Origin of the sequence: Bacillus sp. JJ1521 (assembly GCF_036965165.1) — a bacterium.
Taxonomy (GTDB): Bacteria; Bacillota; Bacilli; order Bacillales; family Bacillaceae_L; genus Ferdinandcohnia.
This window is the reverse complement of sequence record NZ_JBALOX010000039.1, coordinates 3,300-49,910: the sequence shown is the minus strand read 5'-3', so window position 1 is coordinate 49,910 and position 46,611 is coordinate 3,300. Positions and strand designations below refer to the sequence as shown.

The 46,611-nt window shown below is 37.5% G+C and carries 40 protein-coding genes, 2 pseudogenes and 2 riboswitches; of the genes and pseudogenes, 10 read left to right on the top strand and 32 right to left on the bottom strand.

The window, feature by feature from the left end:
• The first annotated feature begins 45 nt into the window (after positions 1–45).
• Positions 46–381, top strand: a complete 336-nt coding sequence (locus tag V7147_RS07220; protein WP_335367174.1) for a L,D-transpeptidase — start codon at positions 46–48, stop codon at positions 379–381.
• A 2-nt stretch (positions 382–383) separates the two neighbouring features.
• On the opposite strand, the gene V7147_RS07215 is transcribed toward V7147_RS07220, so the two are convergent.
• From V7147_RS07215 to V7147_RS07205, 3 genes are all read right to left on the bottom strand, one after another.
• The gene (locus tag V7147_RS07215; protein WP_335367173.1) at positions 384–1,169 is read right to left on the bottom strand and encodes an AraC family transcriptional regulator; all 786 of its coding nucleotides are present in this window, start codon (positions 1,167–1,169) and stop codon (positions 384–386) included.
• A 67-nt stretch (positions 1,170–1,236) separates the two neighbouring features.
• The gene (locus V7147_RS07210; protein ID WP_335367172.1) at positions 1,237–2,205 is read right to left on the bottom strand and encodes an NAD(P)-dependent alcohol dehydrogenase; all 969 of its coding nucleotides are present in this window, start codon (positions 2,203–2,205) and stop codon (positions 1,237–1,239) included.
• 77 nt (positions 2,206–2,282) lie between these two features.
• Positions 2,283–2,876, bottom strand: coding sequence for a Crp/Fnr family transcriptional regulator (locus tag V7147_RS07205; RefSeq protein WP_335367171.1), 594 nt, complete (start codon positions 2,874–2,876; stop codon positions 2,283–2,285).
• 131 nt (positions 2,877–3,007) lie between these two features.
• Here V7147_RS07205 and V7147_RS07200 point away from each other — a divergent pair.
• Positions 3,008–3,289 (top strand): annotated as a pseudogene (locus tag V7147_RS07200) (manganese catalase family protein); the annotation flags it as partial.
• Positions 3,290–3,398: 109 nt separating this feature from the next.
• Here V7147_RS07200 and V7147_RS07195 read toward each other — a convergent pair.
• The 7 genes from V7147_RS07195 to V7147_RS07165 form a co-directional block, all read right to left on the bottom strand.
• Positions 3,399–3,911 carry a DUF3231 family protein gene (locus V7147_RS07195; protein ID WP_335367176.1) on the bottom strand — a complete coding sequence of 171 codons (513 nt, stop codon included), beginning with the start codon at positions 3,909–3,911 and terminating at the stop codon, positions 3,399–3,401.
• A gap of 325 nt (positions 3,912–4,236) precedes the next feature.
• Positions 4,237–5,508 (bottom strand): cation:dicarboxylate symporter family transporter, encoded by a 1,272-nt coding sequence (locus V7147_RS07190; RefSeq protein ID WP_335367170.1) that lies wholly within the window; start codon positions 5,506–5,508, stop codon positions 4,237–4,239.
• Between the two features lie 116 nt (positions 5,509–5,624).
• A riboswitch (cyclic di-AMP (ydaO/yuaA leader) is annotated at positions 5,625–5,780 on the bottom strand.
• A 136-nt stretch (positions 5,781–5,916) separates the two neighbouring features.
• Entirely contained in the window at positions 5,917–6,666 is a 750-nt protein-coding gene (locus tag V7147_RS07185; protein WP_335367169.1) for a GNAT family N-acetyltransferase, read from the bottom strand.
• A gap of 725 nt (positions 6,667–7,391) precedes the next feature.
• The gene (locus tag V7147_RS07180; RefSeq protein ID WP_335367168.1) at positions 7,392–7,769 is read right to left on the bottom strand and encodes a nucleotide excision repair endonuclease; all 378 of its coding nucleotides are present in this window, start codon (positions 7,767–7,769) and stop codon (positions 7,392–7,394) included.
• Positions 7,770–7,837: 68 nt separating this feature from the next.
• Positions 7,838–8,461: a branched-chain amino acid aminotransferase gene (locus V7147_RS07175; RefSeq protein WP_335367167.1), complete on the bottom strand. Its 624-nt coding sequence runs from the start codon at positions 8,459–8,461 to the stop codon at positions 7,838–7,840.
• A 92-nt stretch (positions 8,462–8,553) separates the two neighbouring features.
• Entirely contained in the window at positions 8,554–9,855 is a 1,302-nt protein-coding gene (locus V7147_RS07170) for a DEAD/DEAH box helicase (RefSeq protein ID WP_335367166.1), read from the bottom strand.
• A 217-nt stretch (positions 9,856–10,072) separates the two neighbouring features.
• Complete coding sequence (locus V7147_RS07165; RefSeq protein ID WP_335367165.1) at positions 10,073–10,672, bottom strand: TetR-like C-terminal domain-containing protein; 600 nt, start codon at positions 10,670–10,672, stop codon at positions 10,073–10,075.
• Positions 10,673–11,042: 370 nt separating this feature from the next.
• Here V7147_RS07165 and V7147_RS07160 point away from each other — a divergent pair, with 370 nt between their 5' ends.
• The 3 genes from V7147_RS07160 (at position 11,043) to V7147_RS07150 (ending at position 15,148) form a co-directional block, all read left to right on the top strand.
• Positions 11,043–12,704: an FAD-dependent oxidoreductase gene (locus V7147_RS07160; RefSeq protein WP_335367164.1), complete on the top strand. Its 1,662-nt coding sequence runs from the start codon at positions 11,043–11,045 to the stop codon at positions 12,702–12,704.
• 302 nt (positions 12,705–13,006) lie between these two features.
• Positions 13,007–14,680 carry an FAD-binding protein gene (locus V7147_RS07155; RefSeq protein WP_335367163.1) on the top strand — a complete coding sequence of 558 codons (1,674 nt, stop codon included), beginning with the start codon at positions 13,007–13,009 and terminating at the stop codon, positions 14,678–14,680.
• Positions 14,681–14,692: 12 nt separating this feature from the next.
• Positions 14,693–15,148, top strand: coding sequence for a CoxG family protein (locus V7147_RS07150; RefSeq protein WP_335367162.1), 456 nt, complete (start codon positions 14,693–14,695; stop codon positions 15,146–15,148).
• 129 nt (positions 15,149–15,277) lie between these two features.
• Here V7147_RS07150 and deoD read toward each other — a convergent pair whose 3' ends face one another.
• The 4 genes and pseudogenes from deoD to V7147_RS07130 form a co-directional block, all read right to left on the bottom strand.
• Positions 15,278–15,988: a purine-nucleoside phosphorylase gene (deoD, locus tag V7147_RS07145; protein ID WP_335367161.1), complete on the bottom strand. Its 711-nt coding sequence runs from the start codon at positions 15,986–15,988 to the stop codon at positions 15,278–15,280.
• A 30-nt stretch (positions 15,989–16,018) separates the two neighbouring features.
• The gene (locus V7147_RS07140) at positions 16,019–17,407 is read right to left on the bottom strand and encodes a purine-cytosine permease family protein (RefSeq protein ID WP_335367160.1); all 1,389 of its coding nucleotides are present in this window, start codon (positions 17,405–17,407) and stop codon (positions 16,019–16,021) included.
• A 104-nt stretch (positions 17,408–17,511) separates the two neighbouring features.
• A complete protein-coding gene (locus V7147_RS07135; RefSeq protein WP_335367159.1) occupies positions 17,512–18,225 on the bottom strand; it encodes a GntR family transcriptional regulator in 714 nt (237 codons plus the stop codon).
• Positions 18,226–18,259: 34 nt separating this feature from the next.
• Positions 18,260–18,553: pseudogene (locus tag V7147_RS07130) on the bottom strand (phosphopentomutase); the annotation flags it as partial.
• Between the two features lie 1,471 nt (positions 18,554–20,024).
• Between V7147_RS07130 and V7147_RS07125 the strand changes: the two are divergent.
• Positions 20,025–20,249, top strand: a complete 225-nt coding sequence (locus V7147_RS07125; protein ID WP_335367158.1) for a hypothetical protein — start codon at positions 20,025–20,027, stop codon at positions 20,247–20,249.
• Between the two features lie 140 nt (positions 20,250–20,389).
• Here V7147_RS07125 and V7147_RS07120 read toward each other — a convergent pair whose 3' ends face one another.
• Both V7147_RS07120 and fdhA read right to left on the bottom strand, forming a co-directional pair.
• Positions 20,390–21,154 carry an MIP/aquaporin family protein gene (locus tag V7147_RS07120; protein WP_335367157.1) on the bottom strand — a complete coding sequence of 255 codons (765 nt, stop codon included), beginning with the start codon at positions 21,152–21,154 and terminating at the stop codon, positions 20,390–20,392.
• 12 nt (positions 21,155–21,166) lie between these two features.
• Positions 21,167–22,381, bottom strand: a complete 1,215-nt coding sequence (gene fdhA / locus V7147_RS07115) for a formaldehyde dehydrogenase, glutathione-independent (protein ID WP_335367156.1) — start codon at positions 22,379–22,381, stop codon at positions 21,167–21,169.
• A gap of 274 nt (positions 22,382–22,655) precedes the next feature.
• On the opposite strand from fdhA, the gene V7147_RS07110 reads away from it, so the two are divergent.
• Positions 22,656–24,425: a sigma-54-dependent Fis family transcriptional regulator gene (locus tag V7147_RS07110; RefSeq protein ID WP_335367155.1), complete on the top strand. Its 1,770-nt coding sequence runs from the start codon at positions 22,656–22,658 to the stop codon at positions 24,423–24,425.
• A 106-nt stretch (positions 24,426–24,531) separates the two neighbouring features.
• Here the strand turns inward: V7147_RS07110 and V7147_RS07105 are convergent, their stop codons facing one another.
• Positions 24,532–25,581, bottom strand: a complete 1,050-nt coding sequence (locus V7147_RS07105; protein ID WP_335367154.1) for a 2,3-butanediol dehydrogenase — start codon at positions 25,579–25,581, stop codon at positions 24,532–24,534.
• Positions 25,582–26,321: 740 nt separating this feature from the next.
• Positions 26,322–27,449, bottom strand: a complete 1,128-nt coding sequence (locus tag V7147_RS07100) for a PD-(D/E)XK nuclease family protein (protein WP_335367153.1) — start codon at positions 27,447–27,449, stop codon at positions 26,322–26,324.
• Positions 27,450–27,800: 351 nt separating this feature from the next.
• Between V7147_RS07100 and V7147_RS07095 the strand changes: the two genes are divergently transcribed.
• Positions 27,801–29,555 (top strand): PhoX family protein, encoded by a 1,755-nt coding sequence (locus V7147_RS07095; protein WP_335367152.1) that lies wholly within the window; start codon positions 27,801–27,803, stop codon positions 29,553–29,555.
• 165 nt (positions 29,556–29,720) lie between these two features.
• Here V7147_RS07095 and V7147_RS07090 read toward each other — a convergent pair whose 3' ends face one another.
• The 9 genes from V7147_RS07090 to V7147_RS07050 form a co-directional block, all read right to left on the bottom strand.
• Positions 29,721–31,439: a sulfate adenylyltransferase gene (locus V7147_RS07090; RefSeq protein WP_335367175.1), complete on the bottom strand. Its 1,719-nt coding sequence runs from the start codon at positions 31,437–31,439 to the stop codon at positions 29,721–29,723.
• A 67-nt stretch (positions 31,440–31,506) separates the two neighbouring features.
• Positions 31,507–33,042: a solute symporter family protein gene (locus tag V7147_RS07085; protein ID WP_335367151.1), complete on the bottom strand. Its 1,536-nt coding sequence runs from the start codon at positions 33,040–33,042 to the stop codon at positions 31,507–31,509.
• A 13-nt stretch (positions 33,043–33,055) separates the two neighbouring features.
• Positions 33,056–33,385, bottom strand: coding sequence for a DUF485 domain-containing protein (locus tag V7147_RS07080; RefSeq protein WP_335367150.1), 330 nt, complete (start codon positions 33,383–33,385; stop codon positions 33,056–33,058).
• A gap of 150 nt (positions 33,386–33,535) precedes the next feature.
• Positions 33,536–34,285 carry a LytR/AlgR family response regulator transcription factor gene (locus V7147_RS07075; RefSeq protein WP_335367149.1) on the bottom strand — a complete coding sequence of 250 codons (750 nt, stop codon included), beginning with the start codon at positions 34,283–34,285 and terminating at the stop codon, positions 33,536–33,538.
• A 17-nt stretch (positions 34,286–34,302) separates the two neighbouring features.
• Complete coding sequence (locus tag V7147_RS07070) at positions 34,303–36,051, bottom strand: LytS/YhcK type 5TM receptor domain-containing protein (protein ID WP_335367148.1); 1,749 nt, start codon at positions 36,049–36,051, stop codon at positions 34,303–34,305.
• On the bottom strand, positions 36,039–37,592 hold the full coding sequence (locus tag V7147_RS07065) for a solute symporter family protein (protein ID WP_335367147.1): 1,554 nt from the start codon (positions 37,590–37,592) through the stop codon (positions 36,039–36,041). The genes V7147_RS07070 and V7147_RS07065 overlap by 13 nt, the downstream gene beginning before the upstream one ends.
• On the bottom strand, positions 37,589–37,864 hold the full coding sequence (locus V7147_RS07060) for a DUF485 domain-containing protein (RefSeq protein WP_335367146.1): 276 nt from the start codon (positions 37,862–37,864) through the stop codon (positions 37,589–37,591). The genes V7147_RS07065 and V7147_RS07060 overlap by 4 nt, the downstream gene beginning before the upstream one ends.
• Positions 37,865–38,040: 176 nt before the next feature.
• Positions 38,041–38,343 (bottom strand): AzlD domain-containing protein, encoded by a 303-nt coding sequence (locus tag V7147_RS07055; protein ID WP_335367145.1) that lies wholly within the window; start codon positions 38,341–38,343, stop codon positions 38,041–38,043.
• Complete coding sequence (locus tag V7147_RS07050) at positions 38,336–39,049, bottom strand: AzlC family ABC transporter permease (RefSeq protein WP_335367144.1); 714 nt, start codon at positions 39,047–39,049, stop codon at positions 38,336–38,338. Before V7147_RS07050 ends, V7147_RS07055 begins: the two co-directional genes overlap by 8 nt.
• 317 nt (positions 39,050–39,366) lie before the next feature.
• Here V7147_RS07050 and V7147_RS07045 point away from each other — a divergent pair, with 317 nt between their 5' ends.
• A complete protein-coding gene (locus V7147_RS07045; RefSeq protein WP_335367143.1) occupies positions 39,367–39,951 on the top strand; it encodes a DUF421 domain-containing protein in 585 nt (194 codons plus the stop codon).
• A 149-nt stretch (positions 39,952–40,100) separates the two neighbouring features.
• Here the strand turns inward: V7147_RS07045 and V7147_RS07040 are convergent, their stop codons facing one another.
• The 4 genes from V7147_RS07040 to V7147_RS07025 all read right to left on the bottom strand — a co-directional run bounded on the left by V7147_RS07040 (position 40,101) and on the right by V7147_RS07025 (position 44,055).
• A complete protein-coding gene (locus tag V7147_RS07040) occupies positions 40,101–40,766 on the bottom strand; it encodes a methionine ABC transporter permease (RefSeq protein WP_335367142.1) in 666 nt (221 codons plus the stop codon).
• A complete protein-coding gene (locus V7147_RS07035; RefSeq protein ID WP_335367141.1) occupies positions 40,766–41,812 on the bottom strand; it encodes a methionine ABC transporter ATP-binding protein in 1,047 nt (348 codons plus the stop codon). The genes V7147_RS07040 and V7147_RS07035 overlap by 1 nt, the downstream gene beginning before the upstream one ends.
• Before the next feature lie 13 nt (positions 41,813–41,825).
• On the bottom strand, positions 41,826–42,647 hold the full coding sequence (locus V7147_RS07030) for a MetQ/NlpA family ABC transporter substrate-binding protein (protein WP_335367140.1): 822 nt from the start codon (positions 42,645–42,647) through the stop codon (positions 41,826–41,828).
• A 73-nt stretch (positions 42,648–42,720) separates the two neighbouring features.
• Positions 42,721–44,055 carry an LLM class flavin-dependent oxidoreductase gene (locus V7147_RS07025; RefSeq protein ID WP_335367139.1) on the bottom strand — a complete coding sequence of 445 codons (1,335 nt, stop codon included), beginning with the start codon at positions 44,053–44,055 and terminating at the stop codon, positions 42,721–42,723.
• 320 nt (positions 44,056–44,375) lie between these two features.
• A riboswitch (SAM riboswitch) is annotated at positions 44,376–44,475 on the bottom strand.
• Between the two features lie 390 nt (positions 44,476–44,865).
• Here V7147_RS07025 and V7147_RS07020 point away from each other — a divergent pair.
• Positions 44,866–45,939, top strand: a complete 1,074-nt coding sequence (locus V7147_RS07020; protein WP_335367138.1) for a C40 family peptidase — start codon at positions 44,866–44,868, stop codon at positions 45,937–45,939.
• 121 nt (positions 45,940–46,060) lie between these two features.
• Here the strand turns inward: V7147_RS07020 and V7147_RS07015 are convergent.
• On the bottom strand, positions 46,061–46,611 hold a 551-nt coding region (locus V7147_RS07015), incomplete at its 5' end, for a fibronectin type III-like domain-contianing protein (protein WP_335367137.1).

Below are 46,611 nucleotides of genomic sequence, written 5' to 3'. Positions count from 1 at the left end.
TCTGGGTTACTTCATACAATATTTAAAAAATGGAGTTGAATCGGCATGGCGAAATGGATTGTCATATCTACCTCACAACATCAATTGAAACTTTTTGATGGAAAGAGGCTGGTGAAGGTTTATCCAATTGCAGTTGGAAAAATGTTAACACCAACACCTAATGCAGCATACACGATTATCAATAAACAACGTAATCCCGGGGGACCCTTTGGAGTGCTGTGGATGGGATTGTCAAAACCTCATTACGGTATACACGGAACAAATAACCCAGCTTCAATCGGTAAGAGTGTCTCACATGGATGTATTAGAATGTTTAATCATGACGTTCTAGAATTATCATCTAAAGTTCCAATTGGTACTTGGGTTTTTATTCATAAATGACTCTAGCGGATTTCGGACGGACTTTTGCCCGTATACTTTTTGAACTGTCTACTAAAAAAATGGAGATTACGATAGCCTAATGCATCAGCCACTTCGGTAACTGTCATTCCCGTATAATGCAATAAATGCTCAGCTCTTTTGATACGGGTCTCCACAATGTAGGATTTGATCGATTGTCCGATAACTTCCTTAAATTTTAGTGAAAAGTAACGGGGTGAAAAGTTTGCACGCGCAGCTAAGCTTTCAACCGTATGCTCTTTACCGGGGTGTTGTTGCACGTAATTTGCCACTTCCCTAATGGCGGACAAAAGAGAATGGTGTGCTTGGTCTACTTGTTCATTGACCTGATGCTCCTCCCGTAAAAGCAGGATCATTAATTGTTTAAGGATAAGCTTTGCTTCCGTTTCCGCCCCATACGTTTTGATTAAAAACAAACGAACATATCGTGTTAAAAGAGACTCGAATGCAATTGCATCCTGCATCATCCGATAAGAAGACGGTAATAAAGACGGTAAATTCTCTAAATCAAAATGGATGTATGTTAACTTGAGTGGATTCTGAGGATTATGAGTGGCCGTTATCCAATCGCCAGGTAGAAATAAAAAACAGCTGCCTTTTTCTATCGAATAAACCTTACCGTTTAAAACTAATTTCCCTTCCCCACTCCAAACGTATAGCAAATCATAGTTGGGAATAGGTTCCTTTCGTTTCCATTGCCAGTTGGGTTCACAGGTTATGGTCGCAAACGTTGGTTTTAAGATAAATTGCTCAGGGTTTAAATCAAGCATATTGCTTCCTCCTGCACGAAATTTCGATGTATTACTAGGATACAATCAAAGATTCTTTTCTTCAATATTAGATGGTTATAATCACTTTCCCCTGTGAATGCCCTTCTTCGAAATAGTGAAATGCCTTTGTAACCTCACTTAAGGAATAGCTTCTATCGATAACTGGCTTTACTTTTCCTTTTTCAATTAGCTCTTTCATGAATACTAAATCGTTTGGGTTTGCCCTCTGTAAAAAGGTGATAAATTTCTTTTTTCCAATCATCGAAAACCAAGATCCTAGCGTCATTGTTTGATACATTTGACTTTCTGCGCCACCCACATGAATAAATACCCCATTTTCTTTTAGCTTTCTTTTATAGGTAGAGATGGATTGACTTCCATTCACTCCGAGAATCACATCATAGGTTTGATTATGTTTCGTAAAGTCTTCTTTTTTATAATCAATCACACGGTCAGTGCCAAGGGATTTTGCTATATCAACGTTTCTGGTACTCACCACAGCCGTCACTTCGGCACCAAATGCTTTTGCAATTTGAACGGCAAAGGTTCCCACACCACCCGAAGCTCCATGAATCAGTACTTCCTGTCCAGTCCTTACCTTCCCTTTGTCCCTAATCGCTTGTAAAGCCGTTATCGCTGCCATAGGTACGGCAGCCGCTTCAGTAAATGAAAGATTACTAGGTTTTAAAACCAATGCATTTTCATCAACGGCTACATATTCCGCAAAAGCACCCCAGCCACTAACGGATAGGTCACCATAAACCTCATCCCCCACCTGAAACTGGGTGACATCTTCACCTATCGCCTCCACAATTCCAGCCATGTCTCCACCAGGAATCGAGTATTTCGGTTTCCTAAGTCCAAAAACTATTCTTGCTGGCAGTGGTTTCCCTGTTAATAAAACAAGATTTCCAAAATTAATCGATGACGCATGAACTCTAACTAGTACTTGATTTTGCTTAGGTATAGGTGTATCGACCTCAATAAGTTTAAGTGTATCTGGTGATCCGTAGCTTTCAGAGATAATTGCTTTCATCTCGTTCCTCCTTTTAAACCTTTATTATAATTATAATTGGGAAAATGTAGACGGAGCATTGACTTAAGTTAAGAGGATCATAAATTAGGAAAGTTTTTTTGAATTCGCTTTTTAATTCTACTTAATGACTCTGGTGTCATACCTAGATAGCTTGCCAATTGATGTTGGGGTACACGTTTGAGAAGATCTGGTCGAGTTTGGATGATTGTTTTATAGCGTTCTTCTGGAGTTGAGCGAATAAATTTCGCGAATTCATTTTGAACATGGGCAAGGTAGCCTTCCATCATTCGGCGGGTCATGGTTTCAAGCTCCGTATATTGCTTATACATTTCTAGTTCGGATTCTATGTCACCAACAACCAACACACAGTCTTCTAGACAAATTAATGAGTAGTTGGATGATTGATCTGGTTCTTCAATATTAAACAACGAAATGGCTTGTTCTTCGGTATAGAAATTGGAGGTAGCTTCAATTCCATCTTTATCGATTTGATATTCTCTGACACACCCTTTCAACACAAAAAAACATTCGTTGGTTAGAGCATCACCCTGTTTGATCAGATAGGTCCCCCTATTAAATTTCTCTTTTCGTAAATCATCAATAACAGCCTGTTGCTCTGCTTCATTGAGCGATGTATATTTAGCCATATATTTCATAAGGATTTCCTCCATGACAAGTCTCCTTTTCATTTTATGGACTGTTCATGATTATAGTACCATTTCTATCCATAGTAGAATATAACTTTTTTAGGCAACGTAGTTCTTTTCCTACCAGTGCTACTTTTTGATTATGAAATTACATAATTCAAACACTCGGAGTCGATTGGGGAAAGATTTTTCCAGTACCCAATTATGATATAAACAAATATCCAGAATATCGTAAATATGTTGAAATGGGATTTCATAATACTCAATTCAATTTTAGATTGGATGAGACACGGATAGGTGAGATCTTCCAAGGAACAACCCCTAGTAGAAATGGTGGAGACCTATCTGTTATTAAACCACCAAAAGGGTATCCTGTACCTGAAATGCCCGTAATGCCTAATGAACATTCACCTGGATTATATGATTTGAATAACTAATCTGATCTAGAAGCGTTTAATCTACGCTTCTCTATTGCCTTTGTTTCATTATTTCTTAAAATAATTCGAAAAAGAACTGAATCCATATTGGATTCAGCTCAATTTAATTCTAACAATCGCCTAGCTTTTTCGGATGCAATGGAGGGGGGATTAGCCACCCTTTTTCTTTGTTTAAACGGAGTACTTTTGCTCCCAGTGCTACTTTTTGAGTATGCATTTGAGCAAACATGAGTGCCACATCTTCCCTTATCGATTTTCCAATTACTTGACTGCATGCAACTAATCCAGCAGCAATATCCGCAGAAAGTGTTGCAGCAATAGCTGGATCAGGAACTCTAGCACCTATCGGTATATCCTCCAAGCACGCTTCAGGCGGCTCAGGTGCTGCTGGTGGCAAAGCAATCCCATTTTCTTTTAATATTTCTTCCACCTGTTTCTTTTCCTGCTTACATAATTCAATTGCTTCCATTAATAACTTCTTTAAGTCATCGTCTCCTGCATGGTTAATCATGGTTTGATACCCAGCAATCATGCTGTTACCTACTAATATTGAAGTCCAAAGATCAAATACCTCGCCATAGTGTAATGGCTCTTCCGTAGGTTTTCCACTTAAAATTCCCATCGTTACCCTCCTCAATGCATATGTAATTTTTTTCAATCGCAGTGCCCCCTTTCTAGAAGCACAAAGATAGTTTACCCATAATTGTACAAATCATTATTTTTTCTTATCCTTTTTGACAATTGCTACTAAAGTAAAAAAAAGACAACCCATTGCTTAAATACAAAAAAAGAGTGTGCTATTTTTTTGTTTGAAAACATCTGCTATAACACAAAATAAGCAGTCCAATTTAAATGCAATTGGACTGCTTAGAGGTTTGTTAATTTATGCTTTGTATCATTAATCAACCCGTTACATTACGGCTTGAAAGTCTTCATTTATTTGCATTTTATACAGCTTCTGCTTCTCTCATGGTTTCAACTTCATTAGTAGGAGGGTTATATTGACCTTCCCATTTCGCAACAACAAGTGCCGCTAATGAATTTCCGACCACGTTAACCGCAGTTCGTCCCATATCGAGAATACGGTCAATACCCGCAATAAACGCTAATCCTTCTGCCGGTAAACCAATTGTACTAAATGTCGCTAATAGAACCACAAAGGATACTCCAGGTACTCCTGCCATCCCCTTAGATGTCACCATTAGGACTAACATTAGCATAATTTGTTGACCAATGCTTAGGTGAATTCCGTACATTTGTGCAATAAATAAGGATGCGATAGCTTGATACAAAACAGATCCATCCAGATTAAAAGAATAACCAGTTGGAATAACGAAAGACGCAATATGTTTTGGACTTCCTGCTTGTTCCATCTTGTCCATAATTTTTGGAAGGACGGTTTCCGAGCTTGCTGTTGAAAAGGCCAGGATTAACTCTTCTTTAATCATCTTCAATAATTTAAAGATGTTAAGCCCAATGAATTTAGCTAGCAAGCCTAATACAACAATCACAAAGAAAATCATCGTTCCATACACAGTAAGAGCCAACTTGCCTAATGGAATAAGTGATGCGAAACCATATTTCGAAATCGTTACACCAATTAATGCAAAGACACCGATTGGGGCATACTTCATAAATAAGTTCGTCACATAAAACATGGCATTTGCCATACCCTCAAAGAAACGTAAAACGGGTTTTCCTTTTTCACCAATCGCTGCAATTCCTAGACCGAACACGACTGCAAAGAAGATAATCGCGAGCATATCGCCTTCAACCATTGCTTTAATTGGATTTGTCGGAACAATATGAAGCAATGTATCGGCAAGTGATTTACCTTCTTGTTCCTCTGATGTGTGCACATAATTTGAAATGTCACTTTTCTCTAGCGTGTCCATATTTAGACCAGCACCAGGATGAAAAATATTGGCAGCAATAAGACCGATCGCAATCGCAACCAATGTCATTCCGATAAAGTAAGTCAGTGATTTAGCACCTAACTTACCAACCGATTTTAAATCACCAACACCCGCAATCGCAACAATGATACTAGAAAGGACAATTGGTACAACAATCATTTTAATTAATCGGATAAAAAGATCCCCGAAAGGCTGTAAGAAACTTTGCGCTGTGGGACTTCCATAGAAAATCCCACCGACGATAATACCTAATACAAGACCAATAAAAATTTGAGTCGCTAAACTTAATTTAAACTTTTTCATAAATTACCCCACCTTCTTGATGTTTTTGAATAAACCTACTTCTAGGTAAGGGAAACAAATGATACGATAATGAGCACAAAAAAAGCGGCTAGAGCCGACTTACTATTCTATCGTTCTCGTTTCCACTAAATTGCTTACGAGGTTAGCTTTCAGGTTAGGGCTATCGGAAACATTGAGCCCCTTCTATTTAAGAATTCACCTATAACGGACAATATCCGTATAAATCGTTTGGGTCCCCCGCTCTTACGAATAAGATTAAGCATAAGTTAACTAATTAAATTCTATCATTAAAATACTATTTCAGTAAACATTTTATTATTTCCAATAAGGACATTGATGCTGATACAACAATTTCAAATAGTACAAAAGTCTACCTTCATTATTATTCTGATATAAAAAATAGGTATTTTAGGATGTAACCGCTAGTAATTCCCGCCTACTATTGTTCTCCAGTTCAAAGGTTTTCACCATATAATCATAAGGATGCTTATTAATTTGTATTACTTTCTCTTCCTGATAGCCAATTTGGTTATATAGCTTCTTTGCCAAAGGATTATCACGGGCAACATTTAAAGTGACTCTTGAATACCCCTTTTGTAAGGCTAACTTTTCTGCCTCTTTTAACAGCATCGTTCCGATTCCATGGCCACGAAATCGATCATCAACACATACGGTATCGATATAAAAATCCCCTTCGTCGGCCTCTTGATCTAGGAAGATTTCCTCATTCTTTCTTTTATTTCTTAATCTTTTCAATATAGGCTCATCCAAACGGAGGGCATCTTCACCAGGGTAGGTAATCACAATTCCCACAACTTTTCCTAAAATATCGGCAACCGCTATATTCTGAAAGCTAAGACGATTATCCTTTTCACGAAAAAAATGCTCTAGCGTTTCACGGATATTTTCTTTCTTCGTTTGCCCAGTTAGTTGCTCAGCAATATCGTCAATGGCGATATGGATAAGTTCCGCAACTTTCTTGGCATCCTTCTTCACAGCCCTCCGAAACTTCAATTCATCAGCAATAATTTCCTGCCAAGTAGTTCCATAGGGTGCACCACCATCTGCATACCCTGCAATATAATAAAAAAATTCATCAGAACCATTCTCGAAATAGTCGATTTGGTTCCGTTTTTTAATTTTTCCTTTTTTCTTCAACTTTCTTCCCTCGGTTCTTTTTCATAGGTGTGAGTGTGCTTTTTAAACGCACTTCTAATTACCTTGTTATTTCATTTTAGTAGCATACCATACTTAAAAATAAAAAGTGAACAGGATTTGGTGTTATTTTAAAGGGTAGAAAATGCCAAATAAACAATAAAGAAACGTCTTTCTACAAACTGTAGAAAGACGTCGGGTATGATTGTATTAATTAATTCTATTACGATAAACAGGAAGATAGATTGGATACTGCTGGTCGGGGTCGAATTATGTTTTTGACTTAGTTAAATATGCATATTTAACAGTGTTTAACTTTTATTTTAAACACCAATAATTCGCACTTTATCCATTTTCCGCTTTGCTTTATCCTTAAATTTTACTCCCTTTCCCATCCTTATCCCCAACCAATTTCATATAATCCATTAACTCCCGCAATCCAGTGGTGGACTAGCGACTAGCCATTTTTTGTTTATATTTTCGATCGATACAACGAAACAGTTAATATAAGAAATGGAAGTATAGAAGGATAGACTGGACGAGACACTGGTGGTTTTGAAGCCCTTAAATTCGGTATTGGATTAGTAAAAATCGGACTTGGTCTTCTTTTACCTACTAACACAAAAAGGACCCGTAAAGGTCAACTCGTCATTTTTAATGGCTCGGGCCCGCGGAAAACGGAATTCAACACGTATATAAAAGCAACATTGTTTACGAACACAGCCTTTTTAATAAAATACTTTTTCAACGTTATATTTTGACTTGAGTTTATTAATGATATATGTTTCATAAATTTCTCGATCCAGTGGGTCTTCTACTATGCAAATATCAATTTTATGTACTTCATCTCTGTGCATTTTAATAGGAGATACCGTATCTTCAAAATGTTTTTTAATTCTTTGACGTAGTTTCCGCGCTTTTCCAACAAAAAGAAGCTCATCATTTTGATTAAAAAATAAGAATATGCCGCCTTTATCTCTTGGTATTAGATGGAAATCAATAAATCCGTAAATATCCTTGATTACTGGTTCATTTTCTTTCGGAATTTGTTTCCGTTCTGTAATTGTAAGATCTGGAGTAGGTATGGTAATTTTTATCATGTCCAATCACGTCCCTTTTTTGTATAGTGATAAATGGTATCATATGCAAGGAAGAATAGGATATAACAGTTAATTCACGTCACGTCCATGCTTTTTTCTTCTGTTCTCTCTACTAGTTTAAATAAAAATTGATAAATTAGCCGAAGTGCTTCCTCTAATGATATCTCCTCTTTGAACCCATTCACATAATTCAAAGAAAAATTCAAGTCCCATAAGCCATCATTTTGATTAAATATCAATTCAAATTTTGATTCAACTCCATTTAAATCTTTTCTTAAGTTTTCTTTAAGAGTGGCCTCAAACTTTTTCTGCAGCTTCAATCCTACCATGACGTCGTACGTTCCAAATACATCATTCACTTCAAACGCAATTGCATCCACGCCGATTAGTTCCAACCAATTTGATTCAACGAATAGAAATTCATTCTTGTGTTTTTGAAGGTAGTCAATCGGGTGTTCTAAAAAATCGAATGATTCTTTGGAGAGTGTTTCTTCTGTTTCTTTATCACATCTTTCAATGTACGCTTCAACGAAACGTGTAGTAGGATCTTTTTCTATTAATATCACGTCATTTGAAATCAATTTATATTTTTCAATGTAATCCTTTTCCTCTTGATATAATGTTATTGACGAAGGGGCAGTTTGTTCTTTACTCATCAACTCTGATGAAATGTAATTTTTCAATTGTTTATGTAACATGGGTGTAGCCTCCTGAATTTGGTACCTTACCCCGGTGGACTAAAGCGTCTCTCGTTCCAGAGGTAAGGAAGTCCATTATGTATCATTATTCTTTAGCGAGAACGTCTTCTCCCTCTTGGTGAAGTACTTGAATTTCTTTTTGTTTGGCTATCATTCGGTTTTCTACTTGAAGAAAACGTTGCACCATTGCTTCTGTCTTTTCGATTACCTTCAGGGCGCTTTGTTTTTTTTATTTGCTCGTTTCTTTCTTTCTGATAGTCCTCCTTATCAGGGATACTTACTCCTTTAATCACGTGTATTTCGAATTTTTGATGAATCCCTTTTTCAATCATTCGTAGGAACTCAAGATCCTTAGGAGCCACTAAAGTAATGGCAATCCCATCGCCACCTGCACGGCCAGTTCGTCCAATCCGGTGAACATAGCTTTCAACATCATGTGGAATATCATAGTTATAGACATGTGTTACCCCTTCTACATCAAGTCCCCGTGCAGCAACGTCTGTTGCAACTAAAAACTGGATTTTCGCCTCACGAAATCGTTTCATCGCTTTTTCACGTTTGGATTGTGGTAAATCACCATGTAGCTCGTCTGATTCATACCCGTTAGCAATCAATGCATCGTGAAGCTTTTTAGCTCGAACTTTTGTACGACAGAAGATAATCGCTAAAAAAGGACGATGCTCATCGATTAAATGCAATAAAGTTGCTTGTTTTCTTCGGTCAGTTGTTTCAATCACAACTTGTTTAATCTCTTCAACCGTTACTTTTTTTGCTTTTACTTCTATGATCTCTGGCTCTACCATATATTTTTTTGCAAGAGATTGAATTTCATTAGGCATTGTTGCAGAGAACAACATGGTTTGTCTAGAAGGGAATGTTTCATTAATGATATCATCTACCTCTGGAAGAAAACCCATAAGTAACATTTGGTCAGCTTCATCAATCACAAGCATCTGAATCGTTGAAAGATCAATTGTTCCACGGCGAATATGATCTAATAACCGACCAGGTGTTGCAACGACAATATGTTGAGCTCCTTTTAACTTTTTTAATTGATGCTCAACATCCTGACCACCATATACAGCTAACACATTGACACCATCTAGGTTCTCCATCATTTTCTTAATTTCTTTTGTAATTTGCTGAGCCAATTCCCTTGTTGGAGTTAAAATAAGGGCTTGAACATCCGAATTGTGCACATCAATTTTTTCAAGAATGGGCAGAACAAAAGCCAACGTCTTTCCTGTTCCAGTTTGTGCTTTTGCAATAACATCCTTCCCCTCAAGTACTGATGGTATCGTCCGTTCTTGTATAGAAGTCGGCACTGCTATACCTAATGACTTTAATGTATGGTTAATCTCTTTTCGAATACCCAGTTGTAAAAAATCTGGCAAGGCTAATCACGTCTCTTTTCGTATATAAATGTCCGTTTGTTTGTTCAAAGGCTTTTTTACTATAGCATATTGGTTAGTATTTACAGAGTGAATTGGATTATTAATGGTGCATTTCCATGGATGCGCTTCTCTTTTAACAAAAAGGGGCCTGACCCCCTAGGTAATAAGAGGCTTTATGGCTCTAAAAATATTATTGACTCATGCAAGGGACTATACTTCACTTCCTCAAATAAGGATTTTCCAAAAACGGACCGACAGTTGACATGATCGTTAATTGGGTTGACATGTATGTAGGTGTATATGGCATGTCATTTTTCAGCCACCAAATAATAACGCCTAAATAGGCTGAGGATATATATGATTTCACAATGGGAATAGGAACTCGATATGCCATGTTGTCTTTCTCCAAAAATTTGATTGATTGATCCACAAGTTCATTAATGACGACTGCCACTTTTTCTGTAAAATAAGGTATTTTTTCTTCAGCAAGCATTAGTTTATAGAATCTACTATTTCCCATCATTTTTTCTAAGAGCCGAATAAAGGTAGGATGTGGCTGTTCGCAATTATAAGTAAATTCATATTCAGGTAACCTAATGCTTTCTCTTAAATCCTCCAAAGCCGCATCCAAACAACGCTCCAGAAGCTCATTTTTATCATAATAATGCAAATAAAACGTGGCACGATTTAAAGAGGATTTTTTTGTGATTTCTTGAACTGTAATTTCCTTGTATTCTTTTTCTTCGAGTAGTTCTAGCAAAGCATCCTCAAACATTCTCCTTGTTCGTTTCACTCGAGGATCTAACTTTTTAGACATTTTACTCCCCCTTGTCCATCTTCCATACACTTAATTAACACTTTGTTTAGTTGTGTCTATTATGCATCATTTATCTGAATATTGTTTATTGTCCTTACATTTCTATTTGTTAACATTATATATGAAGGTGATTATCTTTTACAGTTTTTCACTTAAATACGATTTGAAATTGGTATCAATATTCTTGGATAAATTGATTTGGCGAATGTAATGGTTGAAAAGGAATACCCCCAGATTATTGTTCAATCTCAAAGATAGTAATTCCCAGTCAGAGAAGACTGAACGCTGTTTTTTATATTTGCAGGGGGATGAAATATTGTAGTAGATATATGTTTGAGTACAAAAATAAATATTTTAAGGGGGTAATGTGATGCAGTGGGATAAAGTAGTAGATGTTTTGGTTGTAGGTTCTGGTGCTTCAGGCTTTTCTGCCGCTCTAACGGCAAAATTAGAAGGTTTGAATACGCTTTTAATCGAAAAAGAAAAGAAATTTGGTGGTGCATCTGCTCTTTCAGGTGGTGGGGTTTGGATTCCTAACAACCGTTATTTATCGGAAGCAGGTGTTGCAGATACATTCGAAGAAGCAAAACTTTATCTAGATTCCACTATCGGGGATCGAATTTCGGATTCAATGAAAGAGACTTATTTAAAAAAGGGAATTGAAATGCTTGATTATCTTCATACCAGAACCAAGCACATGAGATTCTCCTATGCCACAAATTATTCCGATTATTATGCTCATTTACCTGGCGGAAAAGCAATCGGTCGATCCATCGAACCTCTTTTTATCGACACGAATAAACTGCAAGACTGGCGTGAACTAATGCTTGAGCCATCCTTGGATACTGCTGGTTTTGTGATGACAGGTCAAGATTTCCATAAAGTTAACATGGTTTCTCGAACATGGGAAGGAAAAATGAGAGCCTTGCGATTGGGTATCAGGATGATTAAAACAAAATTAACAAGGGCTCGTCCTGCTTCATTGGGTCAGTCTTTGATCGCAAGACTTGCTTTGTCTTACAAAGAAATAAACGGAGAACTTTGGTTAAACACTTCTTTCGAAGATTTTATATTTGAAGGTGATCAAGTAATCGGTATAAAAGTGAATAAAGATGGCAAAGAAATGTTTTTAAAAGCCAATAAGGGTGTGATTCTTGGTTCTGGCGGATTTTCACGCAGCCAAATTAAGAGGGATAAATACTTGCCTAAGCCGACAAATATTGCTTGGACTTCATCTCCAAATGGGCAAACAGGCGATATTCTTACTCCAGCCGAAAAATTAGGAGCGAAATTCGATCTGATGGATAAAGTATGGGGAGCTCCGTCCATTATCGATCATAATGGAAAACCTTATTTTCTGGTGGCGGACAGGGCGTTGCCAAATATGATGATTGTTGACCAAAATGGAGATCGCTACGCAAACGAAGCAATTCCTTATCATGAATTTGTGGAAAAAATGTATGAACACAACGATAAAACTAATGGTAAAGCAATTCATTCTTGGATTATCGTAGATAAAAATACAAAAAGCCGGTATTTATTTGCTGCTCTTTTCCCAGGACAAGATTTCCCTAAAGAGTATTACTCCAATGATATTGTAAGAGTTGGAAATACGATCGAAGAACTGGCTGAAAAGCTCGAAATGAAACCGGATAAATTAAAATCAACCATTGACCGCTTTAATCAGTTCGCTAAAAATGGGATAGACGAAGATTTTGGCAGAGGAGATAACCCATATGACCGTTATTATGGTGATCCTACTTTGAAAAATCCAAATCTCGACTCATTAGCTAAAGGCCCTTTTTATGCCCTTCGGGTGTATCCAGGCGATATTGGAACAAAAGGCGGAGTCGTAGTTGACGAACTTGCCCGTATTATAAAATCTGATGGTACGCCTATAAAAGGTGTCTATGCGAGTGGAAACTGTTCTGCCTCTGTTATGGGTGAAACTTACCCAGGTCCAGGTGCAACCTTAGGACCTGGCATGACGTTTGGTCATATCGCTGCTATGGATTGTAAAAACAATAGATAAATAGAAAAAAGAACCTTTTATTTTTGAAAGGTTCTTTTTTCATTTCCATAAGTCCTCAAACATCTATCTTGTACGTTTCACTCGAGGATCCAATTTTTTAGACATTTTACTCTTCCTTGTCCATCTTCCATACACTTAATTAACATTTTGTTTTGTTTTGTCTATTATGCATCATTTAGCTGAGTATTGTTTATTGTAGTTAAACTTCTTTTTGTTACCATTATATATAGAAGGGCATATTTTTTATAGCTTTTACTATATTTTTGAAAGCGATACCAAATTATCGTTAGGAGGTTATGAAAATGGTAGTTCACAAGAAAATCAAATGGGATGTCGAGACTGATGTAGTTGTTTTGGGAAGTGGTGGTTCTGCCTTGACTTCTGCCATTCTAGCATCTGACCAAGGTGCTAATGTAATCATTTTAGAGAAAGCAGATCAGATTGGGGGCACTACGGCATTTTCAGGCGGAATTCCATGGATTCCAATGAACCGTTATATGAAGGATCTAGGAGTCTCAGATTCTAAAGAAGAAGCCAAACAACTCATTACACATTTAACTGGAGGAAAAGAGCCAGATCCAGAACTCATTGATGTGTTTATTGATAATGGATGGAAAATGATAGATTACTTGTACGAACATACACCTGTACGTTTTACTGTTCCAAAAGGGTATGGGGATTACTATGCAGATCTTCCAGGTGGAAAGAATGAGGGTCGGTCTCTTGATCCACTTCCATTTCCATTGAATGAATTAGGTGAGTGGGCAGATAAAATTCGTAGAAATCCAATCTTCCCTCCACTAACACTAGAGGAAGGTGGAGCAGCAGATCCAGGGGATATCGATTTCTCCATAGTAGCTGAACGTATGGAGCAAAATATTACCACTATGGGAAGAGCACTTGCAGGTAGTCTATTTAAGGCAGTCGTTGAACGTGGCATTGAAACATTTATTCAAACACCTGGAAAAGAACTTGTTATGAATGATGAAGGCGAAGTGATCGGTGTTCGCGCTGATCGAGATGGAAAAGACTTTTATATTGGTGCCCGTAAAGGTGTGATGATTGCGACAGGTGGCTTTGAGTGGAATAAGGAGCTTGTACGTTCATTCCTGAAGGGGCAGATCACTCACCCACAATCACCATCTGCAAATGAAGGCGATGGTTTGATTATGGCAATGGAAGCTGGTGCTAGCTTAGCAAATATGGGAGAAGCATGGTGGTCACCAGCATTTGTTGACCCTACGATTGAATATGAAGGTCGTGTCTATAATATGATCGACAGTCAAGCACGGACAATGGCAAATTCCATTATTGTAAACCGTCACGGAAAACGATTTGCGAATGAAGGATCAACATATATGGATTTTCCAAAATCATTTTATGAATACGACCAGGTTACTCAATCTTGGCCGAACGAACCACCTGTTTGGCTTATTTTCGACCAGCAATTAAAAGATCGTGCACTCATTATGACAATGGCACCTGGTGAACCTGCTCCGGACTGGGTTGATCAAGCAAGTACAATTCGTGAGCTCGCTGAAAAAATTGGTGTTGATCCTGATGGTTTGGAGAAAACGGTAACGAATTTTAATAAGCATGCCGAAGATTTAGTGGATCCAGAATTTAGCCGAGGAACTTTACATTTTGAAAAGTTCGCAACCCGCTTTGCTGGTCCTCAAGCTAACATTGGCCCGATTGTTAAAGCGCCATTTTACGCACTACCCATCTATTATGGTTCATTAGGTACAAACGGTGGTCCACGCATTAATGAAAACGGACAAGTAATCAGCCTTCGCGGTAAAGCTATTCCTGGATTGTATTCTGCTGGGAACGCTGCGATGGGGATTCTTGGATCTGCATATCCAGGTGCTGGCGGTACAATTGGACCTGCACTCACATTTGGTTATTTAGCTGGCATTCATGTTGGAAATGCACCTTCACGAAAAATTAGTGAAGATTTAACTACATCAGTGTAAGGGAGGATTACTATGCCGAGCGGAACGCATTTTAAGGAATTGGACATTTCAATTGAACATATTTGGGATTTTGTGAAGGATATGAACAACTGGGCACCATTAGTTCCAGGATACATTGAACATGAAATCCTAAATGAACGTCAATCAACCTGGGTCTTTAAAGGCGACATTGGGATCATGCAAAAAACAGTAAAGCTCCAAATTGACATTACCGAATGGATAGAACCAAGCCGCGTTACCTTCAACTTAACTGGATTAAATGAAAATTTTTCCGGAAGCGGTTATTTTGAGGCGGAAAAATTATCTGATGACCAAACAAGGATGATTGGAAACTTAGATATCACCGCTAAAGGGATGATGGGGCCAATGATCAATGCCATTCTAAAAACATTCGTCCCTAAAACAGCAGAAGAACTTACAGAAGCAATCGGAAATAAAATTATTGAGATTGAAACAGTAAAAGGTTAATTTGCAATAAGTGGGGAATTCAGCATCCCCACTTTTTTTATATTTCGTTTCTTAAAGACAACAAACCTAAAGTCTATAAAAAAACCTTACTTCTAAAAAAGTAAGGTTTTTCTATCATTGAAACTATTACTATTCATTAATTAGAGTCTCTAAAGCTACCATAATCATGTCATTAAATGTTGTTTGACGTTCTTCTGCTGTGGTTTCTTCTCCCGTAATTACATGATCGCTCACTGTCATGATACTTAAAACATCGATGTTGTATTTAGCTCCAAGTAGATAAAGTGCGGATGTCTCCATATCTACACCTAACACACCGTAATCAGCGAGTTTATGGATCATGGATTCGTCATCCTCATAGAATGAATCGCCAGTGAACACATTACCTACATGTACGTTCAAATCATCATTTTGCTTCGATAAACGATATGCTCTCTCAAGAAGAGTGAAGCTAGCGTTTGGTGCATAATTAATTTGCGGGAAAATGATATTTTGCATTTTCGAATCATTTGTAGCTGCCAGTGCCATGACAATGTCACGAATTTTAACTTCGCGTTTCATAGCTCCGATTGTACCAATCCGAATAATGTTTTTCACGCTGTAATCCTTAATAAGCTCGGTGGCATAAATACTCATAGACGGAGCACCCATTCCAGATGATTGAATTGAAATCTTGTGTCCTTTATATGTTCCAGTATAACCATACATTCCCCGAACTGTATTATGACACTCCACATCCTCTAAAAATGTGTCTGCTATATACTTTGCACGAAGTGGATCTCCAGGCATTAATACTTTTTCAGAAATTTGACCTTCTTTTGCATTTAAATGAATACTCATAATCCTTCTTACCTCCATATGTTGTATAACTTAAGCTGATTTTCCGCCTTTTTCTACTGTTTGTTTCTTCAATTGCCCAGATGAATAAATCCAGCTTAAAACTAACCCGAATGCAAATGTTAGCAATACTCCCAGGCTGTTCCCTTCAAAAATACCTTTTGCTAAAGGCGCAGGGAATATTGGGTTTGTAGTAAAGAGTAGTCCGACAATAACACTCAAAAACCAAATCAGTACATTCCCTTTATTAACAGAAATATTTTTATCACCTGAAATGATGTCAGGATCATACCCTTGCTTTTTGCGAAGGATAACATAGTCTGCTACGAATACAGCTGTCCAAGCCGCTAAGCCTATTCCGACAACCCCTAAAAACATCATGAATGAACCTAAGAAATCACCATTTATGAATAACACATAAGTCGGAAGCAATACCATAATGGCACCGTGGAAAATAATCGATGTTCGTTCTGAAATTTTTATATTTGTAGCTTCTAAAGCAGTTCGCCCAGAACGAAGTGATATAACTGCCGGTGGAATAATTCCGCCTAGCGCTGTGATAAAGTATGGAATGACCATCCATTTTGGCATTTGTAAAGCTAATGCCGCGATTGGATCGGCTGAACTAACAAGTTCAGGATTCGTTGCATTCATTAAAATACCTAAGAACATGATTACAAATAATGGTATTGATGATGCGAAAGTTGTTGTCCAGAAAATCGCTTTATTTGAAGACCCAGGACTTTGGTAACTTGAATAGTCACTCGCAACCATCGCCCAGCTAAGTGCTGAACCAGCAATTATAATGGAAATAGCAGGCAATACGCCTCCAACCCAATCTCCATTAGGCATATTTACAAGTGCTGACCAATCTGTTTGTGGCACTAAAATAGCCAAAACAACGACTGTTAGGGCACCAAAAATATAGGTAAAGATTGTTTGAACTTTTACAAGTGTTTCTTGATTTACAAGAGATAATGCCATAATTGCACCCGCAAGGCCAACTAAACCAATTATTTGTGTTGTCGTTGTTACTTCAAATCCAATTGCGGTAACAATTGCATTAATCGAGAAAATTCCGGTAGGAACATTACCGACACTTAACCAACCAATCAAACAGATCCACGCTAGTACAGCTGGAATCAAGTTTCCTTTTGATCCAAAAGCCGCCCGGGATAACACAAATGTTGGTGCTTTTCCTAGCTTACCTGGTATACTAAGATATCCGATAAGTGCAAATGATGCTGCCCCAAAGAATGCAGCTATGACTGATTGAACAAAGTTGAGACCATAGCTTACAATTATTCCTCCGTAAACCAATCCCATTATACCGATATTCAATGCAAACCATATCCAAAATAATTGCTTAGGTTGTCCAACCCTTTCATTTTCTGGAATTAAATCAGGGTACTGTTGACTCATACTCTTCGACCTCTTTCTCTTTTTAAAATTACATCGAAAATCTTTAGTGATTCAAAATAGTCATTTAAATCTTATTTTTAAATAATTTACGAGTTTTCTAATCGCTATTTATAGACATTTAATTTTATATTCGCAAACTGCTGAGGCACATAGAATTTATTAAACATGATTGGATGATTTACATGATCGTAAAGGCTTTCTGTTAGCAAAAAGCAATTATTTCGACCAATTAAGCTATCTTTTCGATTCGCAATATTAACAGTATTTGTATACTTTATTTCAATTTCTCCATGAAGCGCATTCACATACGCTTGATTTTCTGTAAAATCCAATAGTAGTTCCTTATTATCTAAGTCTAAAGATAAATCTTCTACCGTTTCCATGGATATAAAAGTAAAGGCATAGCCTACTAAATCGTTCCCTTTATGATAAAAACGTTCAACAGCTGCTACTCTAGACGAATCGCTTTTTAATACTTGTTTCGTATATTCTGATCCCGTATCCATATAGTACTGGATATCGATTCCATCAAATGTACTCATATGGCACTTATGCATCGGATTACTTAATTTTTCTAATTGAATATCGGCTTTTTGTTTGTAAAAAGAGTCAATGACAAAGTTGCCTTTCCCACGTATATTTCTTATCAATCCGTCATCCTGCAAAAGGGCTAAAGCTTGTCTTAATGTTGCACGACTAACCCCTAGTTGCTTTGCTAAATCTGGTTCTGATGGAAGCCTGCTATCTGCTGGGAATTCTCCTTTAGTAATTTGAAGGAGAAGTTCGTCATATACATTTACATAGAGTGGTCTTTTCAATTTATTTGAACTATTTATTTCACTCAGCCTCCTTTTATTTTAATAATTTCAAGAAAGAACTTCCGTTTTCCGGCATTTCCACAGAGAAATTATCTCCGATGGTTGCACCAATATCGGAAAATGTATCATTTTCAGGTAATTTACTAGCTTCTTTTAATCGCTTAGAATACGCCAATACAGGAATGAATTCGCGTGTATGATCTGTACCATGGAAGGTCGGATCATTGCCATGATCAGCTGTAATAATTAATAAATCGTCATCCTCAATTAAATCAAATACTTCATTTAATCGTTTATCAAACTCCTCTAAGGCTTTACCATAGCCTTCCTACCGAATCCATAACAATCAGATGTATGCGCTTAAATCCCTTCATACTATTTTTCTCCTTTTACAGCGTGCTTTGTATTATTTTCCAAATTAAGACCAACTAATAGTCCGAAGGACAAGATAGCTATAACGTCTATTTCTACACCAATATTTGGTATATTAATATAATTTAAAACGATTGAATTATATGTCATAACGCTTAAGAAGCTTCTAACCTTTCTTCTCAATCATTCCCCTCGTATTACTAAAGCCTTTGTTTGGAATTGAATTAGACATGTCTATTTTTTATACAAGTTAAAAATAGCATACATTCTTTTTCAGTGCAAGCACTTTCAAAAATTATTATTATATAGAATTAGTCCAGTTCATTCTTTTGTCAATTTTAACTATAGGTGAACAAATTTGATCAATTAGAGAGGAAAATATTATTAATCAGACATACAATACTCCATCTAAAGCGATTAAATTATCTTTCCGTTTTCATCTTCCATAGTTCAAAATTATCATTTATACCATTTTTAAAAAGGGCGGTGATTAAGATGGAACAAGAAACGATACTAAAAGAAATATTACAAGCATGCGTGTTGAGTTAACCGAAAACAAAGAAAAAATAGACTTTATTTTAAGTAAAACTGCACAGCCTGAAAGAAAACTTCAACAACTCATTAATCAGCAACAATAAAATCCACAAGTTGCTATTTTCCCTATACTTTGATTCTAATCCTTGAATTCTTCTGTTAACTTAATATTCAAAGCTGATTTCAAATCCTACCTTTTTCAGCCATTTTCTAGAAAAACAAAAAAACACTCACAAACATTGATGCAGCAACATTTTTGAGTGTTTTTTCGTTTCTTAATTAAACTGGATTTTACCTAAAGATACCGGTGTTGGGCTCAACCCGACACTCCTCACGGATAACGATTTTGAGTCGTACACGCCTGCCTAAAAAATGTGCCTGACCCCAGGTGTGGACAAAAGTGTCTCCCTACCGGGATAAGCCACTCTACTTAGTATCAATCACTCTTTAGCGAGAACGTCTTCTCCCTCTTGGTGAAGTGCTTGAATTTCTTTTTGTTTGGCTATCATTCGGTTTTCTACTTGAAGAAAACGTTGCACCATTGCCTGTTTGTTCGAAGGCTTATTTACTATAGCATAATGGTTAGTATTTACAGAGTGAATTTGATTATTAATGGTACATTTCCATGGATGCGCAAAAGGTGCCTGACCCCAGGTGTGGTAATGCTTTATTATGAGGATCAGGCACCATCTTTAATTTTAATATTTCTTTCATTTCCTCCACCTCTCTTTAAATATAAACCAATTTATTTCAAGTTCCCTTATTTTATTTTATGTAGGTATATGTATTATTTGTAGACAATTTATCTTAAAGTCTAATCAATTCAAAGACACTTGTCATATGGTGGTCAGGAAGGTTACAGGACAAGAGAAACTAACAGGAGGTGATTAAATATGCCATTTTATCCTCCAAACCCAGGAAGGAGACCATTCCCTCCAAGAAGATTTGGACCGCCTAATCGAATTAGACGACAGCCTCGTTCTTTTTTTACAACTCCAAATCAACAGGCTCCAACTTCTAGACTCCAAGGATTACAAACGGTTATGGGACACGTAGGAAAGGTTACAACCGGAATTGGTATGCTAAGACAAATGGGAGGACTTTTAAAGTTTTTCTAATATTTTTTATTCATGAAGCTGTTATAAGGAGAAATCCTTTAATAACAGCTTCTTTTCAATTGCCAAACACCCTCTATAAAAATCTAAAAAGGCGATAGTCGCCTCCCAAAAAGTGGAGGGACTATCACCTTTACATATCTCTATTTAACTACTTCAGTTTGAGTTGCTTCATTTGATACCGGTAACTTTTTCGGACTAGTCATATACGTATAAAGCACCGCCGCTGCAATGGCACCAATTATTGGACCAATTACATAGACAGGGAACTGGATCCAGTTGATATTACCACCTAGTAGACTATCTACAACATATGGTCCGAAGGTTCTTGCAGGATTAAATGATGCTCCCGTAGCACCGGCAGTCATCATGATGATCCCTCCAACGGTTAAACCTATAACAAGTCCTCCCCAATCCTTTGGAGCCCTGGAGTCTACTGCAATTCCCATAATTACGAACATCAGAATAAACGCTGCAATGGCCTCAATAATCATACCTTGTAAATATCCGGTAGATGGTGCAAGTACAGTAGCACCCAAATTACCTAACAAGACTCCGTCCATGCCTAAAACCGTTACAATTCCAAACGCCCCAATGGTACCACCCACACATTGTGCAATGAGATAGGGTCCTACTTCTTTCCATGGAAAATGACCAGTCGAAGCTAATGCGATCGTAACCGCTGGGTTAATGTGACAACCCGTTAATCTTCCTATTGCATAGATCATGGCCATAACAATTATTGCAAAGGCAAAACTGATCACTCCAATATCCGCCAATGTTGTAGACTCGTTGTTATTAGCCGTGATAATTCCATTAAAGGCAGCTGTTCCAGGACCAATGAGAACTAATAAAGCAGTACCGATACCTTCAGCAAAACATCGTTTGAACAGGCTGGGTGTCTCCATCACCAGCCACCCTTATTTCACAAGTCCATGAGGGTCAATTACGTATTTTCTTGAAGCACCTTTATCAAACTCTGCGTAGCCCATTGGCGCTTCGTCTAAGGAGATAACCGTTGCATTCACAGCTTTTGCAATCTGTGCTTTTCCACTTAAAATCGCTTGCATTAAGTCACGGTGGTATTGCATGACTGGTGTTTGTCCTGTTACAAACGTATGCGCTTTTGCCCATCCTAATCCTAGACGAACTCTCAATGTACCAATTTTGGCATCTTCATCAATTCCACCTGGATCTCCTGTTACATAAAGACCTGGAATTCCAAGTCGTCCCCCAGCACGTGTGACCTGCATAATTGAATTTAATACAGTTGCTGGTGCTTCTATACCACTCGTACCATGGGCAGATGCTTCAAAGCCTACGCAATCTACAGCACAGTCAACCTCAGGAATACCTAAAATTTGGTCAATTTGCTCTCCCAAATCTGGGTGATTACGTAGATTTACTGTTTCACAGCCAAAACTTCTTGCTTGGGCAAGCCTTTCTTCATTTAAGTCCCCTACAATAACGACAGAAGCCCCTAATAGCTGTGCCGAATGTGCTGCTGCTAACCCTACAGGACCTGCTCCTGCTATATAAACAGTAGATCCTGGCTTAACACCAGCGCTCACTGCTCCATGATAACCTGTTGGAAAAATATCAGAGAGCATTGTTAAATCTTTAATTTTTTCCATCGCTTGATCTTTATCCGGGAATTTCAATAATTGGAAATCGGCATAGGGTACCATCACATATTCAGACTGGCCTCCTACCCATCCCCCCATATCTACATACCCATAGGCTGAACCAGGACGATCCGGATTTACATTTTCACAAATATGTGTGTTGCGCTCTTTACAGCTTCGGCATCGTCCACACGCAATATTAAACGGGACGGACACAAGATCCCCTTTTTTGATAAATTCCACATCACGACCAACTTCAATTACTTCTCCAGTTATTTCATGCCCAAGCACAAGTCCTGCGGGAGCCGTTGTTCTCCCTCTCACCATATGCTGGTCACTTCCACAAATATTTGTTGTAACAACCTTCAAGATAACACCGTGATCACATTTACGTCCTACGTTTAAAGGGTTTACTCCAGGTCCATCTCTTAACACTAAATCTGGATAACCAATATCCATTACCTCTACTTTACCAGGTCCCATATAAGCTACTGCTCTATTTCCTACCATCTTTTTTCCCCCTCCATAAAAATTAATATGAAACAGTCATTTTATATACTTGCAATTATCGTGCCAATCTTAATTTCTTTTAAAATTGCGCTTTTTAAGAAGGAAAAATAAGAATGCTGTTCAGTACTTGAGCAGCATCTGTCCTATTTTGATACATAGGTGAAATAAAGTATTCATTACTTTCAAAATAATGGAATAATAGTATAATAAATGTAAAGTAATATTTTCACTTGTAAAATGGCTATGAAAGTATTTAAGGGGGATAGGTATACTCATGTCATCCGTCAATCTTTTCAATCAAAGGAACATTATTGATCTTTCTTGGAAACGATGTCAAAGGTTTGGACTTTCACCCACCGGCCCAATTCAGGATATCAAAATTACGGGCAAGAAATTACAAGAGGTTCTAACAGAGAATGAGTATTTGATTAAACATACTACTGCCATTTTAGAAAAGCTTTATCCTACCATTCATTCAAGTGGACTTGTTACAGTGATCGTTGACGGTAATGGAACAATCATTCATAAAATAGGTAATCTCGATATTGATGAATCCATTGACTATTTTTCAATTGGCTCAAATTGGTCAGAGGAAGTGAAAGGTACCAATGCAATTGGACTTGCCATTTATGAGAAAAAAAACATCATCACCCACGCTGAACACCATTTCCATGTTAAAAATCACTTTCTCACATGTGCTGCAAGCCCCATTTTTTCTCCAAGTGGCCAATTTATCGGAGCAGTTAATATTAGTGCAAGGAAAGAGTTATTTCATCCTTCCATGGTTTCTTTAGCTAGTATGATTGTAGAAGCTGTGCAAAACCGGTTACTCATGGATCATGTAAACCGTGAAAAGCTTCTAGCATTAAAAGAAATGGAAATTACAGCTAATCTAAGTTCAACCCCACATCTTACTCTCGATCTTGAAAGAAGAATTATTCGTGCAAATAAACCCGCCCAGCAATTATTAGGCAGTGATTGTATTGGACAGGAGTTCCATATGAAAGGTGGCTATTCGATCGATATCATCGACGATTATTCAAATAAAGTTTTTCGTTCTGTTGTGTCCTTACATAGAAATAGCCATAAATCCTCTCAGGACAAAAAGCTTTATACCATATCTGATATTTTTGGCTCCTGTGCAAAAATAGCAAATGTAAGGAAAATTGTTAAGAAGGCTTCCTTATCTGAGTATCCGATCATCATTTATGGAGAAAGCGGAACAGGTAAAGAATTAATCGCACAATCCTTACATACATCTGGTACACGGAAACTAAAACCATTCATTGCGATTAATTGCAGCGCCATCCCTGATAGTTTGATTGAGAGTGAATTATTCGGCTACGAACGTGGTGCTTTTACTGGTGCAAGGCGGGAAGGAGCTCCCGGTAAATTCGAAGCTGCTGACGGTGGAACGATATTTTTAGATGAAATTGGGGATATGTCTTTGAAGGCACAAGCAGCCTTACTTCGCGTTTTACAAGAAAAAACGGTAACTAGAATTGGCGGAGATTCCGTTAAAGTTATTGATACGAGAGTAATAGCTGCAACAAATAAGAATTTGCGAGAGGAAGTACTGGCTGGAAGATTTAGAGAGGATTTATACTATCGGTTGAGAGGAATTTTTATTACACTCCCTTCTCTACGAAATAGAACGGACATTATTGAGCTAGCCGAACATTTAATCACAAAGCTAGATACCCCCTCTATTCGTTTATCGGATGATGCGAAGCAAAAGCTAATCTCCTACTATTGGCCGGGTAATGTACGGGAGCTTAAAAGTGTTCTTATGCAGGCATCGTTTTTTTCAGAAGAAAATCAAATTAATGGTGAGGATTTGCATTTTGAAGATGAATTTGAGCGTCAACCTGCTCGTGGAAATTTGGAAGTAAACACTTCACTTTCTCTGACGAACACTGAAAAAATGGCGATCTTACATACATTAAATTCTGTAGAATGGAATATTACGAAAGCCGCCAACATCTTACAAATCAGTCGAAATACGCTATATCTAAAAATAAAAAAATATAAATTACAGAAATAGAAAAAAAAGGTGCCTGACCCCGGATACGGCAAATCTTTGCCGCAAAGGGGGGCAGGCACCAGGATTTTACGTTCAAGAAGTAATCACTTAAGGTGAAATAGTTCTTTTACTTCTCACCACTCAACTCCACCAATATCTTCACTTCAGATTTATCTTTCGTTAAAGCCTCAAAACCATCTTCCACTATATTAGCCAATCGAATACGCTTGGTAATTGCCTGTTTCACATCAATCTTACCAGAAGCAATTAAATCAATTGTTTTCTGATACACTTCAGGCTCATAAGCAGCACTAGATGTGATTTTTACACCTGAAATAGTTAAATCCATTGGGTTGATTGAGATTGGTTGTGCAATAATAGAAATGATAACAACCGTTCCTCTAGTTGTTGTGGAGCGAATCGCTTGATTGACAGTTGCTTCAACACCTGCTGCTTCAAATGTTACATCAAAACCCGCTGGAACAAGTTCTTTCGTAGCCTCAACAGGATCCTTTTCTCCAGTATTAACAACATGTGTTGCGCCTAGCTCTTTTGCTTTTTGTAGTCTAGCTTCAGACAGGTCAAATACAATGATATCGCTTGCTCCTTGTGCTTTTGCTGCCAGAACGGTTAAAAGACCAATTGGACCAGCTCCAAAAATACCTACTGTCTGTCCTTCTTGTAAGTTCCCTTCTTTTAACGCTTGAAGGGCTACTGCTGTTGGTTCGACTAATGCTCCTTCTTCCAACGTTACATGGTCAGGAATGGCATATAATTGTTTTTCGTTCAGTACGGCATAATCAGCAAATCCACCATCTTGTCCTAAACCAATAAAGTTAAAACCATCGTAAATATCATATTCAGGACTTTTATTTCCATATGTAATTAATGGATTGATCACAACACGATCCCCAGCTGAATACTTCGATACATTCTTTCCTACTTCTTCCACAACTCCTGAAAATTCATGTCCTAACGTTAAAGGCGCTGTTTTTCCCGTTAATGGATCTGGATTGTCTACTGGAATCGTAATAGGACCATGTAAATATTCATGTAAATCACTTCCGCAAATTCCTGTCCATGCCACACGGACTTTTACATCTTCCGCACCAAGAACAGGTACCTCCCTATCCTCAACTCGAACATCTTTTGCTTTATACCATACAGCTGCTTTCAATTCTATCTCCCCTTTGTCATTAATTTTTGAAACTATCCAAGCCCCAAAGGCAATTTTCCTTGGGACTATGTTAATACAAATTCAGGTCTAACCAAAATCTTACATACTAATCTCAGCTTTGTCATGTATTTAACTTTTCAAATCAAATTTCATTACCACAGGACATTGAGTAATTTCTTTCTTAATTTAAAGGAACATTAGAAGACGCTGACGCGATAATGCTTACGCCGGGTACTGGCTACTTTACACGAATTCAAATCCTATCGTTTCCACATCCCCAACTCAAAAAAATTATTTATATTATTTCTAGGAGGGGTGGTGAATAAGTTGGAACAAGAAACGATTCTAAAGGAATATTACAAGCATTTAAACTATATTCTGAGAAAAATGACAAAAAGTTGAATATGGTGAAAAACGGGTTGGAATCCAAGATAGACAAGTTAGAATCCAAAATGGATACAGGTTTTGCCCTTGTGAATGAACGACTAGATAGATTGGAAATAAGCTAGACGGAATACGTGTGAGTTAACGGATAACAAAGAAACAATAGACTTTATATTAAGTAAAACTGCACAGCATGAGAGAAAACTTCAACAACTCATTAATCAGCAACTATAAAATCCTCACAAGTTGTTATTCTCCCTATATACTGATTCTCAATCCTTGATTTTTTCTGTTAACTTACTATTCAAAGCCTGCCCCTAGTATAAATACTTTATCACGCTGAGGGACAGGCCCTGTTATCCTCTCTTCCACTCTTCCAAAGCAGAATCTACTACTTCTGTTATCTTTTCCACTCGTCTTATCAATTGTTCTTTGAACTCTTTTACAGTAGTTTCTTCAGTTAGTAGCATTTTTGTATATGCAATTTGATTGGAACCATTATATGGAGAGAGTATGGTATCGTTTTGTTCCTTAATCTTTTTATGGATGACCGTTTTTATTTCGTCCCTCTGCTTAAGGTAATAATCATAGCCTATTGCATTTTTTAGCTGTTTCTTCGTTAGATAGGGACGTGTTTCATAATGTAATGGCAAGGTGAATGTTTGATTAAATACATCAAATGTGCATTCAATATGTATATCAAATGTATTGCCACTTACGATATAAGTACCTTTCTCATCTTTTTTTACCTTTTCACCTTTCCATGAATCCTTGGAAAATTGCACGAGGTAATTAATTCTTCCTGCACCCACTACCTGACCAATTGGGGACCTTGTCAGCATTGTTCCATCCAAAGAAATGGAATCCATTAGCTTTCGAAAGCGAATTTTCAATCGTTCTGCCTCAGTCTCCTCTGTAAACTTTTCAAATAATAAATCATTGTCTGTTACATCAAGGTCTTTATAAAAGTCAATAAGCACAGATGTGAAATCTTCGTACAACATGTTTAATCCACTATCCTCAATACTTGGTGGGATTTCTTTTATCAACTGCTCATATGAAATATTACTAAATACCGGGCTGGTAGGAATCGTTTCTGGAACAAGCGTTAGAAATAGTAGTTTCACTTGGACATGCTCATGCTTAATGTTCAGTTTTTGTTTTATCTCAGTAATACATGTTTCACTCGCATATCTCATTGTCTGTTGATAACCCTCATCAGCTTTAAGCTTATTTTCTACAAGAAGCAAGTAACATTGTTCTTCATTTTGAATAACGGAGATCATATCTGGAATGCCTACTGACGTATAGATTCTCGTATAGGTTGTTACTTCAAAACATCTTGGCTCTTCAATCCCTAAAAAACGAGTTAAAAACGATTCTCGAAAGTAAGAAGATTGATTCAATAGCGTGACAAGAAAGTTTGAAATAATATCTTCCTTATATGTAATACCAAGTTCTTTAAATAAATTTACCCTCTTCATTTACTTTCTCGGCTCCTTATTGGGTCTTACAGATAAACGAAAATTCGCAGTATCTGCTAGTTGACCATTTTTATATAGATACATTATAACAGCGACAAAGTTGAGCGTAAGCTCCGGTTTATTAAAATACGTCACCCCATAGCGGCGTGACAACATAAGTAACTATGATTATATTGACTTATATTGAATATTAAGAAAGTAGGAATTTAGATTTAGCTGTAACACCAAACGTGACTTTTCTACCAGAAAGATAAATAATATTTTCACATTATCAAAACAGAAGCTTAATATATCCGATTTAAGATTAATTTGAGATTAAATAAAACTATCAATGTATCGGAGGAATTTCAAATGAATAAGAAAACAATTATTGCACCAATCCTAAGTGCAGCGATTTTATTTCCAACTGCTACAAATGTTTTTGCAGCACCTTATAAAGAACTTCCAGTAAAATCTTTGGATTTTATCGGAATGGAAGCACCTAGCACAGCAAAAGAAAAATCAGCTATGTATACTGAAGCTCAAGTAAAGGTAACTCTTGCTAACGGACAAGAAGTAATAAAAGATTTAACCTATTCACACTTAGCAAAGCCTGGAGAGAAAATTAACGGTAAGGTTGTCGGTGCATCTTATGATGTTAATGGGAATGAGATTAAGGATAAAAACGGAAACACAATCTATTCCACATCGCCAGATATGAATTCACTTCTAACGGTTAACGGAAAAAGTGGAAAATTATATTTGGTGAACCATTTTGAAGGAATGCCTGATAATGAAATCGGAGAAATGCCAAAAGCTGTTTATTTAAATACAGTCGTACAAGATAAGAAAACAGGTGCATTAAAAATTACCGATATCCATCCAATTGACTTTTCTGCTGATGGCGGTATTTGGACACCATGTGCAGGTGTTTTATCACCTTGGAATACACACCTAGGTAGTGAAGAATATGAACCAGATGCCCGTGATTTCGAAGCGGATCCAGAAAATAACGATGTCACTGAATTTGCTAAAAACTATTATCAAGATCCAAATGCAATCGGTAATCCGTATCTTTATGGACACACAACAGAAATTAGTGTCCATCCAAATGGTGAAGCAAAAGCTGTAAAGCATTATAGTATGGGAAGACTATCCTTTGAAAATGTAGCAGTAGCACCTGATAACCGGACTGTATATATTGGGGATGATGGTGGATACGTCATACCGTTCATGTATGTAGCTGATAAGGCAGGAGATTTATCTTCTGGTAGCTTGTATGCTGCTAAATTTAATCAAACAAGCGCAGAAAATGGTGGTGCTGGTGAACTAAAATGGATTAAATTAGGACATGCAACTGATGAAGAAGTGAAACAATTGGCTGAAGACCTATCATTTAGCGACATCTTTGAAGCAACTGAAGATAAGGCATATGCACAAGCAAATGGGTTTACAACAATTAAAACGACAGCTGGAGTCGAATATTTAAAAGTGAAACCAGGGATGGAAAAAGCCGCTGCATTCCTTGAATCTCGCCGTTATGGTGCGATGCTTGGCGCAACTTCAGAATTCAACAAAATGGAAACTTTAACATTCAATAAAGCAGATAACAAAGTTTATATGGCCATGTCTTATATTGAAAAAGCTATGCTCGAAAATCCTAATGATCCTGTAGATGATATTCGTTTACCTAAGCTAAGCGCTGGTGCTATTTATCAAATGAATATCGAAGATAAACAAGTTGATCGTGAAGGCAACCCAATAAATAGTGATTATATCGTAACTGATATGGAAGCCATTATAACAGGTGAAGATCTGCCTACTCGAGACTCACTGGGTAACACGGCTAACCCTGATAAGATGGCTAACCCTGATAATATTGTGTTTTCAGAAGAACTGCGAACAATTTTTATTGCAGAGGATAGTGGGATGCATACGAATAACTTTGGCTGGGCATATAATGTTGATACAAAACAGTTAGAACGTATTTTTTCTGCACCAGATGGCGGTGAAGTAACAGGATTCCAAGCAATCAATGATTTAAATGGACATTCCTATTTAATGGTAAGTTCACAAAACCCTGGAAACATTGGATATGTTCAATTACCTACTGTTGATAAAAAATAATTCACAATAGACATTGAATCAATTGGATAAAGTTAATACAAAAAGCCAGCGTCTAAAAGCGCTGGCTTTTGCCTTGCGAGAATCTCTCCTATTATTCTCAATTGCTTTTGAGTGAAATTACAAATGTTTATACTCTTTCAAAACGTCCTATATCACACTAACACTCTATTCCTCATCAATACCCCGATATCGCTTATATGGCAGCGGATTCCATGTTCGGTAATCGAGATCCCCTTTGCTTAATGCTGCAGGTATGTCTTCAAGTATTTTTTTCGCTACCTCTAGTTCGCGCTCAGCTTCTGATTTATCCTGATACAAGAATTCATCAGATGCTTTTTCCATTGCTCCGTCCACTTTTTCTTTCAAGTCTTCTACAACCATTTCCTGCTGACGATAAATCGCTTCTCTGGCTTCCGTTACCCACGCTGGCTGCACGGAACGAAGGTGATCTGCCACATAACTGAATTCGTCAAAGACTTCTTTATACACACGATCCGCATTTTCGCGTATATCCTTTATGGCTGCTTCCAAATCATCTATCGTTAGTTCACTCATCTCTAATGGGCGCCTGCGGTTGGAACCGCCTATTCCTTTCGAATGTAGATAATAAGGAAATATAGACTTAATCGTTTTTCCAACAGGTGCAGTTGCAAGTCCATCCTCATCTACACCTTTAGGCTGCACACCTTGCATGGCAATACGAGCAGATTCTGGTCTTACAATTTCCTTTGGTGGTAAAACACCATACCGTAGCAATTCACGGATACCAGTTCCAGAAATATTGATACGATAGCGATCATCGTGTGGACATGTTTGTTCCGTAGCAGGATTGTCACAACGTGTGCAATAGAATACCTCATGGAATAACCGAATATCAATTCCTAGTTCCTCATTCGTATACGTATCAAAAATCATGTGACCAGCATATTTGTCATAATAATCACCAACACCCGCATGATCTCGGCCAATTAATGCATGGGTACAGCCGTAATTTTTCATAATAAGTGCATGGAGTACTGCTTCGCGAGGACCTGCAAAAATATAGGTCACACGCAATGGTGAAAGAATCGTTCTCTCCTTTGGATAATACGTATCAAGCACAGCCTGGTAGGATAACATACGGAATTCATGTCTTGTATATTCACGCTTTGCCATCTCAACTAAAGGCTGAACAAATAATCCATCCATTTCCTCAAGTGCATTGCGGTGAATATATTCATGACCACGATGCAATGGATTTGCACCTGTAATAAAACCCGCTACCGATTTAAATTTTTTCTCCTCATAAAACAGTTTCCATGTATCTTTCGGCTCAATTCGTAATTTTTCAAAAGGTCCCCAATGGACACGGCGCAGGAGCTGAATCGGTCCGCCTAATGCAGTATCCCCCATCCGTCGATAAATGGAATCAACACCAGGGTGATTGCGGTCAGTCGTACCAAATAGTTGTTCTGCACGGAAGTTTCGATCATAGTCGAAAATATCGTCTAGCTGTAATATAGCTACTGGTTCCTTCGTTTCATCTACTAATGCGACCTCATCTCCCACCGAGAGTGTTTTAATTACTTGCTTATTTACCTCGCCAATTGGTGCGAAACTTAGCGGCACAGGCCAAACAATTCCATTGGCTAGACGCCCATCTTTTAATACCGATTTATAGTCCGCTTCATTCATAAACCCTTCATTTGGAGAAAGTACACCTGTGGCTATCATTTCAAGCGTGATGACAGCCTCCAAATCAACCATAATATATGGAAGCTGCTTTGCCCGCTCCATTGCTCTATCTTGTTCATCTCCAGTTAAAACACGGTCAACTAACTTCCCCCCATGTGGCTGTTGAGGATAATTTGTCACTTTTTCTTCTACACTGATTTCTTTATTCATTACCAAATCTGTCTCATCCCCCTTAAATGTTTAAAAGATTCATATTCGTGCTACTCATAATTCACATTTATTCCGCTTTTTTAAATCCTGTATGTGCCCTTACAGATACTTCAGCAAAACGTTTGTAATCATTTTCTTTCGAGAAAATCGTTCCGAGGTAACCACCAAGGAAGCCTAATGGCACACTCACAAGTGCAGGATTATCTAATGGGAAGATTGGGTTTCCTACAAATAGAGCGGCCCCTTCAACTGGCGAGAATACGCTAGGACTGATCGATACTAGAACTAGTGCCGAGATTAATCCGGTAAGAACTGCCCAAACTGCACCCGAAGTATTAAAGCGTTTCCAATACACTGTGTATAAAATAACTGGCAAATTCGCACTTGCTGCAATACAAAATGCTAACGAAACCAGGAAGGCAACGTTTAAGTATTGAGCTCCTAATGATAATAAAATGGATAGAACAGATACCCCTAATGCTGCATAGCGTGCAGCAAGCATTTGCTGTTTTTCTGTTACCTCTCCTTTTTTAATAATTTGCCCGTAAATATCATGTGCAAATGCGGATGCTCCTGATAACACAAGACCCGCAACTACCGCTAAGATTGTCGCAAATGCTACTGCTGAAATAAAAGCAAATAAGATATTTCCACCAATTGCCTTCGCAAGTAGTGGTGCAGCCATGTTTCCACCAGCATTTGCTGCAAGAATTTCACTTTCCCCAACATAAATTGCTGCCCCAAAACCTAGGAATAATGTTAGAATATAAAAAATTCCGATTGTCCAAGTTGCAGTAATAACCGAGCTTCTGGCTGTTTTTGCATCCTTTACTGTGAAAAAACGCATTAGGATATGCGGAAGACCCGCTGTTCCAAGCACCAAGGCAAGCATTAATGAAAGCGTTCCCATCGGATTTGTATATTTGAGACCTGGATTTAAATAAGCTGCTCCATGACTAGTTGCCGTTTTCACTTCAGTAAACATGGCCCCTATATTAAAATTAAATTTCATGAGTACCAAGAACGAGATGATAACCATTCCTGCCATCAGTAGTACAGCCTTCGTAATCTGTACCCAACTTGTTGCGATCATTCCACCAAATAAAACGTAAATCGTCATCATAACCCCAACAATTAACACGGCTATCCAATAAGGAATATCGAATAATAACTGTATAAGTGCACCGGCACCAACTAATTGTGCAATCATATAGAAAAGAACAATAGTAATTGTACTTAGCGCCGCAGCCCCTCTTACTTTTTTCGCATCAAAACGTGAGTTAATCATATCCGCAAGTGTATATTTACCAAGATTACGGAGTGGCTCTGCTACTAAAAACAATACAACTAAATAGGCAATTAAAAATCCGATGCTATAGAAAAATCCATCAAACCCTTTTAAAGCAATCATTCCGGCAATACCAAGGAAGGATGCCGCAGATAAATAATCACCAGCGATTGCTAATCCATTTTGCCATCCAGTCAATCCCCCACCTGCCGTATAAAAGTCGCCAGTGGATTTTGTTTGTTTTGCTGCAAAATACGTGATGACTAACGTAAGAATTACGATTGCGAGAAAAAGAATAACTACTACCGGATCCATTTACCATACCCCCTTATTTTAACTGCTCATTAATGATTTGCTCAGCTTCTTTATCAAAGGAACCTGCTTTTTTTACATAGATTGTACTTAACACCCAAACCATCACAAACTGTGAAACTGCAAAAATCCAGGTCCAAGAAATATCTCCAATCACTGAGGTATTTAAAAATGTTGTGTAAGAAGTGAAAATGGGCAATAGAAAGTAAAAAACCATAAAAAATACAGTCATTGGTAAAATAAACTTATTCTTTCTGCTCAAAAACTGTTTAAACTGTGGACTACTTTTAACTTTTACATAATCGATACCTTTCTCCTCGCTAGCAACTAATTTCTTTTGAGCCAAAATAGACCATCCCCTTCCATCGTAATTTATAGATAATTATATATATTTTAAATATTATATAATTAAAAAATAGATGAATGGTCGAATATTTAGGATGAATGGTTATGAATAGCTCGTGAATGGTTATAGCTCCTAGTCATTTATCTCTTATCATTTAAAAATATCAAAAATGGATTTACTCGCGGAACGACTTACAGGGATTTTTGAACGATTTTTATCTTTTAATGTCAAATTGCTCGTTCCGTTAAACCATGGGGTTATTTCTAAAACATGATTTAGATTTACCAAATAACTGCGATGTGCACGGAAAAACTGATGACCTGCCAGCTGATCCTCTAGTTCTTGTAAGGTCATCCGACTCATGATGATTTTATCCTGGGTATGAATCTCTAATAATCGATTACTTGGCACGGCGTAGTAGATGGAATCAGGTGAAACTACAACCATCCGGTCACCATCATCAATTAAAATCTTGGATAGTATCGTTTGTGCCTTTTTTTCGGTTGTTTCACTAGTATTCTTTCGATTCTCCAAACTTTTGCGAATTCGCTTCATTGTCCTTCGAAATCTTGTCTCATCATATGGTTTTAATAAGTAGTCAACGGCTTCTACTTCAAAAGCATCCATTGCATATTCATCATAGGCAGTGGTAAACACAAATAAAGGAATCGCATCTGACTCCATTTTCATAATATATTTTGCTGCTTCAGTTCCTGTAAAACCCGGCATCTCTACGTCAAGAAAAATAACATCCGGTCGATGTTCAGAATATAACTCTATTAATTGTTCACCCGTTTCCGCATGGGGGGTGAGGATAATACCCTTTTCATCCTTCAATAAATACAGCAATTCCTTTCTTGCCATCATCTCATCTTCAGCAATCATCGCACGAATATTCATCCCATCACCTGCTTTTCTTAAATTTGATTTGGAATTGGAATCGAAAACTTTACTTCACTTCCCCCATAGGACAAATTTCGAATATGCAATCTCGCTGACTCCCCTAATAAATGGACTAATCGCTGGTTTACATTATAAATACCTATCCCGCCATTATTCGTACTTACTAATGGCTGCAGACTTACAATCGGTAAAATCTGTTCTGGAAAACCTCTCCCATTATCTCGGACTAAAACGGCAAGTCTCCCATTCTCTTTTTCTATTACTATTTCAACCTTTGCACCATCTGTTACATTTTTCAAACCATGTTGAACCGAATTTTCAATCAAGGGCTGAATGCTCGATGGCGGAATATAAATATTGGAAAGATCATCCGGCTTTATAAAATTGATTTGTAACCTTCCTTTAAATCTTTCTTGAATAATAGAAGCGTAGCTTTGCGCATGTTCACACTCTTTTTCAAGTTCAACCAGTGATTTCGATACTAAGCGTATATTAAACCTCATATAACTTGCTAACTGTAGTGTTAAGTGACGTGCTGTCGCAGGATTTTCCCGAAACAAACCGGCAATTAATTGAAGGGTGTTAAATAAAAAGTGTGGATTGATTTGAGCCTGTAAATTCCTTAACTCCGCATCTCGAATATGTGCTTTTAGTTTTTCCGTCCCAAGCATATTCAATTGATCTGAAATAAATTGGCCTAACCCTTGTGCCATCATCATTTCAACTGGTGAAATATGCTCTTCTTTACGGAAATAGAAAGTAATCAGATACGTTACTTGATCATCTTCTATAATCGGAATGAAGATAGCTGCCTCAAGGCTGCATTTTTTATGAGTACACATTAATTCTGATTTTACGTGTGTAACCTGAATTTTTTTCAAATGAATCGCCTTTTGTGCTGGATGTGCCGTAATCAGATCACCAAAATGATGATGATCTTCTCCCAAACCTTTATGGGCTAAGACCTCTTTTTGATCTGTAATGGAAACAGCAGCAAGCCTCAGGCGACTATATAATAAATTGGCTAAGCCATTCGCAACGTCAAATGGAGAGTCTTTTTTTAAAAATGGAAGTGCTTCCTTCGCAATCGTTAATGCTTGTTTCGAAGCTAAAGCTGCCTCATTTTCTTGTTCACGAAGAACAATTCCGATCATCGCTGTAAAAATGGCAATCGCTGCACTATTGGATAACACAAGGGGTAACCCAATTGTATTTACAAGGGCAATCATATCTAGTCTATCTGTGTAAATAATAAGTAATAACTGCATGTGTAACACTGGAGGAAAGACTCCAATAAATAATGCCTTCAGCGGAGAAATAACACGTTCATTGGAAAAAAATCGTGCCGTTAGCCCTGCCAGTAAGCCGGTAATAGGATTGACAAGAGCATTCGCCACTCCTCCAACACCGCCAAGAAATAGGAGATGGATCCCAGTTATAACGCCAGCGCCAAAACCAAGTATCGGCCCACCTAATAATCCAGCTATCACAATCGCAACAAGGCTCATGCTCACAATTAATTGTTGATCCTCTACTGGAAAAATAATTAATTGATGACTGAAGAATCCATCCTCATGAATGACAATCCCTGTAACCGTACTGGCTATTCCAAATAAACCAAACACTCCTGCATGAACGAGCGACATTTTCACACTATAATTACGGTACAATAATGACCTGAATCCAGGTGTCCTTGTCATAACAAATGCAATAATAAGAAGTAGTCCCAATCGTTCAAACAAAATAATCGTTAAGCTTTCCATTTCTTTTCTCCCCTTGATGCAAAGCCGGACTGCGATTGAATATAAAACTCGTTAAATTCATCTATGGATTGAGATTGTTTGCTTGAAAGAATGGCGCCCAAATATGCTCCAAGAAATCCAATAGGAATTGTAATAATGCCTGGATTATATAGTGAAAACACTGCCTCTCTTCGAATCCATCCATCATGCGGATCCATAATGTGAGGTCCTAGCATGACAAATAGAAAAGAAGCAACAAGACCACTAAGCATTCCTGTAATAACCCCCGCTTGAGTAAAACGCTTCCAATAAATCGTTAATAAAAGAACCGGGAAAATACTTGAAGCTGCAACGATAAAAGTAATCGAAACAAGAAATGTTACATTAATGGTCTCCAATCGTAGAGCAAATAAGGTAGAAATTAATCCGATTCCTAATGCCGACCACCGTGCTGCTCTCAATTGTTCCTTCTCCGTTGATTTCCCTTTTTTCAAGATATGATGGAAAATATCATGAGCAAAAGCAGTTGTAGCGGAAATAACGAGCCCTGCGACGACGGCAACAATGGTTGTAAAGGCAATCGCAGAAACAAATGCCAACAGGAAGTCACCACCAACCGCCTTAGCAAGTAAAGGAGCTGCTAAATTTCCAGTAGGATCGAGTGCCATTAGCGAATCATATCCTAAGAACGCAACAGTCCCAAGACCTAAAACGAGGGTCATGACATAAAAAACTCCAATAATCCAGGTTGAACTTATTAGAGACCTGCGCACTTCAAATGTATTACTAACTGTAAATAGTCGTATTAAAATATGTGGCAATCCAGCAGTCCCAAGCACTAAAGCAAGTTGTAGTGAAAGGAATTCTAGTGGATTATCAAATAAATTTCCAGGAAGGAAAAACGTTTCTCCCAATGGCGTACCAGTTTTTACTTCTCGAATTAACTTCGCAGCATCCCAGTTAAAATGAGAAAACACGATAAGTGTGAGAAGAAATGTTCCCGACATAAGAAGAACAGTTTTGACAATCTGTACCCAAGAAGTCGCAATCATTCCACCTACAACGACATAAAACGTCATTAATCCCCCGATTACAATGACCGAAATGGAATAATCGATATCAAGCAGTAAACGAAGTAAAAATCCTGAAGCAACAAGCTGAGGGATTATGTATAGGATTGAAATGATGAACGTACATAATGCCATAATTAATCGCATCTTATCACTCGGAAATCGTTTACAAATGACATCACCAAGAGAATATTTACCAAGACGATGTATGGGTTCAGCAATTAAAAATAAGACAACTAGATAAGAAACTAAAAAGCCAATTGAATATAAAAATCCATCATATCCACGAATCGCAACCATCCCAACGATCCCAAGAAAGGAGGCTGCACTAATGAAATCGCCCGCAATTGCCATTCCATTTTGAAAACCTGTTAATGTCCCAGCAGCAATATAAAACCGATTCGTTGTTTTACTTCGCTTGGCTGCCCAATATGTAATAATCAATGTACAAACAATGATATAAATAAGAAATAAAAAATAGGTAGGATTCACAACGATTTCTCCTTATCGAAGCATTCCATCTGTCTTTCAATTTTATTAGCAGTCCTATGATAAAGCCCACAGAAGAACCATGTCATCGGAATTTGTAAAAATGCATACAACCATGCCCAAGATATATGATAAATAAAGCTTGGCCGATTCATCACATCAGGAATGAAAATAAGAGATAAAGGAAGCAAAAAATAAAACAGTAATGCAGCAGCCAAAGCAGGCGCCATCAACTGCTTTCTCTTACGAATCAAATGTAAAATTTGCTCCTCCATTCATTCGCCTCCTAATTTTGAAATCTGAAAAATCTGTAAAATAATCCAATTCAAATAATACATGAAGGATGTCAACTTGTAAAGTTGATCCTCTCACTATTAAATAGGAAGAAATAATTGAAAAGTGCCCGACACATACACATGTATCAGGCACTTGTCGATATTAAGTATTGCAATTAAAGCACCAATTCTACTACATAAACAGAAAGGCATGCAAAGATCGATACCGTAAATAAATTTCTTCCTGAATAAGCGAGGATAACCGCAACAAGAAAACCAACCAATCCCGATATAGGTGATGCTGTGGAATCGAGAATTGCCGGAAATACCATCACAGCCAAAGTAACATAAGGTACATAGTATAAGAAGGAACGAGTATACGTATTTTTGATTTCCTTCCGAATCAGTGTAAGTGGCAATAGCCGAATGAGGTATGTCACAACTGCCATCACTACTAAATAAAGATAGACACTATTCATGAACATCCTCCTTTATAGGAAACAGTGCTGCCGCAATTCCCGCAATTACAAAGGTTAATAAAATAATTTTTAAACCAGTTGATAGCATTTGAAGAAATGGAATCACGTCAAATAGGAAACTACTAATCATTGAAATGACAATTAAATTAAACAATATTTTGTTTCCTCTTGCTGGAGGTAGAATGACGGCTATTAACATCCCATAAAGGGCGATACTCAATGCATTCGTGATACTTGCAGGTAAGACATCCCCTGAATACACCCCAAAAAATGTACCTAATGTCCATCCAGGTATAGCAGCACTCATAATGCCATATGTGTAAAATGGATTTAATTTTCCTTTAACAGCCACCGAAACTCCAAAGACTTCATCCGTTATTCCAAAAGCCATGATCATACGATGGATCAATGATGTCTTCGGGTCAATCTTCTGCGATAAGGCAGCGGACATCAGAAAATACCTTGAGTTAATAATAAGTTGTGCTAGTGCCACCTCAACTAATAAAGCGGAGGTGGTTATTAATGTAACGCCAGCAAATTGACCAGCTGAGGTTAAATTCGTTGCAGACATCATAACAGCTTCTATGGTATCTAATCCCGCTTGATCAGCAATAATTCCAAAACTAAAGGAAACAGCTAAATATCCAAGTGCAATCGGTATACCATTGAAGAACCCATTCTGCCATGCGATGTAATTCGATTTCATTGCTTGTCCCTCTCTTGATGTGATAAATTTTATTGATTTTATCAGAAAAATTGATATTAGTAAAATTAAAATCCATCTACTAAGAAGGTTTGTTATGCCCATAGAGAAATTTGGAATAAGTTTCCTGAATTACAATGCTATAATCTTACTTACTCAAAGAAACAGTATTTTAAAGAAAATAATGGGAAACTTAATAGCGAAGGTAGCTGCTACCAATATTGCGAAAATCGAAATATACGCAAGCAACTTGTAAGCGACGCATATTTCGAAAAGTAGAAGCAAATAACCACAAGATGCAGTTAAAAAAGAGGGATAAAATGAATTATATTTGGGAAGCAATTGCAATTTTATTTACTGGGTTTTGCTTATTTCGGATTGCAGGAAAGAAGACAGTGGCTCAAATGACAGGATTAGAAACAATAACCCTTTTGGCGATTGCATCAACAACAGGTCACGCTATATCAGAAAATAGTTTAATAAAAACAATATTTGCCCTATGTTCCCTTGTAGCCCTTCTCTTATTCATTCAGTTTCTAACGATAAAATCGAATACCTTGCAAAGATTATTTATAGGAGAGCCAACACCGGTTATTCAGGACGGAAAAATTAGATCTGATAATCTCAAAAAGCTACGCATGACCGTTGAACAGTTAGAAGCAAGATTACGGGAAGAAGGTATTAATTCAATCACTGATATTGAATCTGCATCGATTGAGATTACTGGACAACTTGGGTATGAGTTAATGAAACATGCTAAGCCGGTAACCGTTGGAGAATTGGAGCAAATGATGAACCAATTCCAATCGAATATCCTTCAACAGCTCACCGATAGTGAGCTTGGAAAACCAGTTCAAAATGGCCCAAAAGTGAACATAGTGGAAAAATCTACTCAAAAAAGCTAATTCAAAAAATGTAAAGGTGCCCTCCCCCACCAAGTTTATACTTATAACAAACTACGGGCAGGCACCAGAAGTTAAATCGCGATCCCCCTCCCTCTGCTACTTGGGGATATCGTTGAGAAGGGAATAAATCCTGCTGATTTTGGTGATCTTTATATCGTTTTTTTCAATTTCTTCGCAGCATAATTTCCAAGTGATTGAACGATTTGAACTAAGACAATTAATATAATTACCGTACCGAACATGACGGGTAAATCCCACTGTTGATAGCCGTATCGAAGGGCAAGATCACCTAGTCCTCCTGCTCCAATGACACCTGCCATCGCCGTAGCGCCAATTAAACCAATTAGGGCAATTGTCATACAAAGTAAAATGCCTGGTCGTGCTTCTCTTATGATGATACGAGTTACTATTTGTGTACGGGAAGCCCCCATCCCCCGATAAGCTTCAATAATACCGTAGTCTACTTCAAGTAAAGCTGTTTCGATGAGTCTTGCAATATATGGCGCAATGTAAACTATAAGAGGGACAATTGCTCCTGGAATTCCGATTGAAGTGCCTACAATCCATTCAGTAAACGGAATGATAGCTAGCATTAAGATAATAAATGGAAGCGACCGAATAATATTAATAATTGTATTTAAAATATGGAACAACCATTTGTTCGGAGTTAGATGATTGGGTCTTGTTATGACAAGTAATACTCCCAACGGAATCCCAATAATTGTTGCAATGACAAGTGAAATCACTACCATTGCAGTTGTTTCATATAAAGATATTGTGAATAAGGAGAGCAGTTCATCAAATCGATCAATCATTACGATACCCCCACATGCTTTCCGTTAATTTCCAAACTTACTTCGGCATGGTATACTGTGTCTTTCAAATAAGTTATTGCTTGCTTCACTTTATCGTAATCCCCAGAAATATGGACCAATAAAATCCCTAGTGGAACTCCTTTTAGATAGGTAATTGAACCATGGACAATATTTGTGATTACTGAATATTTCGATGAAATTACATTAAGGACTGGATCTAGTGCTGAATCACCCCGAAAGGCTAAACGTAAAAGATAGGAATGGCCAAATTTCTGTAACTTTTCCAACATTTCTTCAGTAATCGTATCATCATACAGATTCTGCAAGAACTTTTTCGTAGTTACTTGAAAAGGCCGACTAAAAATGTCAAGAACAGTTCCTTGTTCAATCACTTCCCCTTTTTCCATAACAGCCACATGATCACATGTTTTTTTGATGACTTCCATTTCATGAGTAATAAGAACAATGGTTAAACCTAGCTTTTTATTAATATCTAAAAGTAATTCCAGAATCGAATCTGTCGTTTGCGGATCCAAAGCAGAAGTTGCTTCATCACATAATAAGATTTCAGGTTCCATTGCTAAAGCACGGGCAATACCTACACGTTGTTTTTGTCCGCCTGATAATTGAGATGGGTATTGCGTTGCCTTATCCGCTAATCCGACAAGTGTAAGCAATTCTCCCACTTTTCGTTGGATTTCTTTCTTCGACACTCGATTCATACGAAGAATTTCGGCAACATTATCGAACACATTATATGAAGAAAGTAGATTAAACTGTTGAAAAATAATACCGATTTTTTTTCTTGTGTATCGCAACTCCTTTTCATTCAACGTTAGAAGATTTTTACCATTAATTTTTACTTCACCGCTTGTAGGTTTTTCAAGAAGATTGACCATACGGAGTAACGTACTTTTTCCCGCTCCGCTAAAGCCTATCACTCCAAAGATTTCTCCTTTTTCCACACGAATATTTACATTTCTTAATGCTTCAACATCTGTTTTACCTATTTTATAGATCTTGTTTATATTTTTTAACTCAATCATTTAGATGCCCTCCTTAATCAAGTTGAAAAGGATCATTTGTTACGAAAATGACATCCTTGTATCGTTCTTCAATAAATTGTTTCACTGCATCAGAATGATACAATTCTGTTATTTTTTTATACTCTGGATTGTCTTTATTATTTTCCTTTGTTGCTACTACCATGGGAAACTTAATTCCAGTCTCTAAATAGATCGCTTCATTCTTTGGGTCTAAGCCTTGATCAAAAGCATGTGTGCTAGCTACGATACCAGCATCAATACTATTTAGGGTTCTTAGCATTAAAGGCCCCTCTATTTCTTTAAATGTAAAGTTTTTTGGATTGCTTTCAATGTCCCTTAATGTTGGTTGCTTGACGTTGGTCTTTACTGTAATTAATCCAGCTTCCTCATAGAGAAACAGTGATCGCGATGTGTTTACAGGATCATTTATTATCCCTAATGTGGCACCTTCTGGAATTTCATCAATGCTCTTATATTTTTTTGAGTAAATTCCAATGGTACTATTGTAAGTTGTACCTATTGCTACCAAAGGAGCGTTACGATCTTTTATAAATTGTCCTAAAAATTGTTTAGTTTGGAACATGTTTAAGTCTAATTCCCCATTAACAAGAGAACGGTTTGGTGTAATAAAATCGTTAAATTCTATCACTTCAAGATTGATTCCTTCTTTTATAGCTTCTTCTTTTACTATTTTAGTAATTTCGTCTGGTGGACCTCCTGTTACCCCGATTCTTATCGTTTTTTCATCTTCTTTACCTGACGTTGCCGAAGTTGTACAACCAGTAATTAGGATAAGTATAAATACCATACATAGTGATAATAGCTTTTTGTTCATTTTTATCCTCCCCATTCAATATTTTTCAGAGTAAGAAAATCCAGTTATTCTCTTACTCTCCTAAAATTTTATGTTAGACATTTTCTCTTACTTTAACGTTTGGATAATCCAATCCAAGGTGATCCCTAAGCGTTTCACCTTCATAGTCTGTTCGGAAAAGACCACGGTTTTGTAATTCAGGCGTTACATGATCCACAAAATCTGTTATTCCTCCAGGGAAGTATGGGATTTTTACATTAAAACCATCGCAAGCTTCGTTAAGAAACCATTCACTTAATTTATCTGCAACGTGGTCACCCGAGCCTACTACAAATAAGTGACCTTGCCCTCTAGCAAATAGGCTTGCTAATTGTCGAATTGTTAAATTTTCTTTTTTCGACAGATCCCTTAAGATTTTAAATCTACCTTTTTCTCCGTTATATTGTTCTATGCTTGGGAGATCTGGCAGGAAAGAATCAGGAGAATAATGAATTAAATCTATACCAAGATATCTTGATAGCATTCCAATCCCTAATTCCGGTAGTATTAACTCTTGAAAATGTTCATATTTTTCTTCTGCTTCTTTTTGGTTTTTTCCGACAAATGGTACAACACCAGGCATGATTTTAAACTTTTTTGGATCCCTTCCATAACTACGCACTTTATTCTTCATTTCTTGATATAAAACTTTACCTTCCTCTAAAGTAGGAGAGGCGATTGTGAAAAATACATTAGCTACTTTGGCTGCAAAATCTTTTCCTCTTGGGGAAGCACCAGCGGATAGAAGTACTGGATTTCCTTGAGGTGATCGGGGAATATTTAAAGGACCCCGTATTTTGTAATACTGTCCATTAAAATGGATTGGATGGACCTTATTTCCATCTAAAAACCTCCCTTTTTCACGATCAAATAATAATGCATCATCCTCCCAGCTATCCCAGAGTTCCTTTGTAACTTGAACAAATTCCTCACATACTTCATACCTCTTTGAATGATCCAAATGTTTCATTTCTCCGTAATTTTGTGCTTCATTATCATGTGCAGAGGTGACAATATTCCAAGCTGCGCGGCCTCCACTTAAATGATCTAGAGTTGAAAACTTTCTTGCCACATTATAGGGATGATGATAAGTGGTAGATAATGTAGACACCAAGCCAATTTTCTTTGTTAAGGCTGCAAGTGTTGCCATGACTGTTGGAGCTTCCAATCTGATTTGTGGCGTATACTCGAGATCTTCCTCGCTATGGGCAAGCACATCCGCGATAAAGAGCATATCGAACTTACCTTTCTCTGATAACTCTGCAATTTCTTTATACAAGTTTAACTGAACCACTTCCTCCGTTTTTGTTTCTGGATAACGCCACGCTGCTAGATGATGACCTAAATAAGTTGTGAAAAAAGCTCCTAAATGCATTTGTTTCTTTTCCATTAAAATCTCCTCCTATTGAAGAACAAATTATTTTTTTCTATAGTTTTCTATTGCACTTGAGGCAATTAGATTGACTACCATATCGGGATGTGGTGGATTGTAAAGTCCGCATTGTATATCTTGAAAATACTACTCTATTAAGGGAAATCAAAAAGGCCCTAATCTCATATTGAAATGAAATTAAGGCCTCCGGTGTTCCGGTCAGCTTTAGATATTGATAGCTTAAACTATAGTTTTTCGATACATTTACTAAGTATTTTTACAAAAATAAAACCTCTTCTACAAATAAGAAGAGGTTAAAAGAATCATTTCTTGTGCTCTTCTTATCTTTCAAGCTGTCGCTTGCTGGATTTGGCACAGTACAATAAGTCTGTTGCCGAGGTATCAAAGGGCCAGTCCCTCCACCTCTCTTGATAAGAAATTCATATTCATTTTTAATTTTCTGAAATCCAATATTTTAAAAATAACAAAGTACCCAAATGATGTCAACAATTATTTTTCTATGTCATGATGATCCCGCTAACGTGTATAGCTTAGCGACGAAACCACTCATGATTTATAATTAGTAATATAAATTAAGCAAAATCTAAAGTCAATACTTTTTAAATATTAATAACTTTTTAGTAGTAAAGTACTACTTCTACTCATTTTGAAAGGAATTTTTAGAGTCGACAAAATTTAGCAATTTCGAGTGATGCCTGCTTAAAATAATGGATAACTATTCCTCCATTTCCACATTAATCTACAAATCTAGACAATCCTATAGTATAATGTTTTTTAGATAAATAGATTTGCGAGGAGGTACAAAAGTTGGGTAAAAAGAAACTATATATGTCCGTGACTACGTCTGCACTCATCGCTTCGGCTTTTTTTGCAGCGGAGGAAGCTGAGGCAGCAAGCACGTACAAAGTTCAGAGTGGAGATTCACTGTGGAAGATTGCGCAAACGCATAATATTTCTGTTACACAATTGAAGTCCTTAAACAATTTAACAAGCGATATTATTTTCCCGAATCAAGTCCTTAAGACAGAATTAAATTCCACAAACAATTCAACAAGCAGCAACACTCAAATTTCAACTGAAAAAGAAGTCCAAAAACCTAATACATCAGCAGCAACTACATACACTGTAAAGTCTGGTGATACACTTAGTGGTATTGCAACGAAACATAAGATTTCACTTAATGAATTAATGGCGTGGAATAACTTAAATTCTACTCTTATCTACCCAGGAAATGTGTTTGTTGTGAGTAAAACGACAACAACCGAGAAACCAAATAACACTACTACCGAAAAAACAGAAAAACCTCAAGAAGAAAAGGTTCTATCCGCTACTGTTTATATAGTTAAATCCGGTGACACCTTATCAAGAATTGCAATAGATTATAAAGTTACAGTTGCAAACCTTAGACAATGGAACAATTTGAAATCAGATATGATCTATATTGGCCAAAAGCTAAATATTGGTGATGGCGCTAAAGTAGAAACTCCTAAAGTTGAAACCCCACCAACAGATATAAGCTATAATGTTGATCAGTTGATTACGGTAGCAAAAAACCAATTGGGAGCAGGCTACGCATGGGGTGGGTCTACACCTAATGGATTTGACTGTAGTGGGTTCATTTACTTTGCCTATAAGCAAGCTGGATTAAATACCCATCGTTATTCTAGCGAAGGCTACCATATGCGCTCCTATTATGTAAATACACCTAATGTAGGAGACTTAGTATTCTTTCAAGGAACTTATAAAGCTGGCATTTCTCATATGGGGATTTATCTTGGAAACAATGAATTCATCCATGCTTCTGATAACGGCGTAGTGATTTCGAATGTAAATGACGCTTATTGGAAAAAACATTTTGAAGGATTTAAGAGATTCTATTAATAAATTTTAACGGATGAGGAAGTCAATTCTGAGGAATTGACTTCCTTTTTATGTAAAAAAATTCTCCAAACTAGAAGGGCAGTGGTCTCCAATAGGAACTCCCCTTGCCCTTTTTATTGTCCTATCTAAGTTTGAACTTCAACATTATTTCCTTTTCGAGCGGGGTGTCTGCCGATGAGCCACCGACATGCACACGGTACTTCCCGTCAACAGTTGCCCACTTCCCGTCGGCCCAGTTCTTCAGATTCTTCGGCTCATCCGGAATGAAATAAGAGAACGGGTGGTTAGAGTCGGCCAAATTGATTCTGACAGTCACCTGCTTGCTCTCACCAGGCTTGAGGTAGACCTTCTCGAAGTTAACGAGTCTCTTGGATGGCTCCGCCGCCTCATCCGGTAGACTTAGGTAGACCTGTGCCGCTTCAGCACCGGCAACTTTACCAGAGTTCTTGATGGTGAAGGACACGTCAAGACCGGACACCGAGCCCTTTTTACCGTGGACCCTCTTCAACTTAAGGTTGTTATACTTGAAACTCGTGTACGATAGGCCGTACCCGAAAGGAAATACTGGCTTCACGTTGTTGGCCTCATACCAGCGATAGCCCATCTCTAGGCCCTCGGTGTACTGGGCAATCAACTGTTCGGAACCGTTACCGTACGGGCCTGGTCCACCAG

Bases quoted from the DNA above. Each gene is read 5' to 3' on its own strand.
- V7147_RS07220 (WP_335367174.1), top strand. From the start codon at position 46: ATGGCGAAATGGATTGTCATATCTACCTCACAACATCAATTGAAACTT.
- V7147_RS07215 (WP_335367173.1), bottom strand. From the start codon at position 1,169: ATGCTTGATTTAAACCCTGAGCAATTTATCTTAAAACCAACGTTTGCG.
- V7147_RS07210 (WP_335367172.1), bottom strand. From the start codon at position 2,205: ATGAAAGCAATTATCTCTGAAAGCTACGGATCACCAGATACACTTAAA.
- V7147_RS07205 (WP_335367171.1), bottom strand. From the start codon at position 2,876: ATGGAGGAAATCCTTATGAAATATATGGCTAAATATACATCGCTCAAT.
- V7147_RS07195 (WP_335367176.1), bottom strand. From the start codon at position 3,911: ATGGGAATTTTAAGTGGAAAACCTACGGAAGAGCCATTACACTATGGC.
- V7147_RS07190 (WP_335367170.1), bottom strand. From the start codon at position 5,508: ATGAAAAAGTTTAAATTAAGTTTAGCGACTCAAATTTTTATTGGTCTT.
- V7147_RS07175 (WP_335367167.1), bottom strand. From the start codon at position 8,461: ATGTTACATAAACAATTGAAAAATTACATTTCATCAGAGTTGATGAGT.
- V7147_RS07165 (WP_335367165.1), bottom strand. From the start codon at position 10,672: ATGTCTAAAAAGTTAGATCCTCGAGTGAAACGAACAAGGAGAATGTTT.
- V7147_RS07160 (WP_335367164.1), top strand. From the start codon at position 11,043: ATGCAGTGGGATAAAGTAGTAGATGTTTTGGTTGTAGGTTCTGGTGCT.
- V7147_RS07155 (WP_335367163.1), top strand. From the start codon at position 13,007: ATGGTAGTTCACAAGAAAATCAAATGGGATGTCGAGACTGATGTAGTT.
- V7147_RS07150 (WP_335367162.1), top strand. From the start codon at position 14,693: ATGCCGAGCGGAACGCATTTTAAGGAATTGGACATTTCAATTGAACAT.
- deoD (WP_335367161.1), bottom strand. From the start codon at position 15,988: ATGAGTATTCATTTAAATGCAAAAGAAGGTCAAATTTCTGAAAAAGTA.
- V7147_RS07140 (WP_335367160.1), bottom strand. From the start codon at position 17,407: ATGAGTCAACAGTACCCTGATTTAATTCCAGAAAATGAAAGGGTTGGA.
- V7147_RS07125 (WP_335367158.1), top strand. From the start codon at position 20,025: ATGCCATTTTATCCTCCAAACCCAGGAAGGAGACCATTCCCTCCAAGA.
- V7147_RS07120 (WP_335367157.1), bottom strand. From the start codon at position 21,154: ATGGAGACACCCAGCCTGTTCAAACGATGTTTTGCTGAAGGTATCGGT.
- fdhA (WP_335367156.1), bottom strand. From the start codon at position 22,381: ATGGTAGGAAATAGAGCAGTAGCTTATATGGGACCTGGTAAAGTAGAG.
- V7147_RS07110 (WP_335367155.1), top strand. From the start codon at position 22,656: ATGTCATCCGTCAATCTTTTCAATCAAAGGAACATTATTGATCTTTCT.
- V7147_RS07100 (WP_335367153.1), bottom strand. From the start codon at position 27,449: ATGAAGAGGGTAAATTTATTTAAAGAACTTGGTATTACATATAAGGAA.
- V7147_RS07095 (WP_335367152.1), top strand. From the start codon at position 27,801: ATGAATAAGAAAACAATTATTGCACCAATCCTAAGTGCAGCGATTTTA.
- V7147_RS07090 (WP_335367175.1), bottom strand. From the start codon at position 31,439: ATGAATAAAGAAATCAGTGTAGAAGAAAAAGTGACAAATTATCCTCAA.
- V7147_RS07085 (WP_335367151.1), bottom strand. From the start codon at position 33,042: ATGGATCCGGTAGTAGTTATTCTTTTTCTCGCAATCGTAATTCTTACG.
- V7147_RS07075 (WP_335367149.1), bottom strand. From the start codon at position 34,285: ATGAATATTCGTGCGATGATTGCTGAAGATGAGATGATGGCAAGAAAG.
- V7147_RS07070 (WP_335367148.1), bottom strand. From the start codon at position 36,051: ATGGAAAGCTTAACGATTATTTTGTTTGAACGATTGGGACTACTTCTT.
- V7147_RS07060 (WP_335367146.1), bottom strand. From the start codon at position 37,864: ATGGAGGAGCAAATTTTACATTTGATTCGTAAGAGAAAGCAGTTGATG.
- V7147_RS07055 (WP_335367145.1), bottom strand. From the start codon at position 38,343: ATGAATAGTGTCTATCTTTATTTAGTAGTGATGGCAGTTGTGACATAC.
- V7147_RS07050 (WP_335367144.1), bottom strand. From the start codon at position 39,049: ATGAAATCGAATTACATCGCATGGCAGAATGGGTTCTTCAATGGTATA.
- V7147_RS07045 (WP_335367143.1), top strand. From the start codon at position 39,367: ATGAATTATATTTGGGAAGCAATTGCAATTTTATTTACTGGGTTTTGC.
- V7147_RS07040 (WP_335367142.1), bottom strand. From the start codon at position 40,766: ATGATTGATCGATTTGATGAACTGCTCTCCTTATTCACAATATCTTTA.
- V7147_RS07035 (WP_335367141.1), bottom strand. From the start codon at position 41,812: ATGATTGAGTTAAAAAATATAAACAAGATCTATAAAATAGGTAAAACA.
- V7147_RS07030 (WP_335367140.1), bottom strand. From the start codon at position 42,647: ATGAACAAAAAGCTATTATCACTATGTATGGTATTTATACTTATCCTA.
- V7147_RS07025 (WP_335367139.1), bottom strand. From the start codon at position 44,055: ATGGAAAAGAAACAAATGCATTTAGGAGCTTTTTTCACAACTTATTTA.